The organism is Candidatus Pelagibacter communis (assembly GCF_001180205.1).
GTDB lineage: Bacteria > Pseudomonadota > Alphaproteobacteria > Pelagibacterales > Pelagibacteraceae > Pelagibacter > Pelagibacter ubique_O.
Window position 1 is genome coordinate 1 of the sequence record NZ_CVSU01000009.1, and the last position, 50445, is coordinate 50445.

A 50445-nucleotide genomic window follows, 5' to 3' on the forward strand; every position below is an offset into this window, starting at 1 on the left:
AATTTAATACCAGCAGCTACAATCATCCCAAACATAATGATTGCTGCTCCACCAATCACCGACTCTGGCATTGCTGCGATTATTCCACCTAATTTTGGAAATAATCCCATAAGAACTAAAACTATTCCTGCAATAGTTCCAACGTGCCTACTTACCACTCCTGTAAACGCAACTAGTCCAGCATTTTGTGAATAGGATGTATTTGGCATTGCATTAAATATTGCACCAAATGCAGTACCAACACCATCTGCCATAATTCCACCTGAAATTTCTTTATCTGTTGCTTCTCGTTTAGCACCACCCATTGTAGTAGCACTTATATCTCCAATTGTTTCAATTGTTGTAACAACTGACATAAACAACATTAGAATTATTGCACCGGGTACAAAATCAATTCCATATTGAAGTGGCATTGGAAATGCAAACCATGATGCGGAAGCAATTTTTCCGTAGTTAACCATTCCAAGTGCAGCTGCAACTATGAAGCCGGCTACTATTCCAATTAAGATTGATCCTGCAGAAGCCATCCCTTTACCTCTAAGATTAAAAAAGATAGCAACTATAAACACTGTGAAAGCAACTGTTAAATGATTTGCATTTGCAAAGATTTCAGGTTTATTATTCATTAACCATCCACCTCCTCCAGCATACATAAAACCAACTTTAAGTAAACTAAATCCAATCATTAGTACAACTATACCAGTGACTAATGGTGGAAATAGATGTCTTATTGGTTTTAAAACTTTTCCAATAAAAATTTGAAAAATTCCTCCAATGAACGCTGCTGTAAATACAGCACCTAATCCTGCTGCTTTAAATGGTAGCATAATTGGTATAAACGCAAAACTTGTTCCTTGAACAATAGGAAGTCTTGCACCAATTTCTTTGTATCCAACTGTTTGGATAATTGTTGCAACTCCTGCAACAAACAAAGCCATTTGAATCAAAAATATTTTTTGTTCAGGCGTTTGACCAAAAACTCCAGCCACAATAATAGGAACTGTTATATTACCAGCAAACATTGCTAGTACGTGCTGAATTCCTAAAGGTATGGATTTATTTAATGGAAGTTTTTTATCCGGACTGTTTGTAGAGCCCGCTTTTGTTTTTCTTGAAGCCATATAACCTCCGTCGTTAACTAAATAGACGTTACATTATTGGCTGTGAATTAATATAAAAAAACTGATTAGTTTAGAAGAACTCCACTTTAGATAGTGAAAAAAACCTATAATGAGCAGATTTATTTTAATTAATAAATTTTAAAAGCAACCGTTTGAAACAAAACCCACAACTATATTTTCTGAATTTATTTCAAACCTACGTTCACATGGAACAAGGTATTTTTTGCTATTATAAACAAACTCGAAATTGCCTTTAGCATTTTTAAAGTCTTCGTCTGGTTTTCCAAGCTCCATCTGAAGTTCACTAGCTGATTTTCCTAGAAATTTACTCAATTTTTCATTTTCCTTTTCAACAATAGCATCTGTTTTATCTTTAACAGTTTGGCACCCTGAAAAAAAAATTAATATAATTACAAGACTTAATGCTGATTTTAATTTTGACATAAGTTTAAATTAACATTTTTCGTTACATTCATTATTAACTTTTAAGTTGTATAAATAATTCATTTCTTATTACTTTTAAGTTTAATTATAGTAACAATTGTGTTCTTTATTTGATGGTTCAAGCATATGAATGAAAAAGCTCTAGAAAAGATACTAAATATATTTTTAAAAGAAGTTTTACCCTTAACTGAACAAGGTGTTGCCAAAGGTAGTAAAGTATTTGGTGCAGCAATAATTAAAAAAGAAGATTTATCTTTTGTAGCTGCAGAAACAAACAATGAAATAGAAAATCCATTGTGGCATGGTGAGATGCATACTCTTAAAAAATTTTATGAATTAGATGCAAATACAAGACCAAAAGAAAAAGACTGTATGTTCTTAAGTTCACATGAGCCTTGCAGCATGTGTTTGAGTGCAATCACATTTTCTGGCTTTGATAATTTTTATTATTTGTTTCCATATACTGCTACTAATGATGAATTTAAAATTCCACATGATTTAAATATACTCAAGGAAGTATTTAAAATTAATGATGGGGAATATAATAAAGAAAATTCCTATTGGAAAAGTCAGAATATAAATTTACTTATTGAAAATTTACCTTCTTCAAAAAAAGAAAAAATTTTAAATCAACTAAACAAAATTAAAAAAAAATATCAAAAATTATCAAATCAATATCAGGTAAATAAGGATGGAAATTCTATACCATTAAATTAATTAATGAATACAAACCTAAAAATTTCAAATGTAACTAAAATATATCCTGGGTGTGTTGCAAACGACAATGTTTCACTCGAGTTTAATAGCGGTAAAATTTATGCTCTTCTTGGAGAAAATGGTGCTGGAAAATCTACACTAGTTAAAATTCTATCAGGCGTCATCATTCCTGACGAGGGTAAAATTTATTTAAATGAAAATAATCTAAAGCTTAATTCGCCATTAGATGCAAAAAAAAATGATATCGGAATGGTATTCCAGCATTTTAATCTTTTTGAAACTTTGTCCGTATTTGAAAACTTAATAATAGATTCAGATGAACAAAGGGAAAGTGTAAGAGAAAAAATTGATGCAATCATGAAAAAATATAATTTTTCAATTGATCTTGATATTCCTGTTCTAAATCTATCAGCAGGTCAAAAACAGAAAGTGGAAATAATAAGATGCCTAATAAGGAGTCCAAAAGTTTTAATTATGGATGAACCAACATCTGTATTAACAGAACAAGAAACGAGTGAATTATTCTTATCTTTGAAAAAATTTTCAGAAGAAGGAATTTTAATTATTTATATTACACATAAACTAAAGGAAGTTATGCAGCTTTGTGATGAAGTTGCTGTAATGAGAAGAGGAAAGTTAGTTTCTGTAAGTGAAATAAAGAACGAAAATATTGAGTCACTTGCTAACAAAATGGTGGGTCAGAACCTAAAAACAATTAAGAAAAAAAAAGCAAAAACTTCATCAGATCAATTAATTAAAATAACGAATCTTAATTTTACAAGCGAAGATCCTTTTGAAACAAATTTAACGGATATTAATTTTTCTGTTAATCGAGGGGAGTGTTTAGGAATTGCTGGTATATCAGGAAACGGACAAAGTGAATTATTTCAAGTATTAAGTGGTGAAATTATTTCGGAAAAGAACTCTATAGAATTTAATAATAATTACATAGGAGATTTAAGTCCTCAAGAAAGAAGAGAATATTTGATGGCCTTTTCTCCAGAGGATAGGCTTGAGCAGGCTGCAATTCCACAAATGAAAATTTTTGAAAATGTAGCTCTAAACAATTTTAAATCATCAAATTTTTTTAATAATGGATTAATAAACGAAAACAAAATTAAAGAACATTCAAAAAAAATAATTTCAGATTTTAATGTTAATACGGACAACATTGAATTAAAAAGCCAATTTTTGTCCGGAGGTAATCTTCAAAAATTAATTATTGGAAGAGAATTAATAACATCTCCAGATTTATTAATCTGTTTTAATCCAACTTGGGGTCTAGATGTTGGAGCAATAAATTATATCCACGAAACATTGATTAAAATCAATGAACAAAATAAATCAATTATATTAATATCTACAGACACTGACGAGTTATTAAAATTAAGTGATAAAATTTCAGTAATTCATAAAGGAAAGTTGTCAAAAATTATGAATTCTGAAGAAGTTACCTCTGAAAAACTTGGGATACTAATGGGAGGAGCAAATTGATTAAAATCGTAAAAAGAGATCAACCATCAAGAGCTATTTTTTTCTTTACACCCGTATTAGCTATTTTTCTAACCTTAGTAGCGGGAGGTTTGATTTTTTTTATTTTAGGTTTTAAACCATTTGAAGCTCTTAAATTTTTTTTCATAGTTCCAATTGCAGATAAATATGGTTTCAGTGAATTACTATTAAAAGCTACACCTCTTTGTTTAATAGCAATCGGTTTATCTTTTTGTTTTAAAAGTAATAACTGGAATATTGGAGCCGAAGGACAATTAACTTTCGGGGCGATAGTTTCTGGAGGAGTTGCATTATTGTTTTATGAGCAAGAAGGATTTTACATTCTTCCAATAGTAATTTTAGCTGGTGCAATCGGTGGTATGCTTTATGCATCAATACCCGCAATCTTAAAAACTTACTTTAATACAAATGAAATATTAGTAAGTCTTATGTTGGTATATGTCTCAAAATTAATTTTAGACTATCTTGTTGTTGGCCCTTGGAGTAATCCAGAAGGGTTTAATTTTCCCGAAACTAGACAGTTCAGTGACTCTGCTAAACTTCCGTTGTTATTTGAAGGACTGAGAATTCACGCGGGAATATTTTTAGCTTTAGCTGCGGTGGTTATCAGTTGGTTTGTTTTTTATAAAACGTATTTAGGGTTCCAAATGAAAGTTTCGGGTTTTAGTTTAAAGACAGCAAAATATGCCGGATACAAAGGTAAAAAAATGATCATTCTTGTTTTTCTAATAAGTGGTGCTTGCGCAGGTTTAGCTGGAGTTGGAGAGATAACTGGACCTATTGGACAGCTTCATAGAGAAATTTCTCCAGATTATGGTTTTACTGCTATAATTGTAGCATTTTTAGGTCGTTTACATCCTGTCGGTATCATCTTTGCATCTCTAGTTGTTGCAATAACTTATCTGGGTGCTGAGACAGCTCAAATATTTATGCAAATACCTAAATATACTGGTCAGGTTTTTCAAGGAATGATTTTATTTTTTCTTCTTGCATCGGATTATTTACTTTTTTTCAAAATTAAATTTATAGGTTTAAAAAAATGATCATCGATATAAATTTTATTGGGCTGATAATTGCATCAATCATGGCCTCTGCTGTTCCTTTAATCCTAGCGTCTTGTGGTGAGCTAATTACAGAAAGGTCTGGAGTTTTAAACCTTGGTGTTGAAGGAATGATGATCATTGGTGCTATTTCAGGTTTCGCATTAATGACTGTTACAGGGAGTTTAATTATTGCAATTTTTGGTGCAATGTTAGCTGGAGTTTTAATTTCAACTATTTTTGCATTCCTGACGCAAACATTGATAACAAATCATGTTGCTACTGGTTTGGCGCTTACCATATTTGGAATTGGTATTTCTGCGATGATAGGAAAAAATTTTGTAGGTATTCCTGGAAAAGAGTTTCCTGTTTTATTTCAAGGTTTAAAAGACACAATACCACTTTTAGGTCCAATATTATTTGGACATTCAATTGTTTTTTATTTTGCTTTTGCCCTTCCCTTTATAACTAGCTATTTTTTAAAAAAAACGAAAATTGGATTAATTGTAAGAGCTGTAGGAGACTCACCTGAATCTGCATCTAATCAAGGAATAAATGTTAGGCTAGTTCGTTACGCTTGTATACTTTATGGAGGCGCAATGAGTGGACTTGCTGGTGCATATTTATCTATGATTTATACTCCTCAGTGGATTGAAAATATGACAGGTGGAAGAGGTTGGATCGCATTGGCTCTAGTGGTTTTCTCAACGTGGAACCCAATTAAAATTTTAATCGGTGCGATGATTTTTGGTGGATTGACCATTATTCAATTTCATATGCAAGCAATCGGAGTAAGAATTCCTGTGCAATTTTTAACAGCTCTACCTTACATAGTTACAATAATAGTTTTAGTTGTAATTTCTCGTGATAGTAGAAAAATAAGACTAAGTACTCCTAGTTCCTTGGGGAAATCTTTTCATAAAGACAATTAATCTTAAAATAATCATTTTTTTTTAGATAAATTAATTTAAATTTAACAAATAAAAAATCAAAAGGGGAAATAAATTTATGCATAAATTTTTAATTCGTTCTTTCGTCTCTTCTTTAGTTTTATTATTTACATTAACTGTAGCTGCAGTTGCAAAAGATGTAAAAGCAGCATTTGTTTATATTGGTCCGACTGGTGACCATGGATGGACTTATCAGCATGATGTAGGTAGAAAAGCTGTTGAAGCTGCCGGATTTGAAACAACATACGTGGAAGGTGTTCCAGAAAGTGCTGATGCTGAAAGGGTTCTTAGACAATTAGCTAATTCTGGTCATGACATTATCTTTACAACTAGCTTTGGATATATGAACCCTACTAACAAAGTTGCAAAAGAGTTTCCAAATGTAAAATTTGAACATGCTACTGGATATAAAAGAGAGCATCCAAATGTTTCAACTTACGCTGCTAGATTCTATGAAGGTAGAACTATTTTGGGAACAATTGCTGGAACTATGACTAAATCTAATGTGATTGGATATGTTGCATCTTTTCCAATACCTGAAGTAATAAGAGGTATCAATTCATTTACTTTAGCAGCTCAAAAAGTTAACCCAAATATTAAAACTAAAATTGTTTGGGCTTTCACTTGGTACGATCCAGGTAAAGAAGCAGAAGCAGCAAAAGCTTTAATTGATCAAGGTGCTGATGTAATTGCTCAACATACAGATAGTACAGCTATTGTTCAAATGGCTGAAAAAGCAGGAGTATATGCTTTTGGACAAGCAAGTGATATGGATAAGTTTGCACCAAAGGCTGTATTAACTTCAGTTGAGAATAACTGGGGACCATATTATGTCGATAGAGTTAAAGCTGTTGCAAATGGTACATGGAATCAAAAAGATACATGGCACGGTATAGGTGATGGTATGGTAGTAATCTCAGGTTTAGACTCTCAAATGCCTAGTGACCTACAAGCAAAAGTTAAAAAACTTCAAGCAGATTTAGCATCTGGTAAAGTTCATTCTTTCACTGGACCAATTTATGACCAAAAGGGAAATTTAATGGTAGCAGAAGGGAAAACTGCAGATGATGGTATGCTAGCAGGTATGATGACTTATGTTAAAGGTGTTGAAGGAGATATACCTAAGTAATCATTTTCCAATTTAAAAAATTTAAAAGGCCGGTTTTTTAACTGGCCTTTTTTATATTTGATGTTTTTTTTTAATTTCTTCAATTCTTAATTCTTCATAAATTTCGAAGGGCTGCACAATCCAAGGATTATCAGGAAGTTTTTTTGCACAAAAATCTGGCTCAAATGTTGATTTCTTTTTTTTAAATAAAGTAGCAGTTTTGATATCCTCTATTTTATCCTTTATTGGTTCGTATTTTTTTAACCAGTCTATACTTTTGTTAAAAGTTATTCCTGTATCAGATAAATCATCACATAAAAGTATTTTACCACCCATATTAGGTGCGATAGAACTCATTTCCCTTGAGAACACAATATCACCCTGCTCATCCTCCACTCCTTTACCACTGTAAGATTCAACTGCAAGATATGCACATTTTAATTTAAATATTCTGCTTAATACGTCTATCATTGGTGCTGCGCCACGCATGATGCCAATCAGTATTGTTGGTTTATATCCACTTTCATCAATTTGGATTGCTAACTTTTCAACAGTCTGGTTGTACTCATCCCAACTGACAATCATTTTTTCTGTCATAATTTTTTAATATCTATTTATTTAAATAATAAAACTAAAACTGCAAGAACGATAAGTGCAATTATTGAAGATATTAAGATATACAACCTATGAATGTTTCTTCCTCTTAAATTAAAATAATGCCGTGCTACTCCAGTAATAACTGCTAATGCGCATAATATTAACCAATTATACTGATGATAAACTAAGAAACTTGAGTGTCCAGAAAGCATTATAAACAATACTAAAAAAGTGGAATAATTATTATGAATTGATCTCTGTTTAGCTGCTAGAGATAAACTCATATCAAATTTTTCACCTCTTTTACTACTGCTGATGATGTTCATTTGATTGGGTATAATTACTGTAAAAACATTACCAAACATATTGGTCCCTATAATTAGTCCAACACTTAAAATTGCAAATTTTGGTCCAAACAATTTTGTTAAACCAAAGGAGACGGCTGCTAATAAAATAATTGCTGTAGATATAAATAGTACATTATTTTCAATCAATTTTGATTTACACAACAGATCATATATAAACCAAAAAATAATTAATGATAAAAGCGAGATAATAATGGCGTAACTAGGAGGCATCAACAGGACACGTTTATCGACCATTAATACACCAGCGTTATAATAATAAATTACAACTAAGAGCAACATTCCTGTTACAAAAGTTAGGTAACTTTGCCATTTAAAAATTACTAATCTATTTAAATAATCCTGTGGTGGTGAGGTTTTTAACCTTGAAAGTTTATAAAAAAAACCAGAATGCATCAGATATCCTTCTCCATCGACATCATTGCTTGTTATATTTTTATTTAAATTATTGTCTAAGTAATTAAATAAAAAACTGTTACCTACCCATAATATTGCAAATACTACATGGCCCCATCTTAGAATAACTTCTAACCATTTAATTGTATAAGGTAAAAATTCCATCAGTATTTTATTTTATCTACTTTTTTATCCCAAATTTCAAAAGCTTTTAAAGCTTCTTCTCTAAGCATTTGTACCATTTTAATTTTTCTATCATCAATTTTTTTCGGAATTTCTGTATAAATAAAAGAGTCATCAAAATCTATATTTTTTGCATCTTCTCTAGTGTTTGCATAATATATTTTATCTAATCTTGACCAATAAATTGCTGAAAGACACATCGGGCAAGGTTCACAAGATGTATAAATCTCGCATCCGGATAGATCAAAAGTATTTAAATTTTTACAAGCTTCTCTAATTGCTACTATTTCTCCATGAGCAGTTGGATCATTTGTGGAAGTAACTTTGTTAGAGCCCTCTGCAATAATCTTTTGATCCTTAACTATAACACTTCCAAAGGGACCACCTATGGTATTCGCACTTTTTATTGAAAGTTCAATGGCTTTTGCCATAAATTTTTTTTTATCTTCCATTTTTTTTTTTTATTTTATTTTTAATTTTATTAATACTCATTAAAATTCTTTCAGGTGTTGCTGGCGCATTAAGTTCTGGTGCAAACTGATAATTTCCAACTGAAGCAACTGCATCTTTAATTGCATAAAAAACGCTCATAGCTAACATTAGAGGAGGTTCGCCTGTTGTCTTTGCTTTATTAACAACTTTTTCTTTATTTATTCCATCTTTAAAAATTTCTACATTAAATTTTTTTGGAATATCACTTACAGCAGGAATTTTATAGGTTGATGGAGAGAAAGTTGTAATCTGACCATTTGATTTCCAATTTAGTTCTTCAATAGTTAACCAACCTTGTCCTTGAACAAAACCTCCTTCGATCTGACCTAATTCAAGTGCAGGATTTATTGGTTTCCCTGCATCATGCAAAATATCAACTCTTTCTAGGATATTTTCACCTGTCAGTGTATCTATAGTTACTTCTGAAACAGCTGCACCATAACAAAAATAATAAAATGGTCTTCCTCTAAATTTTTTTTTATCAAAGTTTATTTTTGGCGTTGAATAAAAACCTGAGGATGAAAGAGAAATTCTATTTAAATATGCTTCTTGAATAATACTTTTAAATTCAAATTGTCTGTTTCCAAATATTATATATTGATCCTTATAAATTGCTTCTTGATTATAAATCTTATATTTTTTTTTAATAAATTTTTCTAAATTTAATTTAATTTTTGCTACTGCATTTAATGCTGCAGCACCATTAAGGTCTGTGGTTGAAGATGCAGCGCTAGCTGAAGTATTTGGAACCTTAGCTGTATTTGTTGATGAAATATGTACTAAATCATATGGTAATCCCAAGGAATTGGCCACTAGTTGAGCTATTTTTGTATGAGTCCCTTGACCCATTTCTATACCACCATGGTTCAAGTACACACTTCCATCTGTATAAATATGCACTAAAGCACCAGCTTGATTTAAATGAATTGTTGTAAATGAAATCCCAAATTTTACTGGTGTAATAGCTATACCCTTCTTTTTAAATTTATTTTTTTCATTGAATTTTTTTATCTCTAAATATCTTTTCTTATAATTAGATTTATTTTCTAAATTTTTAAATATTTCATTAATCACATTGTCTTCAATAGTCATTCCATAGTGAGTTATATTTTTTTTATCTTTTTGATAAAAATTTTTCTTTCGAACTTGAATAGGATCTATTTTTAAATACCTTGAAATATTATCAATAACATTTTCTATAGCCATCATACCCTGATTTCCACCAAAGCCTCTAAATGCAGTTGAAGTTGGAATATTTGTCTTGCATAAATTATTTGTTACCTCGATATCTGATATGTAATACGCATTGTCTATATGAAGAAGAGCTCTTTCATTTATTGCTGCTGATAAATCAGGCGACATTCCACAATTTGATGATAAGTTAATTTTTAATCCTTCAATAATTCCTTCATCATTAAATCCAACTTCGTATTCAGATAAAAATTCATGCCTTTTACCAGTCAAAATTATATCATCATCTCTATCTAGTCTTAATTTTACAGGCTGACATGTTTTTTTTGCCAGCAACGCACAAATACATGCAGTCATAAAATTTGTCTCTTTCCCTCCAAATCCACCTCCAATTCTTCTTACTTCAACATTTATAGAATTACTTTTCTGATTTAACATTTTTGCAATTAATTGTTGTGTCTCAGAAGGATGTTGTGTTGAACTGTAAACTAAAAAATTATCATCTTCTTTAGGTATAACAAATGCTGCCTGACCCTCTAAATAAAAGTGTTCTTGACTTCCGGTTGTAAAGATTCCTTTCAAATTATATTTTGAATTTTTAATTTTCTTAGAAGGGTTTCCTTTTTTAATTTTTCTAGGCTTAAATAAAAACTGTTTTTTATTTAAAGCATCTTTTATTGTGATAACTGGTTTTAAATCTTTATAAGTGATTTTTGCCTTTAATACTGCTTTTCTTGCAAGTTCAGTAGTTGTGGCAGCTACAGCAAACAATGGTTGACCAAAAAACTCAACTTTTTTATCTGGAAATATTGGATCACCATCAAAAACAGGTCCTACATCGTTCCTTCCTGAGATATCATTTTGAGTGACTACTGATATCACCCCTTCACTTTTTTTTACATCGCTTAAGTCTATTTTTTTGATTATTGCATGAGCTTTTTTACTTAGACCAATAGCACCATAAATTGTATTTTTTGGTTCATTAATGTCGTCAGTGTATTCAGCGTATCCACTTACATGCTTATAAGCACTATCATGTGGTCTTACATCATTAATATAGTTCTCTTTGCTCATTTAATTAACTCTTGTTAGCTTATTAGAAGCTATTTCTACGAAACATTTCATCAATAAATTTTTTGCTATCTCTAGTCTATATTCTTTACTTGCTCTCATATCACCTATGGGACTTAGGTCTTTATCAAGATAATTTTTGGCTTGATTAAAAGTACTTAAATTAAGAGGTTTATTCTTGAGAATTTTCTCACAAGCTTTAGCTCTTTTTGGTACAGCTGCCATACCTCCAAAAGCAATAAAAACCTCTTTAATTTTATTTTTATCGATTTCAAAATTAAAAGATCCACAAACAGATGAAATATCATCATCAAATCTTTTTGATATTTTAAATGCTTTAAAAATATTTTTCTTAAATAATGGTATTTTTATTGAGTGAATAAATTCATTCTTTTTTAATTTAGTTTTTCTATAATCAAGGAAAAAATTATTTATAGGAATAACTTTTCTTTGATTGAAGCTTTCAATTAAAATTTCTGCATTTAAAGATAACAAAATTGGTAATGTATCACCTATCGGAGATGCTGTCGCAATGTTACCACCTATTGTTCCTACATTTCGAATTTGAACAGAACCGTATCTTTTAAGAACTAAATAAAAATCTGGATAATGTTTTTTAATTTCTTTTTCAAATTTTATTAAAGGTGTAGAGGAGCCAACCTCAAGGTAATTTTTATTTACTTTTATAAAGTCTAATTCTTTTATTTCTTTTAAATCAATTATAAAAGGAATTTCTTTTCTTTCTTTTGTAACTTTTAAAGATAAGTCTGTTCCACCTGCAAGAAAACTAAAATTAGAGTATTTTTTAATTATATTTTTTAAATCCTTAATGTTCTTTGGTGAAAAATAAATTTTATCATCTTTTTTAATATAAATATTTTTTGGTTTAATTTTTTTTAATAATTGAATTACTTTATTATTATTTTTACTAAATTGATCATTCCTGTTTTTCTTGTCTAAACTTTTTGCAGCATCTATTATAGGTCTATATCCAGTGCAACGACATAAATTACCTGATATAGAATCTGTTATTAATTCATTATTAAGATTTTTGTTATTTTTAAACATTGAAAATAAAGCCATAACAAATCCTGGTGTACAGAAACCGCATTGAGAGCCATGAAATTTTACCATCGCATCTTGTACAGGGTGAAGTTTGCCATTTTTGGAAACCAAATCTTCTACAATTAAAAGTTGTTTACCATTTAATGATGGAACAAATGAAATACAGGAATTAATTGCTTTATATATAATCTTATTATCGACTAATTCACCTAAAACAATTGTACACGCGCCACAACCACCCTCTGAACATCCTTCTTTGGTTCCAGTCTTTTTTAATTCGGTTCTAATATAATTAAGTATGGTTTGATTTGGATCAGGATTATTGATTACTATAAGCTTATCATTTAATAAAAATTTAACAGAGTTCGATATCACTTAACTACCTCTATAAGTAGAATAACTCCAAGGTGAAACAAGCAAAGGAACATGATAATGCTGTGAGGGATCTGAAATTCCAAATCTGATGATAACATCATCCAGGAATGGAACATCGCTAGCTGCAGATGTATTTTTAAAATAATCACCAATATGAAAAACTAATTCATATTTACCCTTAACAAAAATATCTCCCTCAGCTAATGGTGAATTAGCTCTACCATCATCATTGAGTTTTGTTGACGTTAATTTTTTTCGTTCTGAATTATTAATATAAAACAACTCAACTAGGATACCTTTGCCAGGTTTACCAGAATACACATCTAAAACATGAGTTGTGAGCTTTGTCATAAAATTATAGTATCATTTAATTTTAAACTTTAATTATTTAAAAGTTATATGGGAACAATAGATAACATTAACGATCTTAACAAGTCTGATTTTTTGTCTTTATTTGGTAATGTTTTTGAAAAAACTGAGTCAGTTGCTGTGGAAGCATTTGAGTTAAAACCATTTAAAAACTTTGAAGATATTATGTTTAAAATGCTTGATATTTATGAAAATTACGAAAAGAATAAAATTTTAGAGATTTTAAATGCTCATCCTGAGCTTGCTGTAGCAAAAAAAATGACCTCTGAATCTATATCAGAACAAGCCTCTGCAAAATTAAACCAATGCTCTAATGATGAATATGAAGAATTTAAAAAATTAAATTCAGAATATAAAAAAAAGTTTAATTTTCCTTTTATAATTGCCGTAAAAGGTAAAGATAAAAATGAAATTTTGAATAATTTTAGACAAAGAATACAAAGTGATGTAGAAAGTGAATTCCTTGAAGCAAAAAAACAAGTAAAAAAAATTGCAACCTTTCGTTTGAATGAAATAAATAAAAAATGAAAAAATTTATAAGTGCAAAAATGATTAACTTAGCGGACCCAAGAATTGGATCTAAAGTTATATTTAAGACTGACGATTTTTTTGCAGCTGCTCATAGAATATTAAACATCGAAACTCCAGTTTTTAAAGATGGACTATTTGACAAACATGGTAAATGGATGGATGGATGGGAAACAAGGAGAAGAAGATCAAAAGGTTTTGATTATTTAATTTTAAAACTTGGTAAACCTGGGAAGATATTTGATATAGACATTGACACAACACACTTCAATGGAAACCATCCAACACATGCTTCGTTAGAGGGTTGCTTAAGTAAAACAAAGCCTAATAAGAAAACAAAATGGATTTCTTTACTGAGCAAAAAAAAACTTGGGCCAAGCCGAAACCATAGCTTCAAATCAAACAACAAATCTGTTTTTAATTATATAAGACTAAACATTTTTCCAGATGGTGGAGTTGCAAGACTAAGGCTTTATGGAAAAATTGAAATGGAGAAAAACTTTTTAAATAACAAAACTATCAACCTTACATCTGTTTTAAATGGCGCTTCAATTATTGGTTGTAATAATGAACATTTCGGCAGGGCTGAAAATATTATAGCACCTGGTAAAGGAAAAAATATGGGAGATGGTTGGGAAACAAGAAGAAGTAGAGGAAAAAACTATGATTGGCTTATAATAAAATTTGGAAAACCAGGATTAATAAAAAAACTAGAGATAGATACCCATCATTTTAAAGGAAACTACCCCGATAGTTGTTCAATTCAAACTGCAAGCATTTCAAAAAATCTGTCCAATAAATCAATTGTCAATAATTCAAAAAATTGGAAGTTTATTTTAAATAAGTCAAAACTGTCAGCTCACAAGAAACATATTTTTAAAAAATTCTTAATTAAAAGAAGTAAGGAAAATTATCTTAAAATAAATATCTATCCAGACGGTGGAATTTCAAGAATAAGGGCATTTGGAAATTTTGTGAGATGAAAATAATAAAAGCAAAAAAAATTACTAAAAAAAATTTTTCTAAATTTGGTCAATTAATAGATACGTCAAAAAAAAATCCTATAAATATTAATGATGGTTATGCAAAAAGATTTGATAATTTGATTAACGTAGATGCATCTAAAAACAAAGGGAAAGCAATTGTTAGTATTTTTAAAGCAAAAAAAAGAAGTTTTCCTATGAAAATTGACATGATGGAAAAACATCCTTTAGGAAGCCAAGCCTTTATACCAATGGAAGATACAAAATTTTTAGTATTTGTAGCACCAAAAGGAGATAAACCAGATGTAAATAAAATCCAATCTTTTTTAGTCCCAAAACAAACTGGGGTTAATTACAATGCTGGTATTTGGCACTTTCCGTTGATTTCTATGAAAAATATGAATTTTCTAATTGTTGATAGAAAAGGAAAAGGAAACAATCTTGTTATTTATAAATTTAAAAAAGATCAAATTATTTTGAAAAAATGAAAAAAAAGTACCTAAGAGATTTGGTTGGATATGGTTCCAAAAAAGTTAAGGTAAAGTGGCCTGGTAATGCTAAGTTGGCTTTGCAATTTGTGCTTAATTACGAGGAGGGAGCAGAGAATTGTACTCTTCATGGTGATAAAACTTCAGAAGTATTTTTATCAGAAATTATAGGAGCAAAACCAATTAAAGGTCGACACTTAAATATGGAATCAATTTATGAATATGGATCAAGAAGAGGGTTTTGGAGAATTCATGATCTATTTAATAAAAAAAAAATTCCACTTACTATTTTTGGAGTTGGTATGGCATTGGAAAGAAATAAAGAAGTTTGTTCGGCTATAAAAAAAGCAAATTATGAAGTTGCAAGTCATGGGTGGAGATGGATTGACTATCAAAATGTATCAAAGAAAAAAGAAAAGAATGATATGGAGCTTGCAGTCAAATCTATAAAAAAGATTTTCGGTAATCAACCTGCTGGTTGGTACACAGGTAGGTGTAGCGAAAATACTTTAGATTTAGTAATTAGTAATGGTAGTTTTTTATACTGTAGCGATACATACAGTGATGATCTTCCTTACTGGATTAAAAAAGGTAATAAAAAACAACTAATGATTCCTTACACACTTGATAACAATGATATGAGATTTGCAACCAATCAAGGATTTAATTCAGGTGAACAATTTTATAATTATTTAAAAGATAGTTTCGATGCACTTTATGAGGAAGGAAAAACTTCACCTAAGATGATGTCAGTTGGCTTGCATTGTAGATTAATTGGAAGACCTGGTAGAATACAGTCTCTTAAAAAATTTTTAAATTACATCACAAAATTTAAGGATATTTGGATCTGCAAAAGAGTAGACATAGCTAAACATTGGATAAAAAATTATAGTTAAAATTTTTATTATTGTTCCGCAGCTATAGAAGTATAGTGAGCAACCGCTTCTATTTCCTCATCAGTTAGTATACCATCCATTGCGGGCATTACTCCTATACCGTTTCTAACTGCCATTATAATTCTTTGAATATCAGGTCTAATTTCATTTAAATTTGGACCAACCATTGCGTTCGATCCAGCATCTGAAAGCATATGGCATGCTGCACAATTACCGGCCCCTAGAAAAACTTCTTTTCCTTTATTAAACAGTTGATCAGCATTAACGTGGGTTGACGATAATAATAACAAAAACAATAATGTATTAAAGAAATTTAAAAATAATTTTTTCACATAAATTTGGTATCATAATTAAAAAAATTTAAAAAGGAGAATTATGAAAGCTTATTGGATTGCAAATTATACTGAAATAAAAGACGACGAAAGACTTAAAAAATATGCTATTAAAGCTAAAGAAGCAGTTGAAAAATATTCTGGAAAAATAATAGCAAGAAGTGCAAATAATGTAACTTTGGAAGGTAGGGAAATGGTTAGAGTAGCACTTGCAGAATTTCCAGACATTGAAACAGCAAAAAATTGTTACAATTCCGAAGAGTATGTTGAAGCTAGAAAACATTTAGAAAATAATGCTGTTAGAGAACACATTATTTTTGAAGGAATGTAAAATTCAATAACAACATAATAAATGACACAACCATTTATAGATACAATTTTAGAAGAAGCAATTTCATGGATTGAATCTGATAAACAAGTAGTTCTTGCAACTGTAGTTCAAACATGGGGATCTTCTCCATTCCAAATTGGAAGCAAAATGATAATTGACGAAAAAGGTAATTTTTTAGGTTCAGTTTCGGGTGGTTGTGTGGAAACAAGCGTAATTACTGAATGTGTTGAACTAATAAAAAATAAAAATTCATTTAAGAAAATTGATTTCAAAGTCTCAGATGAAAATGCTTGGAGCGTAGGCCTTGCATGTGGAGGAGAAATGACTGTTTTTATAGAACAAATAAATTGATGAAAATAGAAATACTTAAAGAAATAATAAAAAAAAAATCATCCGATGAACAATTTGCTGTTTTAACTAATTTAAGTAATGGATCCTCTGAAATATATAAAATAGGAATACCTTTAAGTAATAATTTTATTAATTATAAAAACGATATAGAGAATTATTATAATTTAAAGAAAAGTGGCGTAATTAATAATACCGAAATTTTAATTCAAAATTATATTAAACCAATCGAAGTTATTATCATTGGCGCAGTACATATAACACAATATTTAATTAAATTTTTAAAAGATTTAAATTTTGATGTTACTGTAGTTGATCCAAGAGAATATTTCACAACTAAACAAAAATTTCGAAATGTTAAAATTATCAATAAATGGCCTGAAGAATTTTTTAAAAATATTCAAACAAACTCTAATACTGCTTTAATTACTTTGAGTCATGATCCAAAAATTGATGAGCCAGCGTTAAAACATGCTTTAAAAAAAAAGTTTTTTTATATAGGTGCTTTAGGGAGTAAAAAAACTCATAACAACAGATGTAAAAGATTAAAAGATGAAGGATTTAATGATAAAGAAATTGACTCTATACATGGACCAATTGGAATAAAACTAGGGGGAAAATCTGCTCCTGAAATAGCTTTATCAATTGTTGCACAACTAGTTTCTGAGACAAACAAATATAAAAATCTTTAGTACTGGATAGGTTCAGGATCTATACTTCTCCAAAGATACCATGTTGCAACCGAACAATAAGGTGAAAATTTTTTATTTAAATAAGAAACATAACGTTCAGGAGGTAAATATTTTTTATTATAATTTTGAGAAATAGCTCTTAAAAGTCCAATATCTTGTATAGGCCAAATATTGGGTCGATTATAGGTAAATAATAAGATCATTTCTGCTGACCACCTTCCAATTTGTCTAAGTTGAGAAAGATAAATAATAGCATCCTCATCAGACATTTTTGAAATCAGTCTTGGATTAAACTGTTTATTCAATACTTGTTTTGCTAAACTTTTAATTCCTTTTACCTTCTGTCTACTTAGACCACAGCTTTTTAATTGAGCGGTAGATAACTTACTAACAGATTTTGCATTAATTTTATTTTTACATTTTTTTTTAAATTTTAAAAAAACTGAATTAGCAGCAGCAACACTTATTTGTTGACCAACAATACTTTTACATAGAGAAAAGAAAACATCTTTTCTTGAAGTAAGAACTGTCTCTGATGGTGATTTATACTTTTTAATCAACGCTGACATTGTTTTATCTTTATCTGATAAATATTTTTTTGCTTTATTCCAATATGATGGTGTTTTAGTCATGTCGTGAAACAGATAGCTTTTTTTTCAAATACATCTCTCTTCTAAATATAATAATAGATGAAACAATAACCAATAAAGCACCTAATAATGTTTTAGAAGTTGGTATTTCATTCCAAATAAAATATCCAAATATTATAGCAAAGACTAATCCAAGGTATTTTAAAGGGGAAACTAAACTTACTTCTGAGTATTTATAAGATTCTGATAACCATAAATTAGCAAGGCCACCTAATATACCAACCATGGACAACAAAAATAAATCAATTAAACTTGGCAAAATCCATCCCTGATAAAAAGATAAAAAACTTAAAAGCATTATTGAAAATGAAAAGAAAAAACTAATTAACCAAGCTGGCTCAGTTGAGGATAATTTTCTAATAGCAATAGCAACGTAAGATAGGCCTAAACAAAAAATTATTGGATATATATAATATAAATTTAAAGAGCTAAAACCTGGTTCAGTTATGAAAATTATACCCACAAATCCAACTAAGACCGCTAGCCACCTATAAATACCAACTTTTTCTTTTAATAAAAAAATTGAAAATATTGTTATAAATATTGGTGCTGCAAAAGAAATACTTACAACTGTTGCTAAAGGTAAATTTCTTAAAGCTACAAATATAGAAACCAAAGCAATTAATCCTGCTAAACATCTTTTAAAATGCAAAAACGGTCTGGTTGTTTTATAAAAATCTAAATATCTGTCTTTAGGAATAAGAAATAAAATAGGAATTATTCCGCAAAATCCTCTGAAAAAGAGTACTTGTCCAACGGGATAATCATCAGACCATTTAACAATCACATCCATAAGTGAAAATGCACATACTGATATGAACATGTAAAAAAAGCCTAATTGATTTTTTGATAGCATATGATTAACTTTAGATTAATTAACTTAATTATCAATGGAAATAGCAATTTTAGGATTAGGATGTTTTTGGGGACCAGAAATTAAGTTTAGTAAACTTGATGGAGTTATAAAAACAGAAGTAGGATATTGTGGAGGAAACAATGCCGAAACAAATTACAAAGAAGTATGCACAGGTAGAACAAATCATGCGGAAGTAGTAAAATTAGACTTTGATCCTAAAGTAATATCTTACGAGAAAATTCTTGAATATTTTTTTGAAATTCATGACCCCACAACCTTAAATTCCCAAGGTCCAGATTTTGGAACCCAATATAGAAGTGAAATATTTTATTTAAATGATCAACAAAAAATTATTGCTGAAAAATTAATTGAAAAAGAGAACATCAAATTATCAGGAAAGGTTGTAACAAAAGCTTCATTAGTCAAAAATTATTGTCCAGCTGAAGAATATCATCAACGATATTTGGAAAAAAGATAAAATGTCTTTGGTTGATACAAGTTGGTTAGAAAATAATATTGATAAAGTAAAAATTATTGATTGCTCATGGCATATGCCTCAAACTCAAAGAAACGGTTTTAAGGAATATACAGAGGAACATATTCCTAATGCTATTTTTTTTGATTTAGATAAAAATTCTAAATTGGATACTGATTTACCACACATGCTCACTGATACTAAATCTTGGGAAAAAATAATGGGTAAAATGGGGATTGAAAATAATGATCGAATAGTAATTTATGATAATTCTGATGTTATTAGTTCTTGTAGATGTTGGTACAATTTAATTTATTATGGACATGATCCTAAACTAGTTCATGTTCTTGATGGTGGATTAAAAAAATGGAAAAAAGAAAATAAATCTACAGATAACAAAAAAGTAACCAATCAAACTTCAAAGTATGTATGTAAAGAAAATATAGAATTAGTTAAAAATAAAAAACAAATAGATGAAAACATTAATTCACATGAATTTAATGTTATTGATGCAAGAAGTAGAGAAAGATTTGAAGGCAAAGTTGCTGAACCAAGGAAAGGTCTTAGAAGTGGTTCAATAAAAAATTCTTTTTGCCTACCATTTTCTGAACTGGTAAACGAAGACCATACTTTCGTTAGTAAAGATAAAATAATGGAAAAATTTAACTCCTTTAAATTTGACCATGATAAAAATCTAGTATTTTCATGTGGTTCTGGAGTGACTGCAAGTGTATTGGCACTAGCTTATTCTTTAATAAATGCTAAATATATGCCGACAATTTACGATGGCTCTTGGGCTGAATACGGAAAAAATTAACTTATGAAAACATCTACAAAAATAACAAGTATAGTAATTATATTCTTCTTAATCATTGCAACAGTGATCATTGGAAGAACAATGATAGGAAATCATTTCAAAAAAAAATTTAGTAAAAGACCACCTCCTGGAATAATAATAACTACTACTCAAGAGAGAGTTTTTGAAAATGTTGTTAATACCTATGGGACTGCAACTCCAATTCAAACACAATCATTTAAAATCGAAAAATATGAAATACTAAAACCTATAAAATTTAATCAAAAAGTTAAAAAGGGTGATGTAATTGCTGAGCTTAAAAATCGAAAAGTTATTGCTCAATTTGATGGTGTTATTGGAAAAAGAGAATTTTCGGACGATATAGAGGTTTCAAAATCATCAATATTAATTAATCTTGAAGATACTAGCTCAATATATTGTGATGTAGATATACCTGAAATTTTTGTACCATTTATTGAGGTTGGTCTGCCAGTTGATATTAAATTTTCTGGATATAAAAATAAAATTTATAAAGGTGAAGTAGACTCTTTTGCTAGTAGGATAAGTGAAGATACTAGAGCTTTAGCAACAAGAATTAAGATGGACAATTCATCAAGTGAAATTTTACCTGGCTCATTTTTAGAAATATCAATTAAATATGACGTAAGAAATGGCTTAAGTGCTCCTGACACTAGTACAATTGTCGAGGGTGAAAATGTTTTTATTTATAAAGTAGATGATAAAAATAAAGTAATAAAAACAAAGGTAACCATTGGTGATAGATATTTAGGCTTTGTAGAAATATTAGATGGATTAAATAATGGAGATAAAATTGTTGCAGAAGGAACAAAAAAAGTAAGACCGAATTTAACAATCAGACCTATTGAAAAAGGTGCTAAAAAAAAACAAGGAAATTCTAGCTGGGGTAAAAAAGGCAAATCAAAAAAAGCTGAAGAAAAAAAAGGTAAATTTGATTGGTTAAAAAATATTTTTAAAAAATCAGATAAAGAGAAAAAATAATTAAATGTATATAACTGAAGTTAGCATTAAACGACCTGTTGTTGCTTGGGTTATGTCTTTAATATTGATAATTTTTGGTGTTTTCGTCTTTTTTGAATTGCCAGTACGAGAACTTCCAGATGGTATACAGCCACCAGTAGTTCAAGTTCAAACTGATTATAAATCTGCTTCTGCTGAAATCGTTGATGAAGAAATAACTCAAAAATTAGAGGATGTAATTGGAGGCGCTGAGGGTATCAAAAATATTGACTCAAGTTCTCTCAATGGAAGAAGTAGAATTAATATTCAATTCAACACAGACATTGATTTAGATGATGCAGCAAATGATATTAGAGAACGAGTTGCAAGAGTTGTAGATAATTTACCAAGTGAGTCAAACCCTCCACAAATTTTAAAACAGGCAGCAGGTTTTACAACTACAATGTGGGTTGCTTTATCATCTCCAACATGGAATGATTTAGATCTTGGTGATTATGCTGAAAGATATCTAATAGATGCATTTTCAAGCGTGCCAAACGTAGGTCGAATTTTAGTTGGTGGATTAAGAGAGCTTAGTGTTAGAGTTTGGATAGATCCAATAAAATTAGCTGCAAACAATCTTACAATTCAAGAAGTTGAAAGAGCTCTTAGAAATGAGAACATAAATCTTCCAGCTGGAACCTTAGAAGCTAATAACAAAGACTTAACTTTAAACATTGATAAATCCTATTCTAATATTGATACTATTAAACAATTACCACTTAAGAAAAATAAAGAAAAAGTTATTATTTTATCTGACGTGGCTAATATAGAGTTTGGACCTGTTTCAGAAAAAACTTTATTTAAAGCACAAAGAAAAAATGCAGTAAATTTAAAAACTGTAGGAATTGGAATTTATGCAAAAAGTGGCGCATCAACGGTAGAGCTTTCCAAACAAATAAAAATTAAAATTAAAGAACTTAACAAATCCTTACCTGATGGATTAAAGTTAGAGATAGCATTTAACAGAGCGACCTACATTGGTGCAGCAATTGAAGAAGTATATAAAAGTCTATTAATTGCATTCGTACTAGTTGTTTTAATTATTTATCTTTTTTTAGGCAATCTAAAAGCTGTAATAGTTCCTGCGGTTGCTTTACCAGTTAGTCTTATTGGATCATTTCTTGGGTTATATATATTTGATCTATCAATTAATATTTTTGTATTACTAAGTTTTATTCTAGCAATTGGTATAATCACTGATGACTCTGTAATCATGACTGATGCAATCTATACAAGAATTGAAAATGGAGAAACACCTTTAGTGGCTGCTTACAAAGGTTCTAAACAAATTACATTTGCAATTATTGCAACGACTTTAATTCTTGTAGCAGTATTTTTACCTTTAATTTTTATTAAAGGAATATCTGGAACTTTGTTTAAAGAAACAGCAATAGCCTTATCTTTTTCAATTGTTGTATCTTCTTTTGTGGCATTAACATTATCTCCAATGCTAGGTAGTAAATTTTTAAATAAAAAAGAAAAAATTAATTTTTTTGTAAAAAAATTTAATAATGGATTTAAATCTTTTACAGGATTTTATATTAATTCCCTTAAATATTGGGTGAATAAGCAAAAAACAATTTCTGTGTTTATAATTTTAATTATTGCTGCTTCAGCTTATTTATTTAGTTTTTCTAAAAAAGAATTGATACCAATTGAAGATAGGGGTGCTTATTTAATCATTGGGTCAACTGATGAAGGAAGTTCATTTGAATATACTCAAGAAAAAGCGCAAATAATTGAAGGAAGAATATTAAAATTATTGCAGGCAGAAGACAGTCCATATGCAAGACTAATCATGAGAGTTCCTGGTTTCGGAAGATCTGCAACATCTTATAACAGCTTTATAATTATTGCATTACTTGATGAATGGAAAAATAGAGAAAAAGGTAGTCAAACAATATTAAGAGAAGCAATTGGACAAGTGGTTTCTGTGCCCGAAACTTTTGCCTTTCCAATTTCTCCACAATCAATAAGAGTATCTAGTTACAATAAGCCCGTTCAAATGGTTATATATGGATCTAGCTATGAAGAATTAGAGGAAATTCAAAATAGTGTCTTAAGAGAGTTAAGAAAAAATAGAAATATGTCTAGAATTGAAAGTGATTATACAAAAAATAAACCTGAGGTGAAATTAATCACTAATAAAAACAGAGCAAATGATTTGGGAGTTTCTACTGAAAATATAGGTAGAACTCTAGAAACTCTTTATGGAGGAAAAAGAGTAACAACTTTTAGTAAAGAGGGAAGAGAATACCCAATTATTTTACAACAATATCTAGCAGACAGAAGAGATAAAGATGGGTTGTCAAAAATTTATGTTAGATCTGAAACAACTGGTAAACTTGTATCTATTGCAAGTTTAGTTGAGTTTAAAGAGAAAGGCACTGCTGAAGCGCTTCCAAGATACAATCGTCAAAGAGCAGTTACAATTTCTGCTGCGCTTGCAGAAGATTACACTCTAACAGAGGCTATAAAATACTTGGAAGATGTCATGATTAGAGTTGCTCCTCAAAATCAAATTACTTGGAAAGGAAAATCTGAAGAATTAAAAGAAACAACAAACGAAATATACTTAATCTTTGCTCTTGCGTTGTTAACTGCTTATTTAGTTATGGCAGCAACATTTAACTCATTTGTTCATCCATTTATCATTATTTTAACAGTTCCATTAGCTGTATTTGGTGGCTTGGTATTTATTTTATTTTTAAATAGTTCTGTAAATATTTTCTCTCAAATCGCTTTAATAATTCTCATTGGTATATCTACAAAGAATAGTATTTTGATTGTAGATTATACAAACCAGATAAGAACTACCGGTGTTAAAATTCAGGACGCTATAATTAAAGCTTGCCAACTAAGAATTCGACCAATCATAATGACTTCACTTAGTACAATGATAGCAATGCTTCCGTTAGTTATTGGGAATATTGGCCCTGGTGCAGGTGAAGGCTCTAGATTAGCCGTAGGTTCTACAATTTTAGGAGGAATGATTATTTCAACCTTCTTTACCTTATATGTAACTCCAACGATGTATTTAGCTCTTGCAAAAAATACTAAGCGTATCGATGCAGTTGATATAGAATTAAAAAAACAGCTGAATTAAAAAATAATATATTTTGACGTTGATAAAGAATTTTTACATTCTGATAATTGTTGCTTATAAATATTTGATTGTTTCTCCACTCTTTTGGCTAAATTAATAACTTTTTTATTATTTTTATAATTTTTATAGTTACCCCACCCTTCATGATAAGCAATATACTGCTTGAAGGCATCTTTTTTTGAAACTTTTAATATTTTTTCAGTTTTATTTGTATACCAACCAATAAAATCTACACTGTCTTTAAATCTAGATCTCGTTGCAAATTTATTTCCAGTTTCGTGCTTGTATTGTTTCCATGTTCCTTTCACCGCTTGCGAATAACCAAAAGAACTTGATGGTCTCTTATAAGGCACTACTTTAAATAACTTCTGTCTAGGGGGTTTTGCTAACCAATCAAAGCTGGATTCCATTTTTATAATAGCAAGTTGCAAATAAACTGGAGTTCCCCATTTTTTTTCAGTTTTTTTTGCATGTTTATACCACATGTATCTTTCATCAAATATTGCACAACTATTAGAAGTATTTTTAGGGATAGATGAACAACCTGAAATTAAAATTATTAAAATGAATAAATAATTAATTTTTAAAATTTTCATTTTTTTTAAAGATGTGTCTCACAACAATTGGTAGAATTACTCCAGCTAAATTTCCAAATAAATCGGGATATTCAAAACTTCTATTTGGAATGATGTAATGCATAATTTCTAATAAAAAAGAGAGAAATATTAAATAAATACTTAAATAAATAATTTGATTTGCTTTAAAATAAGTCAGAAATCCTACAACTGAAAGAATGAAAAATGAGTAAAAATGATTTGTTGAAATAATAAAATCTGCAGTTAACTGTGGTTGAATTGTACAATTATTAAAAATTATACATCCTAATAAACTTCCAGGAAATAAATATTCTAATAAAAGAATAAGATTACACAAATAGAAAATAAATTTATATTTCGAAAAATAATTAATCATTAATAATATAGTTTTATTTATCAAATTGATTTAAAAGATAAACAAATGAGTCATTTAATTTTAGTGAGACACGGTCAAAGTGTGTGGAATCTTGAAAAGAAATTTACTGGTTGGGTTGATGTAGATCTAACAGAAAATGGAAAATCAGAGGCAAAAAAGGCTGGTGGACTAATAAAACAAGAAAATATTGGAGTTAATCTGTATTACTCATCTTTTCAATTAAGAGCTAAAAATACTTTAAGAATTATACAGGAAGAATTGCAAGATTTTAAGGAAGTAAAGAGTGCATGGGAATTAAACGAAAGACATTATGGTGCTCTTACTGGATTAAATAAAGATGAAATGAAAAAAAAACTTGGAGAAGAAAAAGTTCATCAATTTAGACGTTCTTGGGATCTAAGACCAGACCCTTTAGATAAAAAAAATCCATATCACCCTCTTAATATTGAAACTTACAAAGAAATTCCTTTTGAGAAAATTCCAGATACTGAGTCACTTAAAGATACATATGAAAGAGTAATAAAATTTTATAAAAAAGAGATAGAAAACAAAACAAGTGAAAATATTCTAATTTCCGCTCATGGAAACTCTATAAGAGCTTTATGCAAATATTTGTTTAATTTAGATAACAATGAAATCTCTAAACTTGAAATTCCTACTGGGAACCCCCTTTTAATTGAATTAGAAAACAGCGAAATTTCTAATTGTAAATATCTTGATCAAGAAAGAGCTAAAGATCTTTTAGTTTTTTAAAAATATCTAGATCGGTTAAATGATAAAAGTCTTTTTGGCTTTCATAACCAAATAACTTTTTTTGATCTAATAAATTATTCCAAATTTCCAAAATTGAGTAATTTTCTATTTTCTCTTTAATAAATAATTTTTTATTAATTATTTGACATCCAATATAAATAAATTCTTTTTCAGCCTCTTTGTTAATTAAATTATTTTTTAAATTGAAATCTCCTTTTAATTTTTTATCGAAACTTAATTTTTTATTTGCCAAGAGAAGAATGTTTTCTAATTTTTCAGAAAAATACTTTTTTTCCATTTTTATTATCTCGTCTTTATAGTCATTCCTCCAGATTGTATCTGGATTAAAAATTATAAAATCTCTTTCATTGGAGTCTTTAATCATATTTTGAATACCTCCCCCTGTATCCAAAATATGCTCACCATCTTCAATTATTTTGATATCAATATTGAAATTTTTACTGTTTAAAAAAACTGAAAATTGATCCTTTAAATAAAAAGTATTTATTAAGATTTTTTGAATACCAAGTTTTTCGATTAAATTAATACATCTCTCCAGCATACTTACATCTTTAATCTCTAATAAAGGTTTAGGAGTATTTAAAGTAATTGGGTTTAATCTCTTACCAAAACCTGCACATAAAATTAAAGCTGTATTTATTTTCACAAATTTACCTTATAAATTTTGGAAAATTATTTTTTAACAACAGCATCAAATTATTAAATTGATTTTGCTCTTTAATTCTATGATTAATCAATTCCCAAGCGTAAGGAATTAATTTAAGATATTTTTTTTTATTATCTCTTTCAGCTAAGCGCATAAATATACCAATTATTTTTAAATTCCTTAAAACAGATAATATTTCAAAATCTTTTTTAAATTTTTCCAAATCAATTTTTTTATTCGTTTTAATATAAAATTTAAATACTTTCTCTTTCAGTTCATTGGATGTTTTCAATCTTACGTCGTCAATTAAAGATGCTAAATCGTAAGCTCTATTACCAATTAGTGCATCTTGACTATCAATTACTGCAATTTTTTTATTGTAATACATCAAATTTGAAACGTGAAAATCTCTATGAACAAATGTAACATTTTTATAATTTAATTTTGATAATAATTTTTTTATCTCTAATCTAAATTTTTTTTTAAATTGAATACTTTTGGATTTAGACAATATCTTTGGCGCATACCAGTCACAAAAAAGTTTAGTTTCATCAATCAAAGTTTTGTTTTTATATTCTTGAACTTTATATAATTTGTTTTTAAAATTTTTTACTTTTTTATCTTTTATTAATTGTATTTTATTTAAAATTTTTATTATCTTCTTAAAAATGACATATTTATTATTCTTTTTATTTTTTAAAATTTGAAACAAAGTTTGATCTCCAAAGTCATTTATTTCTACATAATTATTAATGTAATTTTCACTTATTAGATTTGGTGCTAAAATTTTATTTTTAATTAAGATTTTATTTACCGCATCATAAATTAAAAGATTTTTTAACTTTTCTTTCTTGGATATTACAATAATAGATTTATTTTCTCTGTTTCTATAAAATTCTCTAAAAGACGCGTCACCTTTTATTTTTTTTAATTTTGCTAAGCTTTTCATCAAAATAGGTTTTAATTTAAACTTTTATATCTACAGTTCTATCATTTAATTGATTTAAATAATTAAATGTTAAAGTTATAGATTTTATATCTTGTTTATCAGCAATCAATTGTGGCCATTCTATAAGTGTTATTAATTTATTATCTTTTTCAAAAATATCTAAATTATTGACATCTTCCTTCCTATTAATTCTAAATAAATCATAATGTTTTATTCTTATATCTTTCACCTGATACTCATTTAATAAACTAAAAGTAGGGCTTGTAATTTCTGTTTGAATTAAATTATTTATTTTTTGATACTCATTTATAAAATATTTAACAAAGGTTGTTTTACCAACGCCCATCTCTCCATATAAAAAAACAAACTCACCACCTTTAAGATATTTTGAAAATTCTTTAGCTAATTCTTTAGTTAACTTCTCTGATGTGATATCAATTGTGCTATCTTTAATAGCGATAGGCATCTGGTTTGAAAGGACCTTCTGTTCCAACGCTTATATAATCTGCTTGCTCTTTTGATAATTTTGTTAGTTTTGCCCCAACTTTTTTTAAATGCAAAGTTGCTACTTTTTCATCTAAATGTTTTGGAAGTACATAAACTTTATTTTCATAATTTTTATGATTATGCCAAAGTTCTATTTGAGCAATAACTTGATTGGTAAATGATGCACTCATTACAAAGCTTGGATGTCCAGTTGCACAACCAAGATTAACTAATCTTCCTTCAGCTAAAAGAATAATTCTTTTACCACTAGGCAACTCTATTTCATGCACTTGAGGTTTTACTTCAGTCCACTTATAATTCTTAAGAGCCTCAACTTGTATTTCATTATCAAAATGACCAATATTACATAAGATAGCTCTGTCCTTCATATCTCTCATATGATCAGCGGTAACAATATCTTTGTTACCTGTGGCTGTTACAACTATATCCGCTCTACTTATAGCCTCCTCCATTAATACCACTTCATAACCTTCCATTGCAGCTTGGAGAGCACAAATTGGATCTGCCTCAGTAACTAAAACTCTAGCACCACTTTGTCTTAAAGATGCAGCACTTCCTTTTCCAACGTCTCCAAAACCAGCGACAATTGCAATTTTTCCAGACATCATTACATCAGTAGCTCTTCTTATCCCGTCTACTAAACTTTCTCTACATCCATATAAATTATCAAATTTTGATTTTGTGACAGAATCATTCACGTTTATTGCTGGAACCAAAAGGGATTTATCTTTTTCCATTTTATTTAGTGCTTTAATTCCAGTGGTAGTCTCTTCTGAAACACCCTTAATATCTTTCATTAAATCTTGATATTCTTTATGCATGATAGCTGTTAAATCTCCACCATCATCTAATAACATGTTAGGCTTCCAGTCAGGTTTTCCAACTATAGTTTGTTTAATACACCATAAATATTCCTCTTCTGTTTCTCCTTTCCAGGCATAAACAGGGATCCCAGCCTTTGCAATTGCAGCAGCTGCATGATCTTGAGTTGAAAAAATATTACAAGAAGACCAACGAACTTCAGCACCTAATGCAACTAAAGTTTCGATTAGTACAGCTGTTTGAATTGTCATATGAAGACATCCTATAATCTTTGCACCCTTTAATGGTTTATCTTTATAATACTCTTCTCTTAAAGCCATTAAACCAGGCATTTCACTTTCAGCTATTGATATTTCTTTTCTGCCAAATTCAGCTTGAGTAATGTCTTTTACTTTATAATCTTCCATGGCAAGCTTTATACAGCTAAGTATTTATTTATCAAGAAATGATTAAACATTGGGAAATCTTATCTCTATCATTGCTCCTTCTTTATCAATACGATTAGATGCTACAATTTCACCATCGTGGAGTTCAACTAAGTTTTTTACTATATTTAGACCTAGGCCTGAGTGTTCACCAAATTTTTCAGGTCTATTACTATAAAATCTTTTAAATATTCTTGATGTATCTTTTTCTTTAAATCCTTGTCCCTCATCAATAATTTTTATTGATATTTGATTTTTTCCATTAAGAGAAACATCAACAAAAACATTAGTGCCATCTTTACTAAATGATATTGAATTATCTAATAAATTTGCAATGATTTGTTCAATTCTGTTTTCTATACCATTTATTAAATATTTATCTTTTCCATCATTTTTATATTCAATTTTAATTCCTTTTTTCACTTGATGAATATTGTTATAATCATCAACAACAGATTGAATGATAGGTTCAATATCAATTTTTTTCATTTGTTCTTTACTTAAAGCAACTTCGTCCTTTAACATTTGAGAATAATCAGTAATTAATCTTTCTATTCTTTGAACATCATGACTAAGTATATTCAATAATCTATTTCTTTGTTCGCTATCATTTGTGTCTTTTAAAATTTCCGATGCACTTTTTAAAGATGCTAATGGATTTCTAATTTCATGAACTAAATCTGTAGAAAAGTTTTCTGCATGTGTAACTCTATTTTGAAGCTCATTTGTCATATCCTCTAAAGAATTAGATAAAAGTCCTAATTCATCATTTCTTTTTTTTAAATTTTCAATACCTGGTTTAATTTGACTTTTTTCTTTGATACGAATTGTATATCCAACGAGATTTTGTATTGGTTTAATAAAATATCTACTCAAAACAAAAGAAAAAATTAATATTACAAATCCTACTGATACAGCTGTTCTTATTACAAATGCTTTTCTCTCATCTATCGCTGTCTTTATTTCATTAGCGTTTTCTGTAATAGCTACATAACCAAGATTAATTTCATTCTTTGTAACATTCTTAATTGTTGTTACATTAAATTGATTTAAACCTTCTTGCGTAAATGTGTAAGGAGCTCCTAAATTTTCAGAACTAGAATAATTTTTCAATATATCTTTGAATGAAACAGGTTTTTTTTCATCAATTTTTATATTTTTTTCCTCAATAGTTTTTTCTATTTCCTCATTATCTAAACTTTCATATTCAATTTTATCAAGTCTTGTAGAGAATGACCTTGGATCAAGATCTAATGTATCAGTGTCTCCAATAAGGTTAAGTTGATCGTCAAAAAATATTACTCTATCTAAATTCTGAAAAATAAACCTTGTAGAAAATAAAAATCTTCTAATGTCATCTGATTGGAATTTAACATCTAGCCTAAGAATATTATCAATAGTGTTGTTAATAATGTTTGTATGGTTTTGAGATTTTTTTTTTATTAAACTTGGCTGAATATTGTTTAGATATATGAATGTAAATAGTCCAATAATTGTAAAAATTACAAAATTTATAAATAAAAATTTTTTTAATATAGAAAGAGTTTTTAAGTATTTACTAAACATTAGCTAACATTCCATCTATATCCACTACCATACCTAGTTTCAATAGCTGAAAAATCAGGATCTACTTTTTTAAATTTTTTTCTAATTCTTTTTACGTGACTATCAATAGTTCTATCCTCAATATCTGTATCCTCTCGATAAGCTATATCCATAAGCTGAGCTCTTTCTTTAATTATACCAGGCCTCTTTGCTAATTCTTTAACGATTAAAAACTCAGTAGTCGTCAATTTATCAGGCAGCTGTTTTCCATTCCATTCGCACTCGAGTTGTGATGGATCTAATTTTAATCTTCCATGAGATATCAGGCTTTTATTTTCCTCTAAAATATTATTTGAATCTTTTTTTCTTAACTGCACTCTAATTCTTTCAATCAAAACTTTTATAGAAAAACCTCCTGATTTTTTTACAAAATCATCTGCGCCTAGCTTTAGACCTAACAACTCATCAATTTCATCATCTTTAGATGTTAAAAAAATTACTGGTAGGGAAGTTTTTTTTCGAAGTTTTTTTAATAATTCTTCTCCATCCATCTTGGGCATTTTTATATCTATGACTGCTAAGTCGGGTGGCATTCTGGTTAAACCGATTAATGCGCTTTCACCATCAATGTATGTTTGAACTTTAAAACCCTCTTTTTCTAATGCGATACTCAAACTTGTTAAAATATTTCTATCATCATCTATCAAGGCTATTGTTTGTTTTTGCATAAAGTAATTTAAAAATACTAAATTGTCCTAATTTGGGCAATGTTATAAATTTAATGTAACATACCCCAATTATCTCCAACATTAATATCAACTGTTAAAGGAGTTGAAAAAGAATGATAATCACTCTGAGCTACACTGGTCATTTCTTTCTCAATTAATTTAATCATTACTTTTTCATCTTTTTTTGGAATTTCAAAAATTAATTCATCATGAATTTGCAAGAGCATTTTTGAATTAGAATTTTTTTCCTCTGATAATTTCTTATCTAATCTTATCATAGCTAATCTCATTACTTCAGAAGCAGAACCTTGAATGGGAGCATTAATTGCAGCACGTTCTTGAAAATTTCTGACATTAAAGTTTTTGTCATTTATTCCATTAAAGTGGGATCTTCGTCCAAAAATATTATTAACATATCCACTTTTCCTACAAAATTTAATTGTATTATCCATATAAACTTTTATTTCTGGAAACTTACCAAAATATGAATTCAAAAATTCCTCTGCTTCATAATTAGAAACATTTATTTGCTTAGCTAATCCAAATTGCGAAATTCCATAAATAATTCCAAAATTAATAGCCTTAGCCTTTCGTCTGTGATCTTGATTAACTTTTTTGATATCAATATTAAATATTTGGCTAGCTGTTAAGGAGTGGATATCTTCTTTATTTTTAAAAGCTTTTTTCAGTTCTTTTACATCTGCCAGGTCTGCTAAAATTCTCATCTCAATTTGATTGTAATCCGCAGAAATTAATAGGTGCCCTTTTTTTGCAGTGAAAGCTTTTCTTATATCTTTTCCATCTTCTGATTTAATTGGTATGTTTTGTAAGTTAGGATCACTAGATGCTAGTCTTCCAGTCGTTGTAGCAGCCAGCAAAAATGAAGTATGAACTCTTTTTGTAATTGGGTTTAAATGTTCAGGTAAAGCATCTGAATAAGTATTTTTTAATTTTGAAACTTGTCTCCAGTCTAAAATTAATTTTGGAAACTCGTGACCTTTAAAAGCCAAATCCTCTAAAACACTTGCACTTGTTGCAAAACTTCCTTTTTTAGTTTTTTTTAATCCAGCTATTTTCAAGTCATTATAAATTATTTCACCTAATTGCTTTGGGGAAGCGATATTGAACTCTTTTTTAGAAATTTTAAATACTTCTTTTTCAAGTTTTTGGATTTTTTTTTCAAATTTAGATGAAAGAGATTTTAAAAATTTACTATCAATTTCAACTCCCTCTATTTCCATAAATGCAAGAATTTTAATTAATGGCTTTTCAAAAATTTCATAGATATTTATCATTTTTTCTGATTTTAAATTTTTGATAAATTTCTTGTATAATCTAAAAGTAACATCAGCATCTTCAGCAGCGTAATCTTTTGCTTTGTCTAATTCTACTTCGCTAAAATTAATTTCTTTCTTGCCTGTTCCTACCATGTCTTTAAAAGAAATAGTTTTATGACCTAAATGAATTTCTGATAAAGTATCCATATTATGTCTATTTTTTCCGGCATCTAAGACATAAGACATCAGCATTGTATCTTCCATTGATGAAAGAGTTATTCCACACTTAAAAAATACGATAAAATCAAATTTTATATTTTGACCTATTTTTTTAATACTAGGATCTTCTAATATTTTTTTTAATTTTTTAATTACAGCATCTTTTTTAAGACACTTAGGTGACTTGTGACCAACTGGTATGTAACATGCTTTTCCAATTTTAGAACAGAGAGAAATACCCACTAAGTCTGCTTGGTGAGGATCTAATGAAGTTGTTTCCGTATCAACTGCAACTTCACCAACCTCTTCTGCCTCCTCTATCCATTTATCAATTTCATCTAAGCTATTAATTAAGTAATAATTTTTATTATTTATCGTTTGTTGTTTTTCTAGATTTTGATTTACAATCTTGTTACTTTCTAATTCAGGTTCTCCATAAGCAGAAATTGCAGAGCTTAACAACCTGTTAAATTCCATTTCTCTTAAAAATTTATATAATTTATCTTTATTTATATTTTGTAATTTAAATTCACTTAACTCTCTATTAACAGGAGATTTATGATCTAGTGTTACAAGTTTTTTACTTATTAATGCTTTATCCTTATTCTCTATTAATGTTTCTCTTCTTTTATTTTGTTTAATCTCATTAGCAGATTTTAGTAAATTTTCTAGAGTGCCATATTTATTAATAAGCTCTGCAGCCGTCTTAATACCTATGCCTGGAACACCAGGTACATTGTCACTACTGTCTCCTGCTAAAGATTGCACATCAATAACTTTTGAGGCGTCTACTCCAAATTTTTTTACTACATCATCATCAGTTATAAATTTGTTTTTCATAGGATCAAAAATTCGAACCCCTTTTTTGTAAAGCTGCATTAAATCTTTATCTGATGAAACAATTGTAACCTTTGCACCTTTTTTAAGGATTTGATCCACATATGTAGCTATTAAATCATCTGCTTCATAATTTGGAAGATCAACAGATGGTAAATTGAATGCTAAGACTGATTTTCTTATGTACTCAAATTGTGGAGCCAAATCGTCAGGCGCCTCTGATCTATTAGCTTTGTAATCACTATAAATTTCATTTCTGAAAGTTTTTCTTGCTGAATCGAATATTACTGCAAAATGTGTTGGTTTTTGCAAGTTTTGATCAGATTTTGAGTCCTCTAATAATTTAAATAACATACTGCAAAAACCACTTACAGCACCTGTTGGAAGTCCATCACTTTTTCTACTCAATGGAGGCAAAGCATAATAAGCTCTAAATATATAACCAGAGCCATCAATCAAATAAAAATGATCTGTTTTTAGAATTTTATTCATGAAGTATAATTAAATATTATAATGATAACATATTCTGTATATAAAAAAATTTACTTTCAACTATTATAACAATTATAAGTAGATTATTTTTTATATTTTGAGTATTATTTAACAATGGAATTAACAAAAAATCTCACACAAGGTAAACTATTTAAATCTCTGGTTGTTATTGTTCTTGGTTCAATTGCACTAACCATATCAGCAAAGATCAAAATTCCTTTCTATCCAGTTCCTATGACTATGCAGACATTTGTTGTATTATTTTTAGGAATAAGTTTGGGACATAAAATTGCACTAGCTACAATTGGTCTATATCTAGTTGAAGGTATTGCAGGACTTCCCGTATTTTCAAATTCTCCTGAAAAAGGTATTGGATTAGTTTACTTTACGGGACCAACAATGGGTTACTTAATTGGTTTTTTAACGGCTGGTTACTTAGCTTCTAAAATAAAGATTGATGATAATTTTTTCGTTGTTTTATTTAAGTTAATTATCGCTACTTCAACAATCTATATTTTGGGTCTAATTTGGCTTGGAACATTGATTGGATGGGATAAGCCAATTTTTGCTTTAGGTGCAAAACCATTTCTATTAGCTGAGATTTTTAAAATTATGCTTTTGACTCTCTTGACTAAGCAAATAATTAAAATTAAAAAATTTATCTAGGTGATCTTTTAGATAGAATTCTTTGAAGAGTTCTTCTGTGCATTTTAAGTCTTCTGGCTGTTTCTGAAACATTCCTATTGCATAGCTCAAAGACTCTATGTATATGTTCCCACTTAACTCTGTCAGCAGACATGGGGTTTTCTGGTGGGGCTGCTTTTTTTGAAGGATCTGCTAATAACGCTTTTTCAACATCTTCCGCATCAGCAGGTTTAGCGAGATAATCAATAGCACCTTCTTTGATTGCAGCTACCGCCGTTGGAATATTTCCATAACCAGTTAACATTATAATTCTACTGTCACTATTTGAAGACTGAACTTCTTTTACAACCTCAAGTCCATTACCATCTGCAAGCCTTAAGTCTACCACAGCAAAACCTGGTTTCTTAGTTTTTACAGATTCAACTCCTTTTTGTACACTCTCAGCTTGAAAAACCTCAAATCCTTTTTTCTCCATCGCTCTTGCTAAACGCTCACGAAAGGGATTATCATCATCCACGATTAATAATGACTTATTATCAAAATCGCTAAGATTCTGTAGTTTTGCTTCTTCTTTCATGATCCTTATATGGGGTTTCTGCAGGAAATTACAATACATGAATTTTACGCATTTCAGGCTTGAATTATTTGCTTTACTTTAGTGCTGTTTACTTTATATGCCAAAAAATATTAAAGTTTTTTTAAAAAAGACTTTTTTTTATTAAATTTTTTTTGGAGGCATTTAAAATGCAAAAATTTAAATCAGTTGAAGAATTAGTTAATCAGCTGAAACCTGAAAAACCAGTTTACTGTATTAGAAAGAATTCCATTAAATCTGCTGTTAAATTTTTCCTAAACAAATTTCCAGGTAAAATTTTATATGCAGTTAAAACTAATCCGCACCCAGAGGTAATCAAAACAATCATAGAAAGTGGAGTTGAGCAATTTGATGTTGCTTCAATTGAGGAAATTAAAAATATTAGAACTTTTAGCAATACAGCTAAATGCTTTTTTATGCATACTGTTAAAAGCAGAGAAAGTATAAAAGAAGCATATTTTAATTATGGTGTAAAAACTTTTTCATTAGATACTAAAGATGAACTGATTAAAATAATTGAAAGTACAAATAATGCTAAAGATTTAGAGTTATTTGTAAGAGTAGCTGTTTCAAATGAACATGCAGAAATTGATTTATCAAAAAAATTTGGTGCTTTAACATCAGAAGCAATTGGTTTGTTAAGACTTGTAAAACAACATGCTAAAAAGATTGGTTTAAGTTTTCATGTTGGTTCACAATGTATGCATCCAATTTCTTATTCAAAAGGAATTAGTGAAATTGGAAATATAATTAAAAAGACAAAAATTATTCCAGATTACATTAATGTAGGTGGAGGTTTCCCTACAATATATCCTGACTTAATTCCACAATCTTTGGGTAGTTATTTTAATGAAATAAATAAGAGTTTAGAAAACTTAAAGCTTGAAAAACTTCCTGAAATTATTTGTGAGCCTGGCAGAGCTATAGTTGCTGAAAGTGGTTCAACAGTTGTAAGAGTTAATTTAAGAAAAAAACAAAAGCTTTATATTAATGATGGAACCTATGGTACTCTTTTTGATGCTGGTACACCAAACATTGTATTCCCATCTAGAATGATTAAAGAAAATTCTAATAAAATAATTTCAAAAAAATTAACTGCTTTTGATTTCTTTGGACCTACATGTGATAGCATGGATTATATGAAAGGTCCTTTTTTACTTCCAAATAATATTAAAGAAAATGATTATATTGAACTTGGTCAACTTGGGGCATACGGATTAACATTTAGAACCCAGTTTAATGGTTATTACTCAAACGAAATTTATGAAGTCGAAGATAACCCAATAATGACAATGTATGATAAAGACATTAACAAAGCTAACTTGGTAGCTTAATGTCGGGTCAAAAAAATCCAGGTCATAATAGTAAAAGAGATTTCTTAAAAAATCCTGTTGAACACATCGATATAACTTCTTTTGATAGTAGAAAAATTATTTCCTCAATGGAAAAAATGTCATTTGTTTCTAGAGAAACTGCAAGTGCAGCTAATATTTATAACGAGATGCTTAAAGATAAAGATTGTACAATTTTCCTTACTTTAGCAGGCTCTACTTCGGCAGCTGGATGCATGAATATTTATAAAGATTTAGTTAAATATAATATGGTAGATGCAATAGTTGCAACAGGTGCCTCAATAGTAGATATGGATTTTTTTGAAGCTCTTGGTTTTAAGCATTATCAAGGCTCACAATTTCAAGATGATACTGAGCTGAGGGACAACTATATAGATAGAATTTACGATACCTACATAGATGAAGAAGAGCTTCAAATGTGTGATAAAATAATATGTGAAATCGCTAATAACCTAGAGGCGAGAAGCTATACTTCTAGAGAGTTCATTTATGAAATGGGAAAATATTTAAAAAATAACTCAAAGAAGAAAGACTCTTTAATTGAAACCGCTTTTGACAACCATGTTCCTATTTTCTGCCCTGCATTTACCGACTCTAGCGCAGGATTCGGGTTAGTTATGCATCAAGAACAAAATCCAAAAAGACATATCACCATAGACTCAGTTAGAGAATTTAGAGAACTAACAGAAATTAAAATCAAATCTAAAGGTTCTGGATTATTTATGATTGGTGGTGGTGTGCCTAAAAACTTTATTCAAGATACTGTTATTTGTGCTGAACTATTAGGAAAAGATGTAGACATGCATAAATATGCTGTTCAAATTACTGTTGCTGATAGTAGAGACGGTGCATGTAGCAGCTCAACATTAAAAGAAGCAAGCTCATGGGGCAAAGTAGATATTACGAAAGAACAGATGGTGTTTGCAGAAGCAACTACTGTTTTGCCATTAATTGCTAGTGATGCTTATCATAAAGGTGAGTGGAAAAATAGAACAAGAAAAAACTTTACAAAAATTTTTAAATAAAATTGAAATATCTCTTAAATAAAAACGGATTTTTAGGAATTGATAATAAGTTTAGCTTTAAAGAAAAAGCTGTAATTGTTCCATTTGGATTAGAAAAAACTGTTAGTTATGGAGGAGGGACAAGAAATGGACCTAAAGAAATTATAAAAGCATCTCATCAAGTTGAGCTATATGATGAAGAGCTTAACTGCGAACCTTATAAGAAAATAGGTATTAAAACTTTAAAACCATTTAAAATAGACAAAAATATTAAAAAAGCCCTAAATAAAATCTCAAAAATTAATAAGGAGATTTTAGATAAAAAACTTTTCCCAATGACTTTAGGTGGAGAACATTCAATAACACCTGGATGTATTGTTCCTTTTACTAAAAAATATAAAAATATTTGCCTCTTACATTTTGACGCTCATGCAGATTTACGTCAAAGCTATAATGGAGAAAAATTTTCACATGCCTCAGCAATTAGAAGATGTCTGGATTATAAAAATGTTTCTTTAATTTCATTTGGGATAAGAAATATCTCAGAAAGTGAAATTCCATTTTTAAAAAAGAATTCTTCAAGAATAAATATATTTTGGGCAAAAGATAAAAAAAAATGGAATTTGTCTAAATTTAAAAAACTAATTCAAAACAAAACTGTTTATCTTACATTTGATGTAGACGGACTAGATTCAAGCATTATGCCTGCAACTGGTACACCTGAACCAGGAGGGCTTTTGTGGGATGAAACATTGGATATAATAAGAATTGCAGCAAAAAACTCAAAAATAGTTGGTGCAGATATTAATGAGCTGTCTCCAATTAAAGGATTTAATTCTTATAATTTTCTTGTTGCAAAATTAGCCTATAAAATTTTGTCTTATAAATTTTTATATTAAACTTTAATTGGTTTTATAATTTTCAATAACATTCTGAATGGTATCAACATTATTATAGCAACTAAAATTTTTACCGCTAAATCTCCAAGAGATAAAGTAACCCAAGGTACCCCTGTTGCATAAAATGATATTGAGAAAAATAAAAATGTGTCGACTGTTGATCCAATCAAAGATGAAGTAAGTGGTGCAACAAACCACTCTTTTTTTCTTAATCGATCAAAAATTTGAATGTCCAACAATTGAGCAGTAATAAAAGCAACCCCTGATCCAATTGCAATTCTAACTGAGATTAAATCTGCAAAATCAGTTGAGAATAACAATGTAAATATAATTCCTATTAAAAAACCCAAATATACAATTTGCCTTGCCAATAATTTTCCATACGACCTATTTGCTAAATCTGTTATTAAAAAAGCTATTGGGTAACTAAAAGCTCCATAAGTTAAAATCTCATTTAATCCAAAATAGTTGATTGGGAACTGAACTAAATAATTAGAAGATAGTACAACAACACCCATCATTATTGACAGGGTAATAAATAATTTGTTCATTAAGCTGATTTAGCTACAGGTTTCTTTTTAAAAGGGGATTTAATTAAAACTACTTTTTTTAACTTTTTTAATCTAGGAGATAAATTTTTATTTTTTACAGTTTTTAAAAATTCATCAAAACTACCTTTTTTGTCAACTGACCTTACACCTGAGTTACTTACAGTAAGTTTTAAACTCCTTCCAGTAAGCTCACTTGTAAATTTTACTTTTTTTAGGTTAGGTAAAAATCTTCTTTTAGTCTTGTTGTTAGCATGACTAACATTATGACCTTTCATTGGAATTTTACCGGTAAGTTCGCATTTTTTTGACATAATAACAGTGCCTATATAAGGGGAGATATTGAAGGCGTCAAGTTTAATACATTTAAGAAACAGTTTTATTTCCAACAATTTCTGTGAAATTTTTGACACCATCTCTTATTAGTAATTCTTTTAGGTCTTTTTTAATCATGCCAGCAATATTGGGTCCTTGAAATACCATACCGGTATACAACTGAACATAATCTGCTCCTAATAAAAACTTATCATAAGCAGCTTTACCTGAGTCAACGCCGCCCACTCCAATTATTTTAATTTTACCTTTAATTAAATTGTAGAACTTACTTATTAAAAGATTTGATTTTTTTTCAATAGGTTTTCCAGATAAACCACCTTTTTGATGTTTCTGTATATTTTGAAGTGTTTCCCTAGAAGCTTCAGAGGTATTTGAAATTATTATTGCGCTTATTTCATTTTTTAAAAGTATTTCTGAAATTAATTCAATTTGATTTTCACTTATATCTGGTGAAATCTTTACAGCTACAGGAATTTCAGATTTTAATTGTTTTTTTTTATCTGAGACAGATTTTAACAACTCTTTCAATTTATTCTCTTCATGAAAATTTCTAAGATTTTCAGTATTTGGTGAAGAAATATTAATTGTAATATAATCTGCAACTTCAGAAAATTTTTCTAATCCAATTAGATAATCATTCAACCTATCATTTGAATTTTTATTTGGACCTACGTTTACACCTAGTACACCTAGTTTTTTATTAGATATTATTCTGTTTAATATTGCATCTGATCCATGGTTGTTAAAACCTAGCCTATTAATTAATGCTTGATCTTCTACTAATCTAAACACTCTTGGTTTTTCATTCCCATATTGTTTTAATGGTGTAACCGTACCTACTTCAACAAATCCAAAACCCAACTTAAATAAAGGGTTGTATACCTCAGCATTCTTATCGAAACCTGCTGCAATCCCTATGGGATTATCAAGATTTTGATTAAATAATTTTGTTTTTAAAATAGGATCATTTTTGTTTTCATCAAATATGTTTGAAACTAGATTAAGTTTGAGTGATTGAATTGCTAAAAAATGTGCTCTTTCAGGATCTATTTTAAATATTAATGATCTTAAGTTTGAATACATTATTTCAATTTACTAATTATCAACTCTTTTGTTTCGTTAACACCGAAAAAACTTATAAAAAAACCCATTCTAGGTCCATTTTCATCTCCGAATACCACTTCATAAATTAATTTAAACCAATCTCTTAGGTTTTGTGCATACCCATTCTCTTTACCTGTTGAATATATTAATGTTTGTATATCCTCAGGAGACATCTGATCATTACATTGTTCTAAAGTTTTAACTAAAGCTTGTAGAGCTAATTTTTCATTTTCAGATGGATTTTTATATTTTTTTTGAGCCTTAATAACATCATTAAAATACTTAATTGCATAACCAACTAGTCCATCAAAAATTGGAAAGTTTTTTTCATGAATATTAGATTTATATTTTTTAACAAACTTCCATAATAAATCTTTGTTATCAGCATTGCTTGTCTCAACTAAATTCAACAACATAGAAAAAGACATAATCATTTCTTCTTTTGGAATATTGCCATTATGAACATGCCAAACAGGATTCATTACCAATTGTTGTTCTGTTTGTTTTTTTGATTTTTCAATATTATCAAGGTACTCATCTACAGCTTTTGGCACTATTTGATTATAAAGTTTTTTAGCTCTTTTTGGATTTTGATACATGTATAAAGATAAGCTTTCAGGTGAGGCATATTTTAACCACTGATCGATGGTAATACCATTTCCTTTAGATTTTGAAATTTTTTCACCCTTTTCATCAAGAAATAATTCATAAGCAAATCCAGATGGATGTTTTTTACCAATTAAATTTATAATTTTAGTTGATAAAATTGCACTCTCAATAAGGTCTTTTCCATACATTTCAAAATCTATATCTAGAGCATACCATCTCATTGCCCAATCAACTTTCCATTGTAATTTACAATTTCCATCCAAAATACTAGATTCTAATTTTTTACCTTTATTATCAAAAATTATTTTAGAATTTTTTTTATCAATTTCTATAACTGGAATTTCGAGAACATGACCTGTGTCTGGACAAATAGGTAAAAAAGGACAGTAAGTTTGTTGACGTTCTTTACCTAAAGTTGGAAGTATAATATTCATTATACCATCATAATTTTCTAAAATAATTTTTAAAGTTGGGTTGAAAAAACCACCTTTGTATAAAGATGTTGAGCTTTTAAAACTGTATTTAAAATTAAAACTATTTAAAAAATCTTTTAACATTTCATTATTATGTTCTCCAAAACTTGCAAATTTTTCAAATGGATCTGGAACTTGTGTTAATGGTTTATGTAGATTTTTATTTAACAATTCCTGATTAGGAACATTATCAGGAACTTTTCTTAGACCATCCATATCATCAGAGAAAGTAATTATTTCGGCTGGTAAATCTGTAAGTTGCTTTAAAGCATTAACCATCATTGAGGTCCTTGCAACTTCTCCAAATGTTCCAATATGAGGAAGACCACTTGGGCCATATCCTGTTTGAAGAGTAATTTTACCTTTTTTATCAATAAATGATTTTCTCTCACGAAGCATTTTTTTTGCTTCAACGAAAGGCCAAGCACTTGTTTTTTCTAAAATTTCTTTTTTAATCACGAATATATCTTTTATAAAAATCTTAAATTGGCGATTTTATTAATTCTTATAGAGTTGAAATTTATTTACCATAAAATAATGTTCTTTCAAAATGTCTAATTATAAAACTGTTTTTTTTACACTAGGAATTTTGCAAATAATTTTAGGGATCTCAATGTTCATCCCTATAATTGCTCAATTTATTTATTCAGAAATAGATTCATCATTTTTTGGTGCATCTATTATTACTATAATTTTTGGATCATTATTTTTTCTTTCTAATCTAGACCACGAAAAAAAATTAAATTTGCAACAAGCATTTTTATTAACTGCCTTGTCATGGTTAAGTATTGCTATTTTTGGATCTTTACCATTTATATTTTCGACTATTGAACTTTCAATTACTGATGCTTTTTTTGAAAGTATGTCTGGTATTACAACAACTGGATCAACAATTATTTCTGACTTAGAGAATGCACCAAAAGGTATTCTATTATGGAGAGCAATACTTCAATGGTTGGGGGGTATTGGTATAATTATTATGGCAATTACCCTGATGCCTATAATGAATGTTGGTGGTATGCAATTATTTAAAATTTCTAGCAACGACTCATCTGAAAAAATTCTTCCTAAATCAAAAGAAATAGCTTTAAGACTTATTTATATTTATTCAGGCCTAACTGCTCTTTGTGCATTATCATATTGGGTATTTGGAATGGGAAAATTTGATAGTTTAACTCATTCTATGACTACCATAGCTACAGGTGGATTTTCTAATTATAATCAATCTATCGGATATTTTGACAGTGTTCTTATAGAAATATCATCAATGATTTTTATAATTTTAGGAAGTATTCCATTTATTGCATATATTAAATTTATTAGTGGTAACAAAAAAATATTTTTAAATGATATTCAAATCAGAACATTTATTAAAATAATAATTATAAGCATTATTATATTATCAATTTATTTATTATTTAATAATAACGGAAACTTTAGTTTAAGATCAATTTTTTTTAATACAATTTCAATATTGACTGGAACAGGTTATGTAAATGCTGAATTTGACGGTTGGGGAAGTTTTCCTATAACAATATTTCTTGCATTAATGTTTATTGGGGGCTGTGCTGGATCAACTACTTGTGGAGTCAAAATTTTTAGAATTCAAATTCTATATTTATTTATATTAAATCAATTAAAAAAAATTATATATCCTAAGGGAATATTTATAATTAAATACGATCAAGGATCTGTTGATGATAAATTTATTGCATCAATAATTTCATTTATTTATTTTTACTTTGTTATTTTTTTTATTTTGGCTGCATTATTATCATTAACTGGTCTTGATTTTATAACTGCTATCTCTGGAGCGGCAACATCAATATCAAATGTTGGTCCTGGTTTAGGTCCTATAATAGGGCCTAATGGAGATTTTTCATCATTGCCCGATATTTCTAAATGGATCTTAACTGTAGGTATGATTTTAGGTAGACTTGAGTTGTTTGCAATATTAGTATTGTTCTTACCATCTTTTTGGAAAAATTAATTATGTCTGAAACAAAGAAACAAACATGGCTTGATTCTCTTGCAGTTTATAAAGATATTCGAATGGTAAGAATTCTTTTATTAGGTGCAATAAGTGGATTTCCATGGGTATTAATTGCAAGTAGCTTAAGTCTTTGGCTTAAAGAAGAAGGTCTTAGTAGATCAACAATTGGATGGGCAGGTTTAATTTTTGGAGTATACGCTTTCAATTATTTGTGGGCTCCCATTATAGATAGAATTCAAATTCCAATACTTACAAAAAAATTAGGTCATAGAAGAGGATGGATAGTTTTGATGCAATTAATTATTTTGTTAAGTCTTGTTGTTTGGAGTGTGATTAATCCAACTGAAAATTTGGCTTTATTAATTACTGTAGGTTTAATTATTGCTATTGCATCAGCAACCCAAGATATAACTGTGGATGCATTAAGAATTGAACAGATAAATGAAAATGAAGGAAAATCAATGGCTGCAGGTGCAGCCATGGCTGTTGTTGGTTGGTGGACAGGTTATAAATTAGGTGGAGTTGTTGCTTTATTTACGGCAGAATTTTTTGAAAACCTAGGGGTGGCTGACTACTGGCAGGCTACTTTTTTAATTTTAGGTATTTTAATAATTTTAATGAATATTGGATTAATGTTTGTTCATGAACCTATAGAGACAAACAGACAAGCAAAACAGAGAGAAACAGACAAATTAATTGAAGGAAAACTTGGATCTAGCAATATTATTACAAACTTTATCGCTTATATTACGGGAACTATAGGCGGACCTATTATTAGTTTTTTTAGAAAAAATGGTTTTGCCATTGCAGCTGGAATTTTAGGATTTGTTTTCTTGTTTAAGATAGGTGAGGCATTTATGGGGAGAATGTCTATTGTTTTTTATAAAGAAATTGGTTTCTCCAAAGGTCAAATTGCAATTTATTCAAAAGGTCTTGGTTGGATAACAACAGTTGTATTTACTTTGTTGGGTGGAGTAATGGCGATGAGAGCTGGAACAATTAAAACTATGTTCTTTGCTGGTGGGTTAATGGCTATAACCAATCTTTTATTTGCAGTTTTAGCATGGACTGGAAAATCAGAAATTTTATTTGCAATTGCGGTTATAGCTGATGATATCACAGCAGCTTTTGCAACTGTAGCATTTGTTGCATTTATATCATTGCTAGTTGATAGAACTTATACAGCCACACAATATGCATTGCTCGCTTCAATTGGTACTGCTGGTCGTACTACTTTAGCTTCATCCTCAGGAGCTCTAGTTGATTGGTTAAACGGAGATTGGGGAACATTTTTTGTTTTAACGACTATAATGGTGATACCATCATTAATTTGTTTGTGGTTAATTAAAAACAAAATTAAAATTGGTGCAAAATAATTTTTATTTCATAGGTAATTTTTCGAATATTTACAAAAATCCTTCGAAAAGATCTGAGGTAACTTCACAAATTATACATGGTGAAAAATTCAAAATATTGGCAAAAAATAAAAATTGGATAAAAATTAAAACTTTATTTGATAATTATAAGGGGTTTATAAAAAATTCAAAATATATAGAAAAATTTACCCCCAATTATAAAGTCAGTTCACTAAAAGCAAAGATTTATAAAAAACCTGGAATTGGAACTAGCAGTTGGCTTCCACTTGCATCCAATTTATCTGTATTTGAGCAAAATAAGGATTACGTAAAAATTGAAAAAAATAAATGGATTAAAAAAACAGATATTAAAAAAATAAACCATAAAGAAAATAATTTTACAAAAATATTTAAAAAATTTCTCGATGTAAAATATGTTTGGGGTGGAAAAACATTTAAAGGTATTGATTGTTCAGCCTTATTACAAATATTTTATTTTTATAATAATTCGTTTTATCCAAGAGATACAAAAGATCAGATCAAATATACAAAAAAGAATTCAAAGAAAAGACTATTTAAAAAAGGAGATATTATTTTTTGGAAAGGTCATGTTGCTATGTGTTTAAATTCTAAACAACTAATTCATGCTTATGGTCCAGAAAGAAAAGTAATTATTATGCCAATTATAGAAACAATTAATAGAATTGAAAAAACTGCCAAGCTAAAGGTAAAAAAAGTATCTAGAATAAAATATTAATTTCTTCCAAAGTCAGGCTTGTCTATATCTTGTTTCAATTTGATGATTTTTGACCTTACTTTTTTAGTCTGAATAAGTTTCTTTACGATAGACTTATTATTTTTTGAATTTATATCTTTTTTAAATTGATTTAAATTTTTAATAAATAAATCAATCGCTTTTGAAATATTATTTTTATTGTTAAAAAAAATATCTCTCCACATGATTTCATTTGATGCTGCAATCCTAGAAAAATCTCGTAATCCACCAGCGCTATATTTGATTAGCTCATAATTTTGTTTTTTCTCAAAATCTTGTGCAGATTTCACCAGATTATATGCAATTAAGTGTGGTAAATGACTAGTAATAGAAAAAATTTTGTCATGTTTTTCAGCGCTCATAACAACTACTTTTGCTCCAATTTTTCTCCAAAACTTAGTTAGAATATTTATATTATTTTTTTTAATATTTTTTTCTTTAATTATTATGCACCATCTATCAGTAAACATATTTTCTTTACCATGCTCTGGTCCACTGACCTCTGATCCAGCTATCGGGTGGCTTTGAATCCAATGGATACCTTTCTTTAAAAATTTATTTATAATTTTAGAAGTTTCAATTTTTGAAGAACCAATATCTGTAATCAATGTTTTTGATGGTATAAATTTATTAATTTTTAAAATAATATTTTTGTATTCACTCATTGGCGTACAAAAGATAATTAAATCAGAATTACTTATACCTTCTTTTAATGATTTAACAATTGTTCCAGGTAATTTTAATCTTTTTATCTTAGCAATATTTGATTTTGATTTTTCATAAATGAATATTTTTTTTGCTATTTTTTTTTTGCTAATACGCCTTAATAAAGATGAACCTAATAATCCACAGCCAATAATTAAAATATTTTTCATTTTTTCAATACATGCTTAATAACATTCATAAATTTTGTGTTTTCTTTTTTAGATCCAATAGTTAACCTTAATTTATTCTTTATATGATAACCATCTTCTGTTGATCTTAAAATAATTCCATTTTTTTTAAGTTTTTCATAAAGAAATTTTGCTGAGTATCTGCATTTTTCAAAATTAAGTAACAAAAAATTTGCTGAAACTGAATTTGAAAAAATATTATATTTCTCAAGAAATTTCTTAATTTTTTTAGAATATAATAAATTATGTCTAATCGATTTATTAATGAAAGCTTTATCCTTAAGTGACTGAATGGCAGCTAATTGAGCAATACCATTTACATTAAATGGTGGTTTTATAACATTTAGCGCATCAACTATTTTTTTTGATCCATATCCCCAACCTACTCTCAGAGAAGCTAATCCAAACATTTTTGAAAAAGTTCTAAGGATGAAAACATTGTCTTTATTTTTAAACAATTCTAACCCAGATGAATAATCTTTATTTTTCATATATTCTGCATAAGCATCATCTATAACTAGTAAAATTTTTTTATTTAATCTTTTTCTTAATTCTAAAACTTCTCTTTTCGTTAAGTAAGTTCCTGTAGGATTGTTTGGGTTAGCTATAAACACAATTTTAGTTTTTTTTGTTATTTTCTTTAAAATTTCATTTACTGAAACTTTAAAATTAATTTCTTTTGCAAATAAAACTTTTGCACCTACAATTTTTGAGTAAATTCTATACATTAAAAAACTGTACTCTGGTACCACAACCTCATCTTTTGGGTTTAAAAACAACTGGCAGAGCATTTGAATAACTTCATCTGAACCAGCTCCACAAATAATTTTCTCAGAATTACATTTATATGCTTTAGATATTGCTTTTCTTAAATTTTTAGATTTTCCATCTGGATATTTATCTAAATTCAAATTTTTATTTGATATTATTTTCTTTGCTTTAGGGCTCATACCTAAAGCAGACTCATTTGCAGAAAGCTTAATTACGTTCTTAAGTTTCTTAACTTTTGATTTACCAGGCTTATAAGCCTCAATTTTAAATTTTTTGAAATTTGGAGTTATCATTTTTTTTAATTTATGTGCTCTTTATAGATAAAATTACAAAATTTTATAGAGAATAAGAGGATTTTTTAAAAAATTGACATAATAAATAAGTTCTAGTAAAAAAATTATGCGCTGATTTAACTGAATTGCGAGCGCTTAAAAAAAACCGCTAAAATAGTTTTTTTTCTCACAATTCGAAACAGTCAAAAACTATGAATATTGAGAAAAATATAAAAACTTTAATTGTAAAGAAACCACTAAAATTAGACTGTGGAAAGACTATAAAAGATTTTCCGATAGCCTATGAAACTTACGGTTCACTTAATTCAAAAAAAGATAATGCAATATTAGTTTTTCATGCTCTAACAGGAGATCAATTTGTAACCGGAATAAACCCTGTAACTAACAAAGAGGGTTGGTGGAGTTATGCAGTAGGTCCTGATAAAGCTATCGATACTAATAAATATTTTGTTATTTGCTCTAATGTAATTGGTGGATGTATGGGATCATACGGACCAAGTCATAAAGATCCTGATCAAAAAATTTTTGGAACAAATTTTCCTGTTATTACAATTAATGATATGGTGAATGCTCAATATAATTTACTTGATCATTTTGGTATTGATAAACTGTTTTCTATAACTGGTGGTTCAATGGGAGGTATGCAGGTCCTTCAGTTTATTAGCAACTTTCCTGATAAATCAAAAACAGTTATACCGATAGCAACCACATCTAGTCATTCAGCTCAAAATATTGCTTTTAACGAGCTAGGTAGACAAGCTATTGCAGCTGATAATAACTGGAAAGATGGGAATTATACATCAAACGATACTAATCCTGGAAAAGGATTGGCAGTAGCTAGAATGGCAGCTCATATTACTTATTTATCTAAAAAAGGTTTGCAGGAAAAATTTGGAAGAAAGTTACAAGAAAGAGAAGATCTTAAATTTGGTTTTGACGCTGATTTTCAAATAGAAAGTTATTTAAGATATCAGGGCTCAGTTTTCGTAGATAGATTTGATGCAAATAGTTATCTTTATATTACTAGAGCTATGGATTATTTTGATTTAGCTAAGCAATTCAATGGTAATCTTTCAGAAGCATTTATAAATACAAAAGCGAAATTTTTTATAATTTCATTTACTTCAGATTGGCTTTATCCAACCCAAGAAAATAAAGATATTGTGATTGCTTTAAACTCAATAGGAGCTGATGTTGGATTTGTAGAAATTAAGTCAGATAAGGGTCACGACTCCTTTTTACTAGACGTTCCTGATTTCTTAAATGCACTTAAAAACTTTTTAGATAAATCTTACGAAGAAAATTAATTATGAAAAATGAATTTCAGGTAATAGCAGATTTAATTGAAAAAGATAAGAAAGTCTTAGATGTAGGTTGTGCCGATGGAACCTTGATGAAATTTTTAAAGGATAATAAAAATATAAATATAAGAGGATTAGAGATTTCAAAAGAAAAAGTGCAAGAATGTATTGCTAAAGGATTAACTGTAATTGAAGGAAATGCTGAAAAAGATTTAAAGCAATTTCCAGACAAATCATTTGATTATGTTGTTTTAAGTCAAACCCTTCAAGCTTTTCTTAATCCTGAATTAGTTCTAGATGAACTTTTAAGAGTTGGAAAAAAAGCAATAGTTACAATTCCTAATTTTGGATACTGGAAGGTAAGATTTCATTTATTATTTAAGGGTACAATGCCAATTACAAAAACATTACCAGATGAATGGTATAACACACCAAATTTACATATGTGTACAATCAAAGATTTTTTTCACTTTGTAAAATCAAAAGATATTAAAATTTTTAAATCACTCGCTTTAAATAATCTTAATTCATCAATAATAAGTGAGAGTAATTTAGGTGTTAAAAATTTGTTTGCAGATCTAGGTATATTTTTGATAGAAAAATAAAATGCGTATTGAAATTATACCCTGTCTTCAAGACAACTATAGCTATTTAATAATAGACGAAAGTAACAATTTTGCCTGTGTTGTAGATCCCAGTGAGTCTGAACCAATAATTGATTTCCTAAAAAATAAAAATATTAAATTAAAATATATTCTTAATACTCATCATCATTATGATCATATTGG

The 50445-nt window shown here is 28.7% G+C and carries 54 protein-coding genes; 27 read left to right on the top strand and 27 right to left on the bottom strand.

Features of this window, described 5'->3' with window-relative positions; translation table 11 throughout:
• On the bottom strand, positions 1–1121 hold a 1121-nt coding region (locus AMO08_RS00235; RefSeq protein ID WP_075484224.1), incomplete at its 3' end, for a uracil-xanthine permease family protein.
• 138 nt (positions 1122–1259) lie between these two features.
• The gene (locus AMO08_RS00240; RefSeq protein WP_075484225.1) at positions 1260–1565 is read right to left on the bottom strand and encodes a hypothetical protein; all 306 of its coding nucleotides are present in this window, start codon (positions 1563–1565) and stop codon (positions 1260–1262) included.
• Between the two features lie 126 nt (positions 1566–1691).
• On the opposite strand from AMO08_RS00240, the gene AMO08_RS00245 reads away from it, so the two are divergent.
• The 5 genes from AMO08_RS00245 to AMO08_RS00265 all read left to right on the top strand — a co-directional run bounded on the left by AMO08_RS00245 (position 1692) and on the right by AMO08_RS00265 (position 6913).
• Positions 1692–2282: a nucleoside deaminase gene (locus AMO08_RS00245; RefSeq protein WP_075484226.1), complete on the top strand. Its 591-nt coding sequence runs from the start codon at positions 1692–1694 to the stop codon at positions 2280–2282.
• A gap of 3 nt (positions 2283–2285) precedes the next feature.
• Complete coding sequence (locus tag AMO08_RS00250; RefSeq protein WP_075484227.1) at positions 2286–3776, top strand: ABC transporter ATP-binding protein; 1491 nt, start codon at positions 2286–2288, stop codon at positions 3774–3776.
• Positions 3773–4837, top strand: coding sequence for an ABC transporter permease (locus tag AMO08_RS00255; RefSeq protein ID WP_023854720.1), 1065 nt, complete (start codon positions 3773–3775; stop codon positions 4835–4837). The genes AMO08_RS00250 and AMO08_RS00255 overlap by 4 nt, the downstream gene beginning before the upstream one ends.
• Before the next feature lie 8 nt (positions 4838–4845).
• Complete coding sequence (locus AMO08_RS00260) at positions 4846–5766, top strand: ABC transporter permease (protein ID WP_425304625.1); 921 nt, start codon at positions 4846–4848, stop codon at positions 5764–5766.
• 76 nt (positions 5767–5842) lie between these two features.
• Positions 5843–6913: a BMP family ABC transporter substrate-binding protein gene (locus tag AMO08_RS00265; RefSeq protein WP_102134033.1), complete on the top strand. Its 1071-nt coding sequence runs from the start codon at positions 5843–5845 to the stop codon at positions 6911–6913.
• Between the two features lie 51 nt (positions 6914–6964).
• Here AMO08_RS00265 and AMO08_RS00270 read toward each other — a convergent pair whose 3' ends face one another.
• From AMO08_RS00270 to uraH, 6 genes are read right to left on the bottom strand one after another with little or no spacing between them, the layout of a single operon-like run.
• Positions 6965–7489 (bottom strand): phosphoribosyltransferase, encoded by a 525-nt coding sequence (locus AMO08_RS00270; RefSeq protein WP_075484229.1) that lies wholly within the window; start codon positions 7487–7489, stop codon positions 6965–6967.
• 17 nt (positions 7490–7506) lie between these two features.
• Positions 7507–8415 (bottom strand): urate hydroxylase PuuD, encoded by a 909-nt coding sequence (locus AMO08_RS00275; RefSeq protein WP_075484230.1) that lies wholly within the window; start codon positions 8413–8415, stop codon positions 7507–7509.
• Entirely contained in the window at positions 8415–8885 is a 471-nt protein-coding gene (locus AMO08_RS00280; RefSeq protein WP_075484231.1) for a nucleoside deaminase, read from the bottom strand. The genes AMO08_RS00275 and AMO08_RS00280 overlap by 1 nt, the downstream gene beginning before the upstream one ends.
• Positions 8875–11190 carry a xanthine dehydrogenase molybdopterin binding subunit gene (xdhB, locus tag AMO08_RS00285; RefSeq protein WP_075484232.1) on the bottom strand — a complete coding sequence of 772 codons (2316 nt, stop codon included), beginning with the start codon at positions 11188–11190 and terminating at the stop codon, positions 8875–8877. The genes AMO08_RS00280 and xdhB overlap by 11 nt, the downstream gene beginning before the upstream one ends.
• The gene (gene xdhA / locus AMO08_RS00290; protein WP_082254988.1) at positions 11191–12627 is read right to left on the bottom strand and encodes a xanthine dehydrogenase small subunit; all 1437 of its coding nucleotides are present in this window, start codon (positions 12625–12627) and stop codon (positions 11191–11193) included.
• Positions 12628–12978: a hydroxyisourate hydrolase gene (gene uraH / locus AMO08_RS00295; protein ID WP_075484233.1), complete on the bottom strand. Its 351-nt coding sequence runs from the start codon at positions 12976–12978 to the stop codon at positions 12628–12630.
• A 48-nt stretch (positions 12979–13026) separates the two neighbouring features.
• Between uraH and uraD the strand changes: the two genes are divergently transcribed.
• From uraD to puuE, 4 genes are read left to right on the top strand one after another with little or no spacing between them, the layout of a single operon-like run.
• Complete coding sequence (gene uraD, locus AMO08_RS00300) at positions 13027–13524, top strand: 2-oxo-4-hydroxy-4-carboxy-5-ureidoimidazoline decarboxylase (protein ID WP_075484234.1); 498 nt, start codon at positions 13027–13029, stop codon at positions 13522–13524.
• Entirely contained in the window at positions 13521–14507 is a 987-nt protein-coding gene (gene alc / locus AMO08_RS00305; RefSeq protein ID WP_075484235.1) for an allantoicase, read from the top strand. The genes uraD and alc overlap by 4 nt, the downstream gene beginning before the upstream one ends.
• The gene (locus AMO08_RS00310) at positions 14504–14995 is read left to right on the top strand and encodes an ureidoglycolate lyase (RefSeq protein WP_075484236.1); all 492 of its coding nucleotides are present in this window, start codon (positions 14504–14506) and stop codon (positions 14993–14995) included. The genes alc and AMO08_RS00310 overlap by 4 nt, the downstream gene beginning before the upstream one ends.
• Positions 14992–15891, top strand: coding sequence for an allantoinase PuuE (puuE, locus tag AMO08_RS00315; protein ID WP_075484237.1), 900 nt, complete (start codon positions 14992–14994; stop codon positions 15889–15891). Before AMO08_RS00310 ends, puuE begins: the two co-directional genes overlap by 4 nt.
• An 8-nt stretch (positions 15892–15899) precedes the next feature.
• On the opposite strand, the gene AMO08_RS00320 is transcribed toward puuE, so the two are convergent.
• Complete coding sequence (locus AMO08_RS00320) at positions 15900–16223, bottom strand: c-type cytochrome (protein ID WP_075484238.1); 324 nt, start codon at positions 16221–16223, stop codon at positions 15900–15902.
• A gap of 43 nt (positions 16224–16266) precedes the next feature.
• Here AMO08_RS00320 and AMO08_RS00325 point away from each other — a divergent pair, with 43 nt between their 5' ends.
• The 3 genes from AMO08_RS00325 to AMO08_RS00335 are packed head-to-tail and all read left to right on the top strand — an operon-like array spanning position 16267 to position 17594.
• On the top strand, positions 16267–16554 hold the full coding sequence (locus AMO08_RS00325) for a DUF1330 domain-containing protein (protein ID WP_075484239.1): 288 nt from the start codon (positions 16267–16269) through the stop codon (positions 16552–16554).
• A 21-nt stretch (positions 16555–16575) separates the two neighbouring features.
• Positions 16576–16905 carry an XdhC family protein gene (locus tag AMO08_RS00330; protein ID WP_075484240.1) on the top strand — a complete coding sequence of 110 codons (330 nt, stop codon included), beginning with the start codon at positions 16576–16578 and terminating at the stop codon, positions 16903–16905.
• Complete coding sequence (locus AMO08_RS00335) at positions 16905–17594, top strand: XdhC family protein (RefSeq protein WP_075484241.1); 690 nt, start codon at positions 16905–16907, stop codon at positions 17592–17594. Before AMO08_RS00330 ends, AMO08_RS00335 begins: the two co-directional genes overlap by 1 nt.
• Here the strand turns inward: AMO08_RS00335 and AMO08_RS00340 are convergent.
• Both AMO08_RS00340 and AMO08_RS00345 read right to left on the bottom strand, forming a co-directional pair.
• Positions 17591–18226 (bottom strand): DNA-3-methyladenine glycosylase family protein, encoded by a 636-nt coding sequence (locus AMO08_RS00340; RefSeq protein ID WP_075484242.1) that lies wholly within the window; start codon positions 18224–18226, stop codon positions 17591–17593. The two genes, AMO08_RS00335 and AMO08_RS00340, sit on opposite strands and share 4 nt — an antisense overlap.
• Positions 18219–19100: a DMT family transporter gene (locus tag AMO08_RS00345; RefSeq protein ID WP_075484243.1), complete on the bottom strand. Its 882-nt coding sequence runs from the start codon at positions 19098–19100 to the stop codon at positions 18219–18221. The genes AMO08_RS00340 and AMO08_RS00345 overlap by 8 nt, the downstream gene beginning before the upstream one ends.
• A 34-nt stretch (positions 19101–19134) precedes the next feature.
• Between AMO08_RS00345 and msrA the strand changes: the two genes are divergently transcribed.
• From msrA to AMO08_RS00365, 4 genes are read left to right on the top strand one after another with little or no spacing between them, the layout of a single operon-like run.
• Positions 19135–19578: a peptide-methionine (S)-S-oxide reductase MsrA gene (gene msrA, locus AMO08_RS00350; RefSeq protein ID WP_075484244.1), complete on the top strand. Its 444-nt coding sequence runs from the start codon at positions 19135–19137 to the stop codon at positions 19576–19578.
• 1 nt (position 19579) lies between these two features.
• Entirely contained in the window at positions 19580–20392 is an 813-nt protein-coding gene (locus AMO08_RS00355; RefSeq protein WP_075484245.1) for a sulfurtransferase, read from the top strand.
• A gap of 3 nt (positions 20393–20395) precedes the next feature.
• The gene (locus AMO08_RS00360) at positions 20396–21391 is read left to right on the top strand and encodes an efflux RND transporter periplasmic adaptor subunit (protein WP_075484246.1); all 996 of its coding nucleotides are present in this window, start codon (positions 20396–20398) and stop codon (positions 21389–21391) included.
• A 4-nt stretch (positions 21392–21395) separates the two neighbouring features.
• A complete protein-coding gene (locus AMO08_RS00365) occupies positions 21396–24518 on the top strand; it encodes an efflux RND transporter permease subunit (RefSeq protein ID WP_075484247.1) in 3123 nt (1040 codons plus the stop codon).
• Here the strand turns inward: AMO08_RS00365 and AMO08_RS00370 are convergent.
• Together AMO08_RS00370 and AMO08_RS00375 are read right to left on the bottom strand one after the other, a co-directional pair.
• On the bottom strand, positions 24515–25114 hold the full coding sequence (locus tag AMO08_RS00370; RefSeq protein WP_075484248.1) for a transglycosylase SLT domain-containing protein: 600 nt from the start codon (positions 25112–25114) through the stop codon (positions 24515–24517). The genes AMO08_RS00365 and AMO08_RS00370 overlap by 4 nt on opposite strands.
• Positions 25095–25490: a hypothetical protein gene (locus tag AMO08_RS00375; RefSeq protein ID WP_075484249.1), complete on the bottom strand. Its 396-nt coding sequence runs from the start codon at positions 25488–25490 to the stop codon at positions 25095–25097. Before AMO08_RS00375 ends, AMO08_RS00370 begins: the two co-directional genes overlap by 20 nt.
• A 45-nt stretch (positions 25491–25535) precedes the next feature.
• Here AMO08_RS00375 and AMO08_RS00380 point away from each other — a divergent pair, with 45 nt between their 5' ends.
• A complete protein-coding gene (locus tag AMO08_RS00380; RefSeq protein ID WP_075484250.1) occupies positions 25536–26243 on the top strand; it encodes a 2,3-bisphosphoglycerate-dependent phosphoglycerate mutase in 708 nt (235 codons plus the stop codon).
• Here AMO08_RS00380 and AMO08_RS00385 read toward each other — a convergent pair.
• The 7 genes from AMO08_RS00385 to polA are packed head-to-tail and all read right to left on the bottom strand — an operon-like array spanning position 26221 to position 34711.
• Positions 26221–26910, bottom strand: a complete 690-nt coding sequence (locus AMO08_RS00385) for a sugar phosphate nucleotidyltransferase (protein WP_075484251.1) — start codon at positions 26908–26910, stop codon at positions 26221–26223. The genes AMO08_RS00380 and AMO08_RS00385 overlap by 23 nt on opposite strands.
• Positions 26911–26914: 4 nt before the next feature.
• Positions 26915–27859, bottom strand: coding sequence for a phosphotransferase (locus AMO08_RS00390; protein WP_075484252.1), 945 nt, complete (start codon positions 27857–27859; stop codon positions 26915–26917).
• Between the two features lie 16 nt (positions 27860–27875).
• On the bottom strand, positions 27876–28325 hold the full coding sequence (gene tsaE / locus AMO08_RS00395; protein ID WP_075484253.1) for a tRNA (adenosine(37)-N6)-threonylcarbamoyltransferase complex ATPase subunit type 1 TsaE: 450 nt from the start codon (positions 28323–28325) through the stop codon (positions 27876–27878).
• Positions 28309–29595, bottom strand: a complete 1287-nt coding sequence (gene ahcY / locus AMO08_RS00400) for an adenosylhomocysteinase (RefSeq protein ID WP_075484254.1) — start codon at positions 29593–29595, stop codon at positions 28309–28311. The genes tsaE and ahcY overlap by 17 nt, the downstream gene beginning before the upstream one ends.
• Positions 29596–29637: 42 nt before the next feature.
• Positions 29638–31179 (bottom strand): sensor histidine kinase, encoded by a 1542-nt coding sequence (locus AMO08_RS00405; protein WP_075484255.1) that lies wholly within the window; start codon positions 31177–31179, stop codon positions 29638–29640.
• Positions 31179–31886, bottom strand: coding sequence for a response regulator transcription factor (locus AMO08_RS00410; RefSeq protein WP_075484256.1), 708 nt, complete (start codon positions 31884–31886; stop codon positions 31179–31181). Before AMO08_RS00410 ends, AMO08_RS00405 begins: the two co-directional genes overlap by 1 nt.
• Before the next feature lie 50 nt (positions 31887–31936).
• The gene (gene polA, locus AMO08_RS00415; RefSeq protein WP_075484257.1) at positions 31937–34711 is read right to left on the bottom strand and encodes a DNA polymerase I; all 2775 of its coding nucleotides are present in this window, start codon (positions 34709–34711) and stop codon (positions 31937–31939) included.
• Between the two features lie 114 nt (positions 34712–34825).
• Between polA and AMO08_RS00420 the strand changes: the two genes are divergently transcribed.
• On the top strand, positions 34826–35377 hold the full coding sequence (locus AMO08_RS00420; protein WP_075484258.1) for a biotin transporter BioY: 552 nt from the start codon (positions 34826–34828) through the stop codon (positions 35375–35377).
• Here the strand turns inward: AMO08_RS00420 and AMO08_RS00425 are convergent.
• On the bottom strand, positions 35370–35933 hold the full coding sequence (locus AMO08_RS00425; protein WP_075484259.1) for an ActR/PrrA/RegA family redox response regulator transcription factor: 564 nt from the start codon (positions 35931–35933) through the stop codon (positions 35370–35372). The two genes, AMO08_RS00420 and AMO08_RS00425, sit on opposite strands and share 8 nt — an antisense overlap.
• A gap of 167 nt (positions 35934–36100) precedes the next feature.
• On the opposite strand from AMO08_RS00425, the gene AMO08_RS00430 reads away from it, so the two are divergent.
• The 3 genes from AMO08_RS00430 to speB are packed head-to-tail and all read left to right on the top strand — an operon-like array spanning position 36101 to position 39206.
• The gene (locus tag AMO08_RS00430) at positions 36101–37285 is read left to right on the top strand and encodes a type III PLP-dependent enzyme (RefSeq protein ID WP_075484273.1); all 1185 of its coding nucleotides are present in this window, start codon (positions 36101–36103) and stop codon (positions 37283–37285) included.
• Positions 37285–38328: a 1,9-bis(guanidino)-5-aza-nonane synthase gene (locus tag AMO08_RS00435; protein ID WP_075484260.1), complete on the top strand. Its 1044-nt coding sequence runs from the start codon at positions 37285–37287 to the stop codon at positions 38326–38328. The genes AMO08_RS00430 and AMO08_RS00435 overlap by 1 nt, the downstream gene beginning before the upstream one ends.
• Before the next feature lie 2 nt (positions 38329–38330).
• Positions 38331–39206 carry an agmatinase gene (gene speB, locus AMO08_RS00440; RefSeq protein WP_075484261.1) on the top strand — a complete coding sequence of 292 codons (876 nt, stop codon included), beginning with the start codon at positions 38331–38333 and terminating at the stop codon, positions 39204–39206.
• On the opposite strand, the gene AMO08_RS00445 is transcribed toward speB, so the two are convergent.
• The 4 genes from AMO08_RS00445 to AMO08_RS00460 are packed head-to-tail and all read right to left on the bottom strand — an operon-like array spanning position 39203 to position 42735.
• Positions 39203–39757 (bottom strand): queuosine precursor transporter, encoded by a 555-nt coding sequence (locus AMO08_RS00445; RefSeq protein ID WP_075484262.1) that lies wholly within the window; start codon positions 39755–39757, stop codon positions 39203–39205. The genes speB and AMO08_RS00445 overlap by 4 nt on opposite strands.
• Complete coding sequence (gene rpmB / locus AMO08_RS00450; protein ID WP_023854682.1) at positions 39757–40068, bottom strand: 50S ribosomal protein L28; 312 nt, start codon at positions 40066–40068, stop codon at positions 39757–39759. The genes AMO08_RS00445 and rpmB overlap by 1 nt, the downstream gene beginning before the upstream one ends.
• Before the next feature lie 52 nt (positions 40069–40120).
• Complete coding sequence (locus AMO08_RS00455; RefSeq protein WP_075484263.1) at positions 40121–41173, bottom strand: quinone-dependent dihydroorotate dehydrogenase; 1053 nt, start codon at positions 41171–41173, stop codon at positions 40121–40123.
• Entirely contained in the window at positions 41173–42735 is a 1563-nt protein-coding gene (locus AMO08_RS00460) for a lysine--tRNA ligase (protein WP_075484264.1), read from the bottom strand. Before AMO08_RS00460 ends, AMO08_RS00455 begins: the two co-directional genes overlap by 1 nt.
• A gap of 91 nt (positions 42736–42826) precedes the next feature.
• Here AMO08_RS00460 and AMO08_RS00465 point away from each other — a divergent pair, with 91 nt between their 5' ends.
• From AMO08_RS00465 to AMO08_RS00475, 3 genes are read left to right on the top strand one after another with little or no spacing between them, the layout of a single operon-like run.
• Entirely contained in the window at positions 42827–44266 is a 1440-nt protein-coding gene (locus AMO08_RS00465; RefSeq protein WP_075484265.1) for a TrkH family potassium uptake protein, read from the top strand.
• 2 nt (positions 44267–44268) lie between these two features.
• Positions 44269–45645 (top strand): AmpG family muropeptide MFS transporter, encoded by a 1377-nt coding sequence (locus AMO08_RS00470; RefSeq protein WP_075484274.1) that lies wholly within the window; start codon positions 44269–44271, stop codon positions 45643–45645.
• Positions 45635–46381: a C40 family peptidase gene (locus tag AMO08_RS00475; protein ID WP_075484266.1), complete on the top strand. Its 747-nt coding sequence runs from the start codon at positions 45635–45637 to the stop codon at positions 46379–46381. Before AMO08_RS00470 ends, AMO08_RS00475 begins: the two co-directional genes overlap by 11 nt.
• Here AMO08_RS00475 and AMO08_RS00480 read toward each other — a convergent pair.
• Both AMO08_RS00480 and hisC read right to left on the bottom strand, forming a co-directional pair.
• Entirely contained in the window at positions 46378–47274 is an 897-nt protein-coding gene (locus AMO08_RS00480) for a prephenate dehydrogenase (RefSeq protein ID WP_075484267.1), read from the bottom strand. The two genes, AMO08_RS00475 and AMO08_RS00480, sit on opposite strands and share 4 nt — an antisense overlap.
• Positions 47271–48356 (bottom strand): histidinol-phosphate transaminase, encoded by a 1086-nt coding sequence (gene hisC / locus AMO08_RS00485; protein ID WP_075484268.1) that lies wholly within the window; start codon positions 48354–48356, stop codon positions 47271–47273. The genes AMO08_RS00480 and hisC overlap by 4 nt, the downstream gene beginning before the upstream one ends.
• Positions 48357–48547: 191 nt before the next feature.
• Here hisC and metX point away from each other — a divergent pair, with 191 nt between their 5' ends.
• The 3 genes from metX to AMO08_RS00500 form a co-directional block, all read left to right on the top strand.
• The gene (gene metX / locus AMO08_RS00490; protein ID WP_075484269.1) at positions 48548–49663 is read left to right on the top strand and encodes a homoserine O-acetyltransferase MetX; all 1116 of its coding nucleotides are present in this window, start codon (positions 48548–48550) and stop codon (positions 49661–49663) included.
• A gap of 2 nt (positions 49664–49665) precedes the next feature.
• Positions 49666–50262, top strand: a complete 597-nt coding sequence (gene metW / locus AMO08_RS00495; RefSeq protein WP_075484270.1) for a methionine biosynthesis protein MetW — start codon at positions 49666–49668, stop codon at positions 50260–50262.
• Position 50263: 1 nt separating this feature from the next.
• The coding region (locus AMO08_RS00500) for an MBL fold metallo-hydrolase (protein ID WP_143323778.1) at positions 50264–50445 on the top strand (182 nt) is incomplete at its 3' end.

Coding starts and splice junctions, on each gene's coding strand:
- AMO08_RS00405 (WP_075484255.1), bottom strand. CDS start 31,179: ATGTTTAGTAAATACTTAAAAACTCTTTCTATATTAAAAAAATTTTTA.
- AMO08_RS00335 (WP_075484241.1), top strand. CDS start 16,905: ATGAAAATAGAAATACTTAAAGAAATAATAAAAAAAAAATCATCCGAT.
- AMO08_RS00470 (WP_075484274.1), top strand. CDS start 44,269: ATGTCTGAAACAAAGAAACAAACATGGCTTGATTCTCTTGCAGTTTAT.
- AMO08_RS00480 (WP_075484267.1), bottom strand. CDS start 47,274: ATGAAAAATATTTTAATTATTGGCTGTGGATTATTAGGTTCATCTTTA.
- tsaE (WP_075484253.1), bottom strand. CDS start 28,325: ATGCCTATCGCTATTAAAGATAGCACAATTGATATCACATCAGAGAAG.
- alc (WP_075484235.1), top strand. CDS start 13,521: ATGAAAAAATTTATAAGTGCAAAAATGATTAACTTAGCGGACCCAAGA.
- AMO08_RS00310 (WP_075484236.1), top strand. CDS start 14,504: ATGAAAATAATAAAAGCAAAAAAAATTACTAAAAAAAATTTTTCTAAA.
- AMO08_RS00445 (WP_075484262.1), bottom strand. CDS start 39,757: ATGAACAAATTATTTATTACCCTGTCAATAATGATGGGTGTTGTTGTA.
- AMO08_RS00250 (WP_075484227.1), top strand. CDS start 2,286: ATGAATACAAACCTAAAAATTTCAAATGTAACTAAAATATATCCTGGG.
- AMO08_RS00365 (WP_075484247.1), top strand. CDS start 21,396: ATGTATATAACTGAAGTTAGCATTAAACGACCTGTTGTTGCTTGGGTT.
- AMO08_RS00380 (WP_075484250.1), top strand. CDS start 25,536: ATGAGTCATTTAATTTTAGTGAGACACGGTCAAAGTGTGTGGAATCTT.
- AMO08_RS00240 (WP_075484225.1), bottom strand. CDS start 1,565: ATGTCAAAATTAAAATCAGCATTAAGTCTTGTAATTATATTAATTTTT.
- AMO08_RS00330 (WP_075484240.1), top strand. CDS start 16,576: ATGACACAACCATTTATAGATACAATTTTAGAAGAAGCAATTTCATGG.
- AMO08_RS00465 (WP_075484265.1), top strand. CDS start 42,827: ATGTCTAATTATAAAACTGTTTTTTTTACACTAGGAATTTTGCAAATA.
- AMO08_RS00355 (WP_075484245.1), top strand. CDS start 19,580: ATGTCTTTGGTTGATACAAGTTGGTTAGAAAATAATATTGATAAAGTA.
- AMO08_RS00430 (WP_075484273.1), top strand. CDS start 36,101: ATGCAAAAATTTAAATCAGTTGAAGAATTAGTTAATCAGCTGAAACCT.
- metX (WP_075484269.1), top strand. CDS start 48,548: ATGAATATTGAGAAAAATATAAAAACTTTAATTGTAAAGAAACCACTA.
- AMO08_RS00375 (WP_075484249.1), bottom strand. CDS start 25,490: ATGATTAATTATTTTTCGAAATATAAATTTATTTTCTATTTGTGTAAT.
- AMO08_RS00325 (WP_075484239.1), top strand. CDS start 16,267: ATGAAAGCTTATTGGATTGCAAATTATACTGAAATAAAAGACGACGAA.
- polA (WP_075484257.1), bottom strand. CDS start 34,711: ATGAATAAAATTCTAAAAACAGATCATTTTTATTTGATTGATGGCTCT.
- xdhB (WP_075484232.1), bottom strand. CDS start 11,190: ATGAGCAAAGAGAACTATATTAATGATGTAAGACCACATGATAGTGCT.
- msrA (WP_075484244.1), top strand. CDS start 19,135: ATGGAAATAGCAATTTTAGGATTAGGATGTTTTTGGGGACCAGAAATT.
- AMO08_RS00455 (WP_075484263.1), bottom strand. CDS start 41,173: ATGTATTCAAACTTAAGATCATTAATATTTAAAATAGATCCTGAAAGA.
- uraD (WP_075484234.1), top strand. CDS start 13,027: ATGGGAACAATAGATAACATTAACGATCTTAACAAGTCTGATTTTTTG.
- AMO08_RS00265 (WP_102134033.1), top strand. CDS start 5,843: ATGCATAAATTTTTAATTCGTTCTTTCGTCTCTTCTTTAGTTTTATTA.
- AMO08_RS00275 (WP_075484230.1), bottom strand. CDS start 8,415: ATGGAATTTTTACCTTATACAATTAAATGGTTAGAAGTTATTCTAAGA.
- ahcY (WP_075484254.1), bottom strand. CDS start 29,595: ATGGAAGATTATAAAGTAAAAGACATTACTCAAGCTGAATTTGGCAGA.
- hisC (WP_075484268.1), bottom strand. CDS start 48,356: ATGATAACTCCAAATTTCAAAAAATTTAAAATTGAGGCTTATAAGCCT.
- uraH (WP_075484233.1), bottom strand. CDS start 12,978: ATGACAAAGCTCACAACTCATGTTTTAGATGTGTATTCTGGTAAACCT.
- AMO08_RS00425 (WP_075484259.1), bottom strand. CDS start 35,933: ATGAAAGAAGAAGCAAAACTACAGAATCTTAGCGATTTTGATAATAAG.
- AMO08_RS00420 (WP_075484258.1), top strand. CDS start 34,826: ATGGAATTAACAAAAAATCTCACACAAGGTAAACTATTTAAATCTCTG.
- AMO08_RS00370 (WP_075484248.1), bottom strand. CDS start 25,114: ATGAAAATTTTAAAAATTAATTATTTATTCATTTTAATAATTTTAATT.
- AMO08_RS00340 (WP_075484242.1), bottom strand. CDS start 18,226: ATGACTAAAACACCATCATATTGGAATAAAGCAAAAAAATATTTATCA.
- AMO08_RS00435 (WP_075484260.1), top strand. CDS start 37,285: ATGTCGGGTCAAAAAAATCCAGGTCATAATAGTAAAAGAGATTTCTTA.
- metW (WP_075484270.1), top strand. CDS start 49,666: ATGAAAAATGAATTTCAGGTAATAGCAGATTTAATTGAAAAAGATAAG.
- AMO08_RS00270 (WP_075484229.1), bottom strand. CDS start 7,489: ATGACAGAAAAAATGATTGTCAGTTGGGATGAGTACAACCAGACTGTT.
- AMO08_RS00410 (WP_075484256.1), bottom strand. CDS start 31,886: ATGCAAAAACAAACAATAGCCTTGATAGATGATGATAGAAATATTTTA.
- AMO08_RS00280 (WP_075484231.1), bottom strand. CDS start 8,885: ATGGAAGATAAAAAAAAATTTATGGCAAAAGCCATTGAACTTTCAATA.
- puuE (WP_075484237.1), top strand. CDS start 14,992: ATGAAAAAAAAGTACCTAAGAGATTTGGTTGGATATGGTTCCAAAAAA.
- AMO08_RS00360 (WP_075484246.1), top strand. CDS start 20,396: ATGAAAACATCTACAAAAATAACAAGTATAGTAATTATATTCTTCTTA.
- AMO08_RS00390 (WP_075484252.1), bottom strand. CDS start 27,859: ATGAAAAGCTTAGCAAAATTAAAAAAAATAAAAGGTGACGCGTCTTTT.
- AMO08_RS00245 (WP_075484226.1), top strand. CDS start 1,692: ATGAATGAAAAAGCTCTAGAAAAGATACTAAATATATTTTTAAAAGAA.
- AMO08_RS00345 (WP_075484243.1), bottom strand. CDS start 19,100: ATGCTATCAAAAAATCAATTAGGCTTTTTTTACATGTTCATATCAGTA.
- rpmB (WP_023854682.1), bottom strand. CDS start 40,068: ATGTCAAAAAAATGCGAACTTACCGGTAAAATTCCAATGAAAGGTCAT.